This is a genomic window from Erythrobacter sp. KY5, from assembly GCF_003264115.1.
Classification (GTDB): domain Bacteria; phylum Pseudomonadota; class Alphaproteobacteria; order Sphingomonadales; family Sphingomonadaceae; genus Erythrobacter.
Genome location: NZ_CP021912.1, coordinates 2293048 through 2348558 on the forward strand (window position 1 = coordinate 2293048; position 55511 = coordinate 2348558).

A 55511-nucleotide genomic window follows, 5' to 3' on the forward strand; every position below is an offset into this window, starting at 1 on the left:
CAGCCCGGCCATGAATTCGGCGAGCTTTTTGTTGTGATCGCGCTCGACTTCGTCGGCTGCATACGCGTCCTTGTTGAATGCCCTGAACGGGACCTGCCATGCGTTGACCACGTGCACCTTGACTTCGGGGAACATCCGTGCGGCGGTCAGGATCGCGTGCGCCGATCCGGGCGAGAAGTCGGTCCCGGCCACGATCTCTCGATACTCCGTGTGGGCGCGCAGCTTGACCACCAGAACCGGCTTCGTGGTGGATCGGAGGATGTAATCTACGGCCGTGCCAAGGAAATAGTCGCCAAGCGTGTTGTAGCGCGCCGGTCCCAGACAGAGCATATCCACGCCCTGTTTGTCGCAGGATATCGCAATCGCCTTGGTCGGGGTTCCGCTCGGGTAGAGGAACTTCACCTCGCCAGCGACAGGTTGCAACCCGGATGAAAGCCGCATCTTGCGATTGAGATCGTCCATGTCGGGCGGATCGTCCGCCGCAAGATTGGTCGCATGGATTACAAGCAATTTGCCACCCATCTGCTTTTGAAGAAGCTTTGCGCGATCGACCGCCCGGTCCGCTCTCGGGCTGAAATCCGTGGCGACGGCAATGGTTGGCATGGTGTTTCTCCGCTGGTTTCAATGTGACGCGAACCTAGCCAAGAGCACGATGGCGGGCAATTTCGAAGACCCTCTGCCGGGTGGCTTAGGCCGCGAGTTCGGCTGAAACCAACATTGTTCGACACTTTACCGGCGGCAAAGTTGCACTCCATAAGTCGCAGTAGAGAAATGAATGTAGTTTGGTTAATATAACTGTAAACTAACTACTATTCTGTGTCTGAACACGAAATGTCGATTCTATACCATCATTCTATAATACAAATCCATACAATCCGATTCGGTCATTATAAGACAAGTAGCCTTAACTTCCCATACATCTTGGGATCGATGACCTATGCGTGATTGCAACGAGAGGGAACAATAAAGGTCGCTCAATCACTTGTTCTACAATAATCCAAAACAGGAACAGGATCATGAGCTTAGTAAAACTTTTAATCGAGATGGAAGAGGACCGCGGCCTTGCCGCTGCCTCCACCGGCAAATTCGATGCCGGCGCCGAAACCGAAAAGGCGATGCGAAAATCGAAGACCGTCACCGCTGCCGACGATGTCTCCGGCATCACGCTGGACACAGATTTCGGCGTCACCGAGATGACCGATCTGGCGGGCGGCGCAAGCGAAGCGAGCTTTGCGGCGTTCGACGACGATTTCGGCTTCGATACGGCTTCCGAAGAGGACGGCGAGGATGCCGCTTTCGAAGATGCGGGATTTGACGCTCAACCCTCAGTCGAAACAACCTATCTCATGCGGTGCAACGTCGATGCCGACGATGCCGAGAAAGCGGCGAAGGAGCTGATGAAAAAGCCCGGCGTGCGCGGTGTCTATGCCGACGTCACGATCGAGCCTTGCCTCATCTGCCCCGGATCGCCTCCGCAAGGAAACGACCGGACTGTCGAGCGGCTTTTGTGCACCAGCACCCTTCACCGCGCAGGCGCTGACGGCGAAGGTGTTCTCGTCGCCATCGTCGATAGCGGCATCAACATGGCGCATATCCGTTCGAAGGGGAAAAATCCCGGTTTCGATGCCGGCCGCAGCTGGGTACCGCGTGCGGGCCTGACCCCCGGCAGCCTGCCGGTTGGACACGGTACGATGTGCGCCTTCGATGCCTGTATCGCAGCGCCCAAGTGCACGCTGCTCGACATCGCGCTGCTTCAGACGCAGGCGACCGGCGGCACCATTATGGAAGGGTTCCTGTCGGACGCCGTTCGCGCATACCAGCACCTCATCAATGTGATGCGCGCGCCGCGTCGCCCCGGTGAGACGCGTTCGCTGGTGGTCAACAACAGTTGGGGCATGTTCCATCCATCATGGGATTACCCGGTCGGCCATCCGGGCAATTATAGCGACAATCCCGCGCACCCGTTCAACCGGATCGTTACCACGCTTGCTCGGCACGGCGCGGACATCCTGTTTGCGGCAGGCAATTGCGGGAGCGATTGTCCCGACGGCCGTTGCCGGGGAGTGACCTCGCGCGCGATTTATGGCGCGAACAGCCACCCACAGGTGCTCTCGGTCGCGGGGGTCGATACAACCAAGACCCGCGTGGGCTATTCCAGCAAGGGCCCAGGTCGCCTCGTGCGTAACAAGCCCGATATTTCTGGCTACACGCACTTTCAGGGCTCGGGCGTCTATGCCGCTGATGGAGGCACATCAGCAGCCTGTCCGGTCGTCGCGGGCGTTGTCGCAGCGGTTCGTTCGAAGCGGCCTTATGTTGCTGGCAATGCATCGCGGACCCCGGCGGCGATCCGGCGACTGATCACGAGCACAGCTCAGGATCTGGGAACGCGCGGCTATGATTTTTCGCATGGCTACGGCGTGGTCAATGGCTGCGCGATTGCCCGGCAGTTGCGACCGATCGTTATCGACATCTGCCGCACGCATCCGCACATCTGTCGCCCGGTCCCGCTGCCGCCGCATATCTGCCGCCGGTTTCCGAGACTGTGTCGCCCGCGTCTGCCGATCCCGCGTCCGCCGCGTCCGATCCCCATTCCGCCCATCCCGCCCATCCCGCCCATTCCTCCGCGTCCGGGCCAGGAAGCGGACTTTGCAAGCTTCGATTTCTTCGATGAATATGATGGCGATGCACAGGGTAGCCAGGTCGGCATGCTCGACCTGAGCGATGGAGCCGCGCTTGAGGAACTGAGCGTGGAAGAGCTGGCCGAACTGTTCTACTATATCGGCCAGTATCAGGCGGTCGCCGGTGACGACGGTTCGCCTGCTCCAGCGCCCTCTGGTGGCAAATCGGGCGGCGGTGGCTGCGGCTGCAGCTGACGCCAACCCCTAGCAAGAGAGACGATCGGTCATGGCTCAGGATCAACCCAAGGTGATGGTGCAGTTCCATTTCGATGGAGACCCGCCCGATCCTGACGCCGTGGCCGAACGTTTCGGCATCCCGCGCGATGCCATCGACGAAGAGTTCGGCGTGATCGTCACCGACGAAGTCGAGAAGCTTTGCACCGTGCTTGTCCCGGCTGACGTGGCCGAGAAAATGAATGAACAACTCGGCCGCGACACACCGGAAGGATCACCGGACGAAGGATCGTTCTCCAACCCGCGTATCGCCCCATTCGGCCCGCCAGATGGCGAGTGTGACAGCGGTTCGGACTAACCAAACCCTCCGCCGACTTCGCCCGGTTTGAAACGCATCAGGCGGCTATCGAGCAGCGCGGCGGTGCGGTTCACCACGGCCTTCTGATAATCGGCGTCCTTGATCATTTCGAAGAAGGCGCCCGCATTGGGGTATTGCGCGACGAAGCCGTCGTGCCAGACTTTCTCGTCAGGCTCCGGCCCCGTCACCATCGTCTGAAACGCGCCGCGCCAGACAATCTTGCCGCCCACGCGGCTGAAAATCGGGCCTGAAGTCTTGCCGTATTCCTCGTAAGCACGCCTGCCGGTCCAGCCATTGCCGTGATATTCGTGGCCTTCCGGATATTCAGCGAGGTCACGGAATCGCAGCAAGTTGAGCATGTGGATCGGCTCATCACGCGGCAGGTCCTTGAATGCCTGAAAATTGGCAGGCGACGGGTCGATGTAGCTTTTCGCCATGGGTTCGTGCTCGCTCGGCTTCAGGATTGCGAAGGGCCGTGGGTCGACCACACGCGGTGGCGCCCATCGGCCATGATCAGCACGACCTGATACCGGTCGACCCGGCTGCCCTGCTCCATTCCCGGCGAACCTACCGGCATTCCCGGAACGCTGAGGCCGACCGCGTCGGGCCGCTCTTCAAGCAGGCGCTTGATGTCCTCTGCGGGAACATGTCCTTCGATCACGTAGCCTTCGACCATGGCGGTGTGGCAACCGCGCAGGTTGCGGGGCACGCCAGCCTCATCGGCAATCGGGTTCAAATCCTCGACATTGCGCACATCGAGCGTGAAGCCGGCGGCTTCCATTCGTTCGACCCACACAGCGCAGCACCCGCACCACGGGGTCTTGGCCACGTCGATGACGGATGCCGCTGCCGATGAAGTGCAGGCGAGCAGCGCGAGCGGCGCGAACAGGGTCGCGATACGGTTTCTCATCATGCCTTTACGCCTCCAGCTTGTAGTCCGAGAACCGGTCGCGCAGATCCTTCTTCGATATCTTGCCGGTCGCGGTGTGCGGTATGTCGTCGACGAATTCGACCGCATCGGGCAGCCACCACTTCGCGACCAGCGGCTTCAGATGCTCGATGATATCGTCGGCGCTGCATTCGGCCCCTTCGTTCCTGATAACGAACAGCACCGGGCGTTCGTCCCATTTGGGGTGGAACATGCCGACACAGGCCGCCTCTGCGACAGCGGGGTGGCCGACGGCTGCGTTCTCAAGCTCGACCGAGCTGATCCATTCGCCGCCCGACTTGATCACGTCCTTGGTCCGGTCGGTGAGTTGGAGCGTGCCATCGGGATGCAGGATGCCCACATCGCCGGTGTCGAACCAGCCTTCGTTGTTCACGGCGTCCTGTTCCGCTTTGAAGTATCGCTTGATGATCCATGGTCCCCGGATCTGGAGCGCGCCGCTCGTCAAACCATCACGCGGCAGTTCTGTCGCCATATCGTCGAGGTCCACCGTGCGCAGTTCGACACCGAACACCGGGCGACCCTGCATCGCGCATTTGTCGACCTTCTCGTCCAGCGTGAGCGTGTCCCAGTCCCACGTCGGACCGCCAACCGTTCCGATGGGGCTGGTTTCGGTCATCCCCCAGGCATGCTGTACGCGCGTTCCGTTTTCGAGCAGGCGCTTGATCATGAATTTGGGCGCAGCAGAGCCGCCGATCGTTGCCGCTTTCAGTGGCGGCAGGTCGAGGCCTTCCTTGTCGCAATACTGGAAGTGAGCGAGCCAGACGGTCGGGACACCGGCGCTGTCGGTGACGCCTTCCTTGATCATCATTTCATGCAGGACTGCCGGGTCGTTCACGGCGGAAAAGACGAACTTGATCCCCGCCATCGCGCCGGCATAGGGCAGCCCCCAGCTAGCCGCGTGGAACATCGGCACGACCGGGAGCATCACCGACGCGCTCGAAAAGTTGAAAGCGGCAGGCTGAAGCCCGCTGATCGCGTGCATGATGGTTGAACGGTGCTCGTACTGGACGCCTTTCGGGTTCCCGGTCGTGCCGCTGGTGTAGCAGATCATGCACGGATCGCGCTCGTCACCGGCGAACCATTGCGTGTCGCCGTCCTGTTCGCCGATCCAGTCTTCGAAACTGGTCGTGTGCTCGCCGGAATCGTAGCAGATGTAATGCTCGATGGTGGGCCAGCGATCCTTCATCGCATCGACAATCGGTTGGAACGCCGCATCGTACAGCAGCACGCGGTCTTCGGCGTGGGTGACGATATATTCGAGCTGGTCTTCAAACAGGCGCGGGTTCACCGTGTGAAGCACCCCGCCCATGCCAGCGACGCCGTACCAGCTAACCAGGTGACGCGAATGGTTCATCGCTAGACTTGCAACGCGCTCGCCCGGTTTGATGCCCAGAGCCTTCAAAGCCTGTGCCATCTTCAACGCATCGCTGCGAATGCCTGCCCAATCGGTGCGCGTTTCGCTGCCATCGGCCCAGCGCGTTACGATCTCGCGCGCTCCGGCTTCGCGTGCGGCATGGTCGATCACTGACGTGATCCGCATGCTCCAGTCCTGCATTGCACCCAGGTTCTGCGTCTGCATCGTTGTTTCTCTCTCCTGAAAATTCCCGCTGCTGATCGCAGCGTCTCTCACCAAGGATCATGGCGCGCAGCCCGGCGCAATGCAATCGGTGATGCTGGATCATACAGAGTTGTGACAATGAGCCGATATGCGTCACGCAACTGCCATAGGGGCGTCCTAACCGCACATATGAGTTCAAGACTCAGTGAGGGTTACAATGACAAGAACAGCACTTTTGCTCGCCACCACCGCGGCGATTATCGCCGCACCTGCGCAAGCGCGCGAAGGACAGGCCTATGTCGGTCTGGAAGCGGGTATTAATGACGGCAACCAGATCGACATCGATCTTGCAGACACCGATCCCCAGACCAACGCCGCGTTTGCCGATCCGAACCTCGGCTTCGATGCCGATGTGATCTTCGGCTACGATTTCGGCGCCTTCCGGCTTGAGGCCGAGGGTTCTTACAAGAACAACGGCATCGACGATGTCACCTTGCTCAATCCGACCTTCACTGCGGGCGGCCAGACGGCCCCGGTCAGCTTTGTCAGCTCGTCGGCGGACATCAACATCCTGAGCGGCATGGTGAATGCGCTCATCGAGTTTGGCGATGACGACGGTATTCAGGTCTATGCGGGCGGTGGTGCCGGGATCGCGCGGGTCGACCTGTCGATCGAGCCTGCAGATCTCGGCAGCCTGATCGACGATTCTGCGAGCGACTTCGCGTATCAGGCAATCGCGGGCTTCCGCGTTGCCGTGAACGACCGGATGGACGTCGGCCTCAAGTATCGCTTTTTCGTTGTCGATGAATTCGAACTCGACGCCTCCAACGGAAACCCGATCGAAGTCGACTATCAATCGCACTCTGTCTTGGCGAGCCTGATCTGGAACCTTGGCGGGCAGGCCGCACCTCCGCCTCCACCACCGCCGCCTCCGCCCCCGCCGCCGGCACCACCTCCTCCTCCGCCGCCACCGCCTCCTCCGCCACCGCCGCCTGCTCCGGCGTGCAATACGGGGCCCTACATCGTGTTCTTCGACTTTGATGAGAGCGCGATCACGGCGGATGCTGCGACGATCCTCGACAATGCGGTCACCGCTTATGCAAATTGCGGTACGGCGCGCGTCATGCTGGCCGGTCACACCGACCGTTCGGGCAGCGTCACCTACAACATGGCTCTGGCTGAGCGTCGCAACATGAGCGTCATGGAATACATGACCGCACGCGGCGTGCCTTCGGGCCGCATCGCAAGCGAAGCCTTCGGCGAATCGCAGCCGCGCGTTCCCACCGCAGACGGTGTGCGCGAACTGCAGAACCGCCGCGTCGAAGTCACTTACGGCCCGGGTTCGGGCATGTAGGGTTCCTCACCAGTCGATACTCGAAAGGGGCCGGAACGATCCGGCCCCTTTTGCGTTAGAGGCACGAAACGCTTCCAAAATGAGGAAATTGATTAAGGTGAGCAGCGGGCAATCCAGCTGTCACTGGTCGCATAAGCAGGGCCGAAGACCGATAATTTCTCCAAAGTGAAAGAAATTTGGAACTTCTTCAGTTTCAGGGTATTATAGATGTCACCGTCACGATCCCCCTTTTTCGCGTGACAGGTCAGTTACATAGTGAGGACAAGAATGAGAAAAACAGCGATCCTGCTAGCCAGCACGGCAGCAATCATCGCAGTCCCAGCGCAAGCGCGCGACGGACAAGTCTACGCCGGTATCGGCGGAGGCATCGTCTTTGAAGACCAGATCGAGGTCGAGAGCGAGCCGTTCCAGGGCACCCCGCCGCTGAACGATTCGCTCGTCAACACGGGCGAAGGCATCGAACTCGAAGCCGTCGTCGGTTACGATTTCGGCATGTTCCGTCTTGAGGCTGAAGGTACCTTCAAGAACCAGGACCACGACACGTTCATCGTTACCAGCCCTAACAACACTCTCGGCGTTCCGGGCGGGTTCCGCACGGGTCCCGACAGCACTCAGGAAACGCTGACCGCCATGGTCAACGCGATTGTTGATTTCGGTGACGACGATGGTCTGCAGTTCTTCGTCGGTGCTGGCGCTGGCTTTGCCAATGTCAGCTTCGAGCTGAGCGATCCGGTCAACGGCACGTTCGCCGACGATAGCGACACTACCTTTGCCTATCAGGGCATCGCCGGTGCGCGTTATCCGATCGCCGACAATGTCGATCTGGGTGTGAAGTATCGCTACTTCCGCGCGGACAATGTCGAGCTTCAGGGCTTCGGCGGCAACGGTCTTGAGCTGTTCCAGGAATCGCACTCGGTGCTTGGTACGCTGACCTTCAACTTCGGCGGTCAGGCTGCGCCTCCCCCGCCGCCTCCTCCGCCGCCGCCTCCTCCGCCGCCTCCCCCGCCACCGCCGCCACCGCCGCCGCCACCTGCTCCGCAGGCAGCGCCGTGCAACACCGGCCCGTACATCGTGTTCTTCGACTTTGATGAAAGCACGATTACGGCGGATGCTGCGACGATCCTCGACAATGCGGTCACCGCATATTCGAACTGCGGCACGGCGCGCGTCATGCTTGCCGGTCACACCGACCGTTCGGGCAGCGTGAGCTACAACATGGCTCTGGCTGAGCGTCGCAACATGAGCGTGATGGAATACATGACCGCACGCGGCGTGCCTTCGGGCCGCATTGCAAGCGAAGCCTTCGGCGAATCGCAGCCGCGCGTTCCCACCGCAGACGGTGTGCGCGAACTGCAGAACCGCCGCGTCGAAATCACTTACGGTCCGGGGTCGGGCATGTAAGTATCGCTTCGGCGAGCAAATCAGAAAGGGCCGGGAGAGCGATCTCCCGGCCCTTTTTATTGCGCTATGGCTGCTTCGTCAGACGATGAAATAGCCTGATACTTCCCATCCGTTCTTGCCCATCACCATGACAACGGTTTCGATCGACATTCCTTCTTTGCCTGCAAAGTCGGTCTGGAACTGAAGAACCTCGTATTCGCCCTCGGGGGCACCGGGCAGAGTGCTCGCACGCTGGACGTTGACGAGCCGCCGCGCATTTACCGCTCCGAGCGGCAACCTCACAGGTTTGACCTGGCTTTCCCACTCGGCGGAGGTCACTTCATTGCGGAACATGGCGCCGGCGGTGTTCCAGCTGCCCGCCCAGTCCGAGGAATCGACCTTGTCGAGAAAAGCGTTTGCGAGATTGAGCGATTCCGGATCTTCCGGTGTTACCCGTGCGCCCTCTTCCACGGGATATTCCGGCGCGCTGGCGACGTTGGATGATGTCTCGGAAGGTGAAACCGAAGTGAAGACGGCGAGAGCGATAATTATGGACATAGTGAGCATTCCTCCTGACAACCACACGGCCCGCGATGGGCCGATGCGGCGTGTTTGACTGAGGACTGCATTCTCGTCGGCTACGGTTTCCCGCTCCATCCCTAAAGATGTGTGCACAGGGTTTTGGGGTGTCTGCCCCTCCGCATCTCGCAAGATTCTTGCGGCCTCCCGGCTTGAGGACACACCCAGTTTGCGGCGTGCATTGCGGAGGCGATCATTGACGGTGTGGACCGACAGGCCGAGCGCAGTAGCGCTTGATTTGGTGTCATGGCCATCAAGCAGAAGATGCAGGGCTTCTCTCTCCTTCTCGGTGAGATCAGCGACCGAGCGGTCCATCAGGCCACCAACTTGAGGTTCGGCCGTCCCCGTAAGGGTTCAAGCGCGATATTCTCGATACCCTCTGCCTGAGCGAGCCGCTCTGCCAGTTCGCCATCGAGGACGAAGTTCGAGCCAAGCCGTACATGCGCCTCCTCGTCAGGGCCGAGGATCAGCCGAACGAGCACTTCGCCAAGAGCCTTGTCCTCCTGCGTCAGCTCAAGCTTCAGTTCGGCCAGCCCGTCCAGGCTGGTGACATCCATCTTGAGGATCATCGGCGTGCTGCCAGTCACCGAGGAGAGCGGCCTTGCACCGCGCACGGTAAGACGCGGTGGTTCGCCCGGATTGGGCGAATCGAGCTCAACCGTCAGCAGCACGCATTCGCCGCTATCGGCCCAGTTCTGGAAGCTGGAGACGAGCGATTCTTCAAAACACGCCGCTGAGAATTGGCCTGATGCGTCGGAGAACTGGCCGCGCACGAATTCCGCGCCGCGTTTGGTCCGACCCTTGCCTGCGCTCTCGACCATGGCGGCGATCACGGCGGTCTGACGGCCAGCAGGCGCGCCGCCATCCATCAGGCTCTGGTAAGTGCGCGCGCCCTGTGCGGAGGCGACTTCGCGATATTGCTGGACCGGGTGAGCGGAGAAGTAGAAGCCGAAATTCTCGCGCTCCTTCGCCATCTGGTCGGGCCGTGACCAGCTTTCGGCAGGCTGCAGGCGCAAGTCTTCCTGCGGTGCGTTGTCTCCTCCAAACAGACCGCCCTGCCCGCTTGACCGCTCACGCGCTGCCGCATCGGCTGTGGCGAGCAGAAGGTCGGCATTGGCGAACAACTCGCCCCGGTTGGGGTAGAGCCCGTCTAGCGCACCTGCGCAGATCAACCCTTCGAGCTGGCGCCGGTTCATCGCGCCTTGGGGCATCCGCTCGAACAGATCCTTGAGGCTCTCAAATGGTCCATTAGAGCGGCGTTCGGCAACAATCGCCTCCATCGCCTTCTCACCGACATTGCGAATGCCCGCGAGCGCATAGCGGACCGCGTAGCCATCGTCGGTCTGCTCGACCGTGAAGCGCGCTTCGGAATGGTTGACGTCTGGCGGAAGTACCTCAACGCCCGACCCGTTCGCGCGCTCCGCCGGATAACGCCGCGCATCATCAACGAAGATGTTCAGCTTTTCCGACTGGTGCAGGTCGAAACACATCGAAGCGGCGTAGAATTCTTCCGGATAATGCGCCTTCATCCATGCAGTCTGATAGGCGAGCAGCGCGTAGGCGGCAGCGTGCGATTTGTTGAAACCGTAGCCTGCGAACTTGTCAATCAAGTCGAACAGCTCGTTCGCCTGCTTGGCCTCGATGCCGGAAACGTCCTTGCAGCCTTCGACAAAGCGGCCGCGCTGGATGTCCATTTCGGCCTGGACCTTCTTACCCATTGCGCGTCGCAAGAGGTCAGCATCGCCGAGCGAGTATCCCGCAAGGATCTGCGCGGCCTGCATGACCTGTTCCTGGTAGACGAAGATGCCGTAGGTTTCGGCGAGAATCCCCTCAAGCTTGGGATGCGGATATTCAATCGGCACCTCGCCCGCCTTGCGCTGTCCGAACAGCGGGATGTTGTCCATCGGGCCCGGACGATAAAGCGAGACGAGCGCGATGATGTCGCCGAAATTGGATGGCTTCACCGCCTTGAGTGTGCGGCGCATGCCTTCGGATTCCAGTTGGAACACACCGACCGTATTACCCATCTGCATGAGGTCGTAGACCGCCGTGTCATCCAGAGGCAGCGCCCCCAGATCAATCTCAATCCCGCGCGTCGCGAGCAAGTCCACGGCCTTGCGCAGCACCGACAGCGTTTTGAGCCCGAGAAAGTCGAACTTCACGAGGCCCGAGCTTTCGACATTCTTCATGTCGTATTGCGTCACCGGCATATCCGAACGCGGATCGCGGTAGAGCGGGACCAGCTTCGCCAGCGGTCTGTCCCCGATGACCACGCCCGCAGCGTGGGTCGACGAGTTACGCGGCAGACCTTCAAGCTGAAGCGCCAGGTCAACAAGGCGCTTCACCTCGTTGTCGTTGTCATATTCCTTCTTGAAATCGGCCGCGCCGTTCAAGGCGCGCGGCAGTGTCCAAGGATCGGTCGGATGGTTGGGCACCATCTTGCACAGGCGATCCACCTGCCCGTAGCTCATCTGCAGGATACGTCCGCAATCGCGCAAAACCGCGCGCGCCTTCATCTTGCCGAAGGTGATGATCTGCGCGACGTGATCGTGGCCGTATTTCTTCTGCACATAGCGGATGACTTCGCCGCGCCGCGTTTCGCAGAAGTCGATGTCGAAGTCGGGCATCGACACGCGTTCGGGGTTGAGGAAACGCTCGAACAGCAGGCCCAGCTGGATCGGATCGAGGTCGGTGATGGTGAGCGCCCATGCGACGATCGAGCCAGCGCCCGAACCGCGTCCCGGCCCCACCGGAATGCCCTGATCCTTCGCCCACTGGATGAAGTCGGCAACGATCAGGAAGTATCCGGGAAAACCCATCCCGACGATGATGTCGATTTCATAGTCGAGGCGGTCGAAGTAAACCTTCCGGTCTTCTTCGGACAGGTCCTCATACGTTGAGAGCCGATCCTCCAGACCTGCCTTCGATTGCTCAGCCAGCATCTTCGCCTCGCCCTCAAGGTCGCCCGCAAGGCTTGGCAGGATGGGGTCGCGATAGGGAGGCGCGTAGGCGCACCTTTGCGCAATCACGAGCGTGTTAGCGGTCGCCTCGGGCAGGTCCGCGAACAGCTCTTCCATCATGTTCGACGATTTGACGAAAGCCGCCTGATTGGTGCGCGGGCGGTCTTCGTTCTCGATATAAGTCGAGTTTGCGATGCACAGCATGGCGTCATGCGCCTTGTGCATATGGGGTTCGGCAAAGTTTGCAGGATTGGTCGCGACAAGCGGCAGCGCGCGATTATACGCCATCTCGATCAGCGCGTCTTCCGCGCGTTCGCACACCGGATTGCCGTGGCGCGCCAGCTCGATGTAAAGGCGGTTCACGAAAAGCTTGTCGAGCCGCTCGACAAAAGCGGTCGCGGTGTCGACCTGCCCCTCTGCTAGCAGCCGGGTCAGCGCGCCCTCGCCCGCGCCGGTCAGCGCAATCAGGCCATCTGTGTGACCTTCCAGATCGTCCATGACGACATGCGGCTCAAGCTCAAGCGGGCGATCAAGGTGCGCCTTGGAGACGAGATGGCACAGATTGTCATAGCCCGCCTCATCCTGCGCGAGCAGCGGCAGGTAATCGACAAGCTTGCCTTCCGACCCTTCGCGCGCAACGCCCAGCAGCGTGCCGATGATCGGCTGCACACCTTCGCTTTTGCAGGCATTGGCGAACATGACCGCGCCATACAGGCCATTGCGGTCACAGATCGAAATCGCGGGAAAGCCGCGCTCCTTGGCAAGCTTGGCAATCGCCTTGGGATCGATGGCTCCTTCGAGCATCGAATAGGAAGACAAAACACGCAAAGGGACGAAGGGAGCGAAAGGCATGAATTGAAGGTACGCCTCGACCAGCGGCATTCAAGCTTCGATCACCGGGACTTGGGGAAAAGCTGGGGGCAAGCTAAATTCGCTCGCCGCGAGGATCTTATGAGCGAGATGATCGAAGTCGAGAACGTCAACACGCCGGGCAAAACGAACCGGGTGAACGCGGCTAAATATGCCGACATGTTCGCCGCTTTCGAAAAGGCGCTGCCAAAGTCGTCACCCGGCCTGACGCAGTCCGAAATGATCGATCAGGTGAAACCGCACCTCTCGGACGATCTGTTCCCCGGCGGCAAGACAAGCGGCTGGTGGGCGAAGACGGTTCAGCTTGACCTCGAAGCCAAGGGTAAGCTGGTCCGCGAGGCTACCAAGCCGCTCAGATGGCACTGGAAGTAGGCGCCTACGCGGCGCTCAAAGCAGCTTTTCGATGTCCCTTGCGATCATGCGAGGGGTGTCCTGCGGGCCGTAACGCTTCACGACATTGCCATCGCGGTCGATCAGGAACTTGGTGAAGTTCCACTTGATCGATTTCGAACCCATCACGCCCTTCTTCTCATTCTTCATCCAGTCGAATAACGGCGAGGCGTCCGGCCCATTCACGTCGATCTTTGCCATCAGGGGAAAGGTGACGCCGAAATTGACCTTGCAGAATTCGGCAATCTCGTCGGCATTGCCCGGTTCCTGCGCGCCGAACTGGTTGCAGGGAAAACCGAGGACTTCGAAATCCTTATCCTTGAAGTCCTGATAGAGCTTTTCCAGCCCGTCATATTGCGGGGTGAAACCGCATTTGGACGCGGTGTTCACTACCAGCAGAACTTTGCCCTTCTTGGTCGCGAGATCGAGCGCTTCGCCGCGGTTTGTGGTGACTTCAAAATCGGCAATCGTAGTCATAGGTCGGTCGTGTCCTTCGCCCGGTAGATAAGATCGAAGCTCGTTTGCCACGAAAGCCCATGGTCCGTCGAGGCCTCTCCGTGCTGTCTCACAGAACCGTCATCAAGTTTTGAATAGGTCATCCGGATCAGCGCATCCTGCCCCGGCCCGTTCACGTCATCCCAATAGCCTGTGAGCACCATCGCGCCATCGACGACACCGCCTTCGAAATCGACACGCTTGCCATCCGCGCCGACCCAGGTCTGCTGCCAGCGGCCCGTCGTATGGTTGAGCATCGAAATGCTCTGCCCGCCATAGCCGCGAAAGGGCATCCACGTCTCGCGGATCGAGCATCCGCCAGACATCCGCTCGATCCGGCTGTTCGCTACCTGCGTGTCGCTGCCGTTGGGAAAGACCTTCCATTCGCCGACCCACAGGTCGAAGCCGGCGTGGGCTTCGCTCTCGCAAGCGGGCGGCGGGGCTGCGGGTGGTTGCGGCGGCGTTTCCGCGCTCGCCTGAAGCAGCACAAACGGAGCGATGAATGTGAGCATGAAGAACCCTCCCTGTCGCAGCGAGGGTTACGGCGGCCCAGCCAGACCGCCAGCGTTTATCTGCAAATGGCCCACACGCGCGGATGGCGGCGCGCTGGCTTTTGAACCTTACGCTTTGGGGAAATCGTCGCGTGAGGCCAGCGCCATGGCTTCCTCTGCCGAATATTCGCGATCGCCCTTTTTCTCGATCACGTAATCGCGGCGCTCATCTTCTGGCAGCATTGCGATATGGCGGATCATCTCTGCAAAGGTGCCACGGCGAAGCGCGTTGCCGCCCGAGATGATGCCATCGCTGCTCGCTTTGTTGTGAAGCGCTGCGCGGTCTTCCCACGCGTCTTCATCGGTGTCGAGCGGGGTGCCTCCGAACGTGCTGGGATGGTCTGCCATGAAAAATCTCCTTTGACTGGATAACCAGCCAGAGGCGCATTGGTTCACGGCTTTTTGCGAACCGCCTATCGGGCTAGCTCAGCACGCCATCATGCAGCCGGACGATGCGGTCCATCCGCGCTGCGAGGCGTTCGTTGTGGGTCGCGACCAGCGTTGCACTCCCCTCGCCGCGCACGAGGTCGAGAAACTGCCCAAGAACCACGTCCGAAGTGGCCTCATCCAGATTTCCGGTCGGCTCGTCGGCGAGCACCAGTGTCGGTTGGTTCGCAAGCGCCCGCGCAACGGCAACGCGCTGTTGCTCCCCGCCCGAAAGCTGGCTGGGCCGGTGGGTCAGGCGATGACCGAGGCCAAGGCTCGTCAGGAGGCTTTCGGCCCGGATTATCGCGGTGTCCTTGTCGATCCCCGCAACCATCTGCGGCATAACGACATTCTCGGTCGCGTTGAAGTCGGGCAGGAGGTGGTGGAACTGGTAGACGAAGCCCAGATGCTCGCGCCGCACGCGGGTGCGCTGGTCCGATGCAAGCTTTTCGGCGCGCTCACCTGCAATCGTGATCGAACCTTCAAAGCCGCCTTCGAGCAGACCGACTGCCTGAAGCATCGTCGATTTGCCTGATCCTGACGGACCCAGCAGCGCAACGATTTCGCCCGGCATAATATCCAGATCGACGCCGCGCAGCACATCTATGCGCTGACCGCCCTGTTCGAAGCTGCGTTTCACATCGCGCAATGAGACAATCGGATCACTCATAACGCAGCACCTGGACAGGATCGGTGTTTGACGCCTTGAGCGCGGGATAAAGCGTTGCGAGGAAGCTGAGGCCGATGGCCAGAGCCACGACGCCGATCACTTCCCAAGCATCGATGCGCACGGGCAGGCTGGTGAGGAAACGCACCTCCGGATCCCAGATTTGCGCTCCGGTCACATAAGCGATCCCGTCGACGATCTCGTTGCGGAACAGCAGAAGGACGAAACCCAGCACCAGCCCGGAAATTGTCCCGATTGCCCCGATCGTCGTGCCGGTGGTGACGAAAATCTTGAGCAGCGATCGCCGCGTCGCGCCCATCGTACGCATGATGGCGATGTCGCGTGTCTTGGCTCGTACCAACATGACGAGGCTCGACAGAATGTTAAAGCTGGCAACCAGAACCATGAAACTTAACACAAAAGCCATGGCGACCCGCTCGATTTCAAGCGCCTCGAACAAGGTGGAATTGATCGTTTTCCAGTCGGCAATGACAGCGCGGCCTGTGAGGTCCTGTTCAACCTGCCCCAGAATACCGCTGACATTGTCTGGATCTGTCACGTTGATCCGGATCAGCCCGATCGTGTCGCCCATCAGCAGCAGGGTCTGTGCTTCGCTCATCGGCATAACGACGAACTTTTCATCAAAGTCGTAAAGACCAAACTCGACAATCGCGCCCACTTCGTATGGCACCTGGCGGAAAGTCGTTCCGAAAGGTGTCGTGCGCCCCGATGGATTGATCAAGGTGACGGTATCGCCGACACGCGCGCCCATATTCGCCGCCAGTCGCGACCCGATTGCAACCCGTCCTGCATCGGGTTGAAGCGAGGCGATATCCCCGAACACCACCTTGTCGCTGATTAGCGCGAGATCTTCAGGCGTGTTGCCGCGCACGAACACCGGATTGAGACGCCCGTTCACACTTGCGACAAGCGGCTGTTCGATCAGCGGCGAGGCGTCGGTGACGCCTTCGGTCGCGCGCACATCGTCAAGCACGCTCTCCCACCCGTCGAGTTCACCGCCATAGGCCTGGATGATTGCGTGGCCGTTCAGACCCGAGAACTTCTCGAGCATTTCGGTGCGAAAGCCGCCCATCACGCTCATCACGAGCACAAGCATGGCGACCGACAGCATCACCACCCCTACCGATATCCCGGCGACGAGCGCGATGAAGCCCTCGCCTTTGCCCGGCCAAAGGTAACGCTTGGCGATCATTCTTTCGAAGGGAGTGAGCATTCAGGTCCGATGAACTGGAGCAAACGATATGAACGGTGCCTTTAGGATGCGATCCTTGCGCAGACAAGCAAACCTCATGCGAAAATCGGTACGCTTTCGCCTGATAGGCAAAAAGACGGGGAGCCATGCTGTTTCTTGCCTTGTAATTGAGCCGTAACATCGCCATTGAGCGGCCCAAGTCGGGGCGGCGCAGCGGACAAAACGAGCGATGGCAAACACCGATACCGAGGGCTTCGCAGGCAACCTCACACATCCATTTCTGGACCAAGACGGCAATTGCGATGGCGACAAGCTTCGCGAAGAGTGCGGCGTGTTCGGCGCGATCAATGCCGACAAGGCCGCTGCGGCGACCGCGTTGGGTCTCCACGCGCTTCAGCATCGCGGACAGGAAGCGGTCGGGATTACCAGCTTTGACGGCAGGGATTTCATTTCGCGCCGCGCGCTCGGTCATGTCGCGGAGAGCTTCTCCTCACAGGAAGCAATTGACGAGCTGCCGGGCTCAATGGCGGCCGGTCATGTGCGTTACTCGACCACGGGCGGCGCGGGCCTTCGCAATGTGCAGCCGCTTTACGCAGAGCTCGCCAGTGGCGGCTTTGCGGTGGCACATAACGGCAACATCTCAAACGCGCTTGCGCTCAGGAAAGACCTCGTTGGCAAGGGGTCGATTTTCCAGTCGACCTCCGACACCGAAGTCATCATCCACCTTGTCGCCACATCGCGCTATCCAACCGTAGCTGACCGCCTGATCGACGCGCTTCGCCTTGTCGAAGGGGCTTACGCGCTGATCGTGATGACACCTGAAGGGATGATCGCCTGCCGCGACCCGCTGGGCATTCGCCCGCTGGTCATGGGGAAGATGGGCGATTCGATCCTGTTCGCGAGCGAGAGCGTCGCTTTCGACGTGGTCGGCGCGCAGTTTGTGCGCGAAGTCGAACCGGGCGAGATGATCCAGGTCGATTTCGAAGGCGAGATCAAGAGCCTTCACCCCTTCGGCAATCAGAAGGCACGGCCCTGCATCTTCGAGCACGTCTATTTCAGCCGTCCCGACAGCACCTTTGCCGGACACAGCGTCTATGAAGCACGCAAGGCCATTGGTCGCGAACTGGCGATTGAGGCACCTTGCGATGTCGATCTTGTCGTGCCGGTCCCCGATAGCGGTGTTCCAGCAGCAATCGGATATGCGCAGGAATCGGGTGTGCCGTTCGAACTCGGCATTATCCGTTCGCACTATGTGGGGCGCACCTTCATCCAGCCATCGGACAGCGCCCGCCATTCGAGCGTGAAGCGCAAACACAACGCCAATCGCGGGCTTGTGGCGGGTAAACGCATCGTGCTGATCGACGATTCGATCGTGCGCGGCACCACCAGCCTCAAGATCGTTGAAATGATGCGCGAGGCCGGCGCCAGTGAAGTGCACTTCCGCGTCGCCAGCCCGCCGACCGCTCATTCGTGCTTCTACGGCGTCGACACACCGGAGCGTTCCAAATTGCTCGCAGCGCGCATGGAAATCGAACCGATGCGTGAATTCATCAAGGCAGACAGCCTCGCTTTTGTTTCAATCGACGGGCTCTATCGCGCCGTAGGTTCCAAGGGGCGCAACAAGGCCTGTCCGCAATTCTGCGATGCCTGCTTCACCGGCGACTACCCCACCAGCCTGACCGACCTCGCCATGAGCGAGGAGGGGACAGGCGAACTCCCTTTTGTTGATCCCAAAGCGGCGTAACCCCCCATGACCGACACAAAACCTCTTGCAGGGCGCACCGCCCTTGTCACCGGCGCGAGCAAGGGCATTGGCGCTGCGACCGCTATCGCACTGGCCGAGGCCGGCGCGCATGTCATCCTCACCGCACGCAAGGTGAAGGCGCTCGAAGCCATCGAGGACCGCATTCATGATGCGGGCGGGACGTCGACCATTGCACCGGTCGACCTGACCGAAACCGACGCGGTGTCGCGTCTTGCCTCCGCCATCTCGGGGCGCTGGGACACGCTGGATATTCTCGTGATTTCAGCGGCCTACCTGCCAGAGCTGACACCGCTTCCGCAGATTGACCCGAAGCAGTTCAACACCGCGATCTTGACCAATGTGGTCGCAACGCAAGCGCTTCTCGCGGCCTTTGACCCGCTCCTTCGACGAGCTGAAGCGGGGCGGATTGTCGGCCTGACCAGCAGCGTTGGCGCCAATCCGCGCTCTTTCTGGTCTGCATATGGATCGACCAAGGCGGCCTTCGACAATTTGCTCGAAAGCTATGCTGCCGAGGTCGAGAAATTGAGCCCGCTGCGCGTCGCCATCGTCGATCCCGGCGCAACGCGCACCGATATGCGTGCTCGCGCCTATCCCGGAGAAAAGCCCGAGAGCGTCAAGCCGCCGGAAGCGGTGGCAGAGCGTATTGTCGCCCTGCTTGCCGAAGACTTCACGACAGGTCACCGCGAACGCGTCGACTAGGTGACCGGGGCGGGATCTCGCACTGGTAGTCCTGTCTGACGTCAAAATATCATTTCAGCTTGGAAATCGGGCGCGACGGCAAAGAAATTCGCCTCTTACCCAACTGTTAACCTTCCTATGCAACAGTCTCGCAAGTGTACCCGGTGAAAGACGGTCGAACCCGTTCCACCGGCAAAGAGACCACAAGCTGTTTGGAGAAGGTAGCAGGCTTATGCCTACCGACCAGAAACGATACGAAATGGCAGCGCAGGAAGATCGCTGCTCACCGCGCACACGCCTCACGATTCCGGCGACCCTTCGGGCGTCGGGCGGCCGCGCATTTCAAAGTGTGGTTCACGACCTGTCGATTTCAGGATTTTCGGCGGCATCGATCAATCGCATGCACGAGGGCCAGATGTGCTGGCTCACCCTGCCCGGCCTCGAATCGCTTCAGGCCGAAGTGGTGTGGTGGGACAATTGCATCGTCGGCTGCGCATTCACCGAGCTTTTGAGCCCGATCGTGCACGACAACATCCTGCAGCGTTACAGCAACACCGGCGTCTATCGCCCGATGTAGCGCCGGATCACGGCAGCCGATCAGTCGGCCGCCGCGATCTTCCCGATCATCTGAAACCATTTGCCCCTGTTGGCACCCGTCGCCGTGGGCCAGTTGCTGACAATTGACACCACGAGGTCGTCGCCCGGCACGATCGTGATCGACTGACCGAAAATGCCCTGCGCGCCATAGCTTCCGGGATAGGTCCACCACTGGTAGCCATAGCCGAAGCCCGGACGGCTTTCGAAATCAACGAGCGAATCGCCAGCTTCGGCGAACCAGCCCTGAGGCACGGTGCCACCCCCGCCCTCAAGCGCGAAAATGCCCATGCGGGTATAATCCCCGAGAGTAAGCGACAGGCAGCACCCGCCGATATTACCTCCGCGCATGTCGGTCATCCAGAACAGTCCGCCTTCAAAGCCAGCAGGCTCGACGATCTTTTCCTGGGCATATTCGGCAAGCGACAGCCCGACAGCGTTTTCGATCACGAGCCCGATGAGATTGGTCTCGCCTGTCTTGTAAACCCATTTCTCTCCCGGCTCGGCTTCGCGTTCGAGCCCCTTCAGCTGCTCGACAGTCGCTTCAGGACCGTATTCGAGGACGAAGCGGGCCATCTGCGCGACGTCGCTGCTTGGGTCGGTGTAATCCTCGTTCCAGGCGACGCCGCTGGTCATGGTGGCGATCTGGCGCACGCTGACGCCGTCATAGGCTGAGCCGGCGAGGCCGGGCACGTATTTGGTCACGGGGTCATCGAGGCTCGCAATAAAGCCATCCTTCACCGCCGCGCCAAGCAAGGTCGAGGTGAAGCTCTTCGCGACCGAGAAGCTGGTCCAGCGTTGATCGGGCCCAAAGCCCAGCGCATAGTCTTCGAAACGCACCCCCCCGTCGTCCCAGACCATGACGCCGGCAGCGCCCGTTTCGAGCATCAGCGAACGGATTTCCTGCGCAAGCTCGGCAGGAAGCGGCGTTCCTTCGGCAAGCGGGCGCGGATTAGACGCAGCGGGCACTTCGTGGCCTGCGAACCAGCTTTCCATGTCGCGGAAACGCTCTGAGCGCTGCTCGTCGTTCCAGAACAGGATCTGCAATTCCGATGGATCGCGCTCTGGCGGCATCACCAGTTCCACCGCAGCGAGCGGCGCGGGCGCACTTTCGACGCCCTGAGCTGTGCCATAGCTGCACCCCGCCAGCGCAAGCGCGCTGACTGCAGCCAAGATCCCGAATTGCTTCTTCATCGAAGTCCCTCTCTTCTCGCTTATGCCTTGACCAGCGTCACCTGGTGAACGTCGATATTGCCCGAGCGAAAGCCGCCTTCGCAATAGCTGAGGTAAAACCTCCAAAGCCTGACAAAACGGTCATCGAAGCCCACGGGTAGCCGCCCTTCGCAATGCGCTTTGTCAAACTGTTCGCGCCAGATCTTCAGCGTGTCTGCGTAATCGAGCCCGAAATCGGTTTGGTCCCGCCATTCGAGCCCGCGCTCCTGTGCAAGCTGGCGAAATTCGCTCGACTTGATGAGTAATCCGCCGGGAAACACATAAGCCTGAATGAAATCGACCGTCCCGGCATAAGCCTCGAACAGGTCATCGGCCATCGAGATATACTGCACCCCTGCCCTGCCACCCGGCTTGAGGCTGCGTGCAATGCAATCCATGAAGGTAGGCCAGTATTCGCGCCCCAGTGCCTCGACCATTTCAACGCTTGCGATCGCGTCGAATGTGCCGCTTACGTCACGATAGTCCTGCTTGAGATAGCAAATATTGGGCGACGTGTTGGCTCTGGCAAAAGCAAGCTGCTCGTCGGAAAGACTGATCGCGGTGACATCGGCGCCTTTATTCGCGAGATGCTGTGCGAGCGAACCCCAGCCGCACCCGATCTCAAGCACGGTCTCAGGATTGCCGAGCCTCGCGCAAAGCGCCTCGTGCTTGCGCCTTTGCGCATCCTCAAGCGCATCGTCGCCAAGAGCGAGCGCACTCGAATAGGTCATCGTGGGATCGAGCCACTCGCGATAGAAGTCATTGCCCAGATCGTAATGCGCAGCGATGTTGCGCTGAGAGCCAGCGCGATTGTTTCGGTTGAGCCAGTGCGCCATCCGACCTGCCCACTTGAATGCGCCGGAGCTTCGAGCGGTATCGCCCAAGGTTCTCACATTGGCTGAAAACAGGGCGAACAAGGTCGTGAGATCGGGCGTTTCCCATTCGTCCGCTTCATAAGCCTGGTAGAAACCGATCACCCCTCCGGTTGCAAGTCGTACAAGCGCCCGCCAGTCCTTGAGGGTGATTTGCGCTTCGAAACCGGGCGAATGCCCGCCAAGCAAGCGGGTGTTTCCATCCGGCAAATGCGCGCGCAGCGAACCCGCCGCGAGGCCCGCGTCAATCCGGTCGAGGATCTTGCCGAAACCCGGCGCGATCAGACGTGAGAAGAACCCGGGTTGAGCGGCAAAACGCTCTCCCGAACTAAGCAATTGCTCTCCTCTGACCCCTTGCGCCGTCATGGCGCTTTCTTAGTCGCCCGCGATGCAAGCCCGCAAGTGCGCCCTCACCCGTTCTTCATGTCTTTATACGCCGAAAGCGCTCGCTCCCGGCCTTCCTTGTGCGCGATCATCTTGGGTAGATAGGCCTTGGGCAGGCAGTCATGCTCTTCGGGATCATGGATGTAGGGTTCATCGAGATCGGCAAGCTCGGGCACGTATTCGCGAATATAGCCGGCGCTGTCGAACTTTTCGCTCTGGGTGAGCGGCGCCATGATGCGGCTGAACATGTTGGAATCGACGCCTGTGCCAGCGTTCCACTGCCAGTTGACCGCGTTCGAAGAATAATCCGCATCGACCAGGCAATCCCAGAACCACTGCTCTCCCTTGCGCCAGTCGATCAGCAGGTGCTTGATGAGAAAACTCGCCGTGATCATGCGCACACGGTTGTGCATCCAGCCGGTCTGCCAAAGCTGTCGCATTCCGGCATCGACGATCGGATAGCCGGTCTTGCCCTGTTGCCATTTCTCGAGGTCTTTGGCGGCCTTCTCGTCGTTGTCCGGGTCGCGCCATGTGAGCTTGTCGTAATCCTCGCGATAATTGTCGCTCGCATAGGAGGGGTATTCGCAGATTACATTCGCCGCATAGTCGCGCCAGATGAGCTCGCTTTCGAAGCTGTTCCAGCCATCGGAACGTTTGTGCTTGAGCGCGTGCCAGACCTGCACCGGTGAAATCTCGCCGTGATGCAGGTGCGGCGAAAGGCGCGATGTTTTGTCGACGCTGGGGAAATTGCGCTTGTCTTCGTAATCGGACACGTGGTCTTCCCACTCCGACAGACGTTCGTGTGCGGCATCTTCTCCCACATCCCAGAAGTCAGCGATGCCGCCCGACCAGTCTGGCTTGGTCGGAAGCAGGTTCCAATCGGAAAGGTCGTCGCTCGCAGGCCAATCGTCGGGAGAGGAAAGCGTCTCCGGCTCCGGCAGCACATCGCGCGGGGGCAGTTCCTGACGGAGCGCTTTGTAGAAGGGCGTGTAGATCTTGTACGGATCGCCTGACCCGGTGGTCACGTGACCTGCGGGAAAAAGGTAGACGCCGTCGTAGAGCTGAAGGTCGATCTCGTCCTTGAGCTTCTTTTGCGCCTTTCGCCACCACGGCTCGTAATGCGTGTTCGCGTGGATCGTCTCCGCCCCCACGGCATTCGCAACCGCTGTCAGCTCTTCGACGGCATCCCCGCGTCGCAGGATCAGCCTTGCGTTGCGGGCTCCCAGGCTCTTTGCCAGACTTTCAAGCGAATGGTGAAGCCACCAGCGCGATGCGCCGCCCATCTTGTGATGTTCGGGCGCGTTATCGTCGAGGACATAGACACACACGACAGGGCCAGCTTTCGCGGCGTGATAAAGGGCAGGATTGTCGGCCATGCGCAAATCGCGCCTCAGCCACAGGATCTGTGGTTTGCTCATGGTACCAAAGCGTTTCAGTCGGGCACGAGTTCCATGCATTTCATATCCGGCAGGGTCAGCGCGAACCTGTCCCGCGCACGCGGATCGTAAAAGCGTGCGTCACGCAGAATAAGCGAGCCGTCGCGATTGCTCTCGCCAAAGGGCGCGCGTGACCAGAACAGGAAAGCATCAAGCTGCGAATTGGTCTTTCGCTCTTCGGTAAGGTCGGGAAACACGCATTGCTGGCTCACAGAGTGGCTGTACCCGTGACCGAACGCGACCCCGTCCCAGCTGCTCGAAATCCAGCGTCCGCTTTCCAGCCGAGCGATATGCTCCCGCTCCCAGAAGTAGAATGGCACGGGGGACGAGATATATTGCACCGGATAGGGCGCGCGATACTTCCCTCCGGCGTTGTAGTCGAACCAGGTGATCGCACCGTTCAGCGCGATATAGAGCAATGCGAGAACGCTTCCGATCCTTGCAGGGCGGGTCCAGTTGCCGCCGCCCCTTTCACGGCGGATCGACCACCAGATTGTCACCGACAAAAGCGCCCATAGCCAAAGATCGATGATGAACAGCGTGTCGCCATAGAACCACTGCGACGAGAACGGCTCAAGCAGGCGGACGCCGTACACGTTGAGCCAGTCTAGCGCAGGATGCGACAGGCAGCCCAGAAAGCTCAAGGCATAAAGCCAGCCAAAATGAACCGGCACGCGCCCCTCAGGCCGCTTGCCGCGCCCGGCTTGCCAGCGATCAAACGCCCAGAGCAATCCTGCAAGGATCAGAGGCAAAAGCACGAGCGCAGGCGGCCCGTGTGTGATCCCGCGCCGAAAGCCGAGATGCTCGGTCCCCTCCAGCCAAAAGAAGCACGCGGCATCAACATCGGGAAGGTTTGCTCCGATCACCAAGGCGGGCATCGCGAGACCGGTTTTTCTCTTGAGCCCGGTCTGCGCCATCACCGCGCCGACGAGACTGTGCGTGAGATTATCCATGAAGTGCTGCGTACCGCCCGCTCCCAATCTTTGCGAGTAGAAATGATCGATCCAAGCCTCTATCGCTTCACACCAAGAGAGATGGGAGAGAGCCGAGAATGTCCGATACCGCACCCTTTATCCGCCCCGACATGAAGATGTTTCTCGATGCGTTGGCAGCGATGGAAGGGCCGGCATTGGCGGATATGACGCTGGAAGAGGCGCGCGCATCCTATGTGGCGCTGCATGGCATGGCCGACCGACCGGCGCGCGATCTTCCGGTGATCCGCGACCTAAGCTGCCCCGGTCCCGCAGGCGACATTCCCCTGCGTCTCTACGATGCGAGAGAAACACGCGAGCCGGGTCCGGTCACCACCTTCTACCATGGCGGTGGCTTTGTGATTGGCGACCTTGAAACTCATCACGCGCTGTGCACCGAGATTGCCGCGCTGATGGATTTGCCGTTGGTCGCGGTCGATTACCGCCGTGCACCGGAGGCCCCCTTCCCTGCCGCTATCGAGGATTGCGAGGCGGCGACCCGGTGGATCGCTTCCTCCCCACAGGACCTGGGACGCGAAGTAAGCGGACTTGTCACGATCGGAGACAGCGCCGGGGGTAACGCGACAATCGTGGTCGGGCAATTGCTTGCCGACGAACCGGCGGCAGTGCCGGTCATTTTGCAGGTTCCGATCTTCCCACTCGCCAGTGCGGTAGAGGGGTCGGCGAGCTTCGAAGCGTTCGACGACGGCTTTGTCCTCACCCGCGCCGCAATCGAGTTTTTCGATGCGGCCTATGGCGCGGACCGAGCCGACGCGCGCGGTTTCCCGATCCTGGGTGACCATTCGAAGGCACCCCCTACGATTGTCGTAACCGCAAGCCTCGATCCTATCCGCGATTCGGGCCGGGACTACGCCTCGGCGCTCGCGCTGGCGGGTGCGGATGTGACCTTTATCGAGATCAAGGGCGTCACCCACTCCTTCACCAATCTGCGTCAGGCAGTGCCGAGCACGCAGGGCGATCTTGAGAGGATCGCTGCACACATGAAATTCCTGCTGGAGAATCCCTCTTGAACGATCTTCCCTACCGTCCCTGCGCTGGGTTCATGCTCGCGAACGAATACGGTGACGTGTTCGTTGGCGAACGCATCGATCCAAGCGCGCACGGTTTCTGGCAAATGCCGCAAGGCGGGATCGACAAGGGCGAAGACCCTGAAACTGCGGCCCTGCGCGAACTTGAAGAGGAAACCGGGGTCGGAGGCGCACTGGTCTCGATCATCGCGCCTGCATCAAGGCAGTTCCGCTACGACCTGCCGCCCGAGCTTCTGGGCAAGGTCTGGAAGGGGAAGTATCGCGGTCAGATCCAGCACTGGTATCTTGGCCGTTTCCTGGGCAGCGATGCGGATATCAACCTCGAAGCGCACAATCCACCCGAATTCCATGCATTCCGCTGGGTGAGCCCACGCGAATTGCCCGACCTGATCGTCCCGTTCAAGCGCGCAGTCTATGAAGAGCTGGTCGCGGAGTTTGCGCCGCTGATCTGATCGCTTCAGAAACTGAAGGTGATCTTGTCGCGATTGTCCTTGGCGCGCGCGGACCGGAACGAGGGCAATTCCTCGATCCGCTCAAACCATTGCGTTACCTGCGGGTAGCCATCGAGCTGCCCGCGCTCACGCGCGGCGAACATCGAATAGACCAGCGTGATATCGGCGGCTGTCAGATTGTCGCCTCCGAAGAACGGCTGTTTGGCGAGGTCGTTTTCCATCAGGTCAAACAGCGCATCGAAGCGCGGGCCAAGAAACAGCTTGTGCACCTGCGCAAAGACCGACTTGAGAAGTGCGCTGACCGGCCACGGAGCGCGGCTTTCAAGCAGTCCAAGGATCATCGCAACGCTCTGCAGGTTCATGAAGGACGCACCCGCTGCGTGATACCAGAAAAGATGGCGCGCCCGGTCCTTATGTCCTGCGCCGGGGCGAAGATCGCTGTCGGGGTAGGAGTCGAGGATGTAATCGATGATTGCATTGCTCTCCGCCAGCACAAGGTCACCATCAGTTACTACCGGAGCCGTGCCGAGCGGCGACAACGCCTTGTACTCCGCAGGCGCAAGGTTGGTTTCCGGATCGCGGTTGTAGCTTTTCAGCTCATACTCCGCGCCCAAAGCCTCAAGCAGCCACAGGATGCGAAAGCTCTGCGAATATTCAAGATGATGAAGTGTGAGCATTCTTGTATCTGCCAAATCAGTTGGCAGCGGATCCGTCCTCTGCGGTCTCCACCGCGAAGCGCGCGGGCGGGCCGGCAGCGATGCGCGCCTGAAGTGCCTGTGTTTCAGGACAGCTCTGGCCGCACATGCTTTCAAGACGAGCAAGATTGCGCTGCGCCTTGTCGACCGCGCCTTTCTCTACAAGCGCTTCCCCCTCGCCCGAAAGGGCTGCGAAATAATCGGGATTGCGGGCGAGCGCTTCGCGATAATAGCGGATTGCCTTGCCTTGCAGTCCGTCCTGACGCGCCGCTTCGGCAAGGCTGAGAAGGATAGGCGTGTAATCCGGATCGACAGCGAGCGCGGCTTCGAATGCATCGATCGCGCCCTGCGTGTCGCCCGACTCCAGCGCCGCTTCACCCTGTGCGATCAGAACCTGAGCGCGCGGATCGGCTTCCAGCTCGCCAGCGCTCGACACGCTCGCAACGGTCGCAAAGACCAGAGAGAGGGCAGCGGCAGCGGGCGCGAAACGCATGAAGAGCTCCTTGAAGTCAGCAAGCCGGGAAGATGGAGGCTTCGCCATAGTCGTTAACGGCTAGCATGCGAAACGTAAGTTTGCGACAAAAAAGCCGTCCGTACCGTCGTGGTACGGAGTGAGCCGATGCCCGTTCCCGCGTTTGCGTCCGACGGGCAGATCGACGCCTTCAGCCTCCCATTCCGGATGGCGGCTCATAAATGCTTCGACTTGCCCGGCGCCCTCTTCATCGAGCAGCGAACAGGTAACAAAAACTACGCTTCCACCGGGGCGAGCCAGCTTCGCGGCGATATCAAGAACATGCGCCTGCAACTTCGTAAGGCGGACAAGCTCCGCCTCGTCCAGCCGCCAGCGGCTTTCAGGATTGCGCCGCCATGTGCCGCTGCCTGAACAGGGCGCATCGATGAGCACGTGATCGGCTTTGCCTTCCCATGCCTCCAGCGCTTCCATTTCGCGGCCCGGATTGAGCAGGACCGTATGATCGATCTGCGCGCCCGCTCTTGCTGCTCTTGGAGCAAGATTGCCGAGGCGGCGTTTGTCGGTGTCAGCGGCAATAAGGCTGATGGCATTTGCGTGGCGAGCAGCCAGTGCGAGGGTCTTGCCACCCGCACCTGCACACAGATCAATTATCTTGTCGCCGGGCTTGGCATTCACCGCCTCGCAAACCCACTGGCTTCCGTGATCCTGTATCTCGACCAGCCCGTCGCGCCATTCGGGCCATTGTTCGACCTGCGTGCCTGAGGGAAAGCGAAGGCCGCCGGGCGCCAAAAGCGGTTCGCCCTGTTCCGGCAACTCAAGAGTTTCCCGATCGGCCTTGAGCGTGTTCACCCGAACATCAAGCGGCGCTCGGTCGAGCAGAGCCTGCGCTTCTTCACCTTCAATACCCGACTTCGAAAGCTCATCGACCAGCCAGGCAGGAGCGACGCCCGTAGTAGCCGTCGTTTCGCCAGCAGCGATCGGTCGCGGGCCATGGGTTGAGCCGTCAAACAGAGGCGCAAGGCTTTCGTCTTCATGAGCTAAAACCAGCATGGCCGAGCGCCCGTCTGACGGCACCGGGCCGCACAGCCTGACGGCGCGATACACAAGCTCGCGCACGGCGCGCCGATCCTTGGCCCCCGCATAGCGCCGGGCTTTAAAATATTCGGAGATCAACCGGTCAGCGGGCGCGCCCTTCCCTTGCGCGCCTTCGATGATAGCATCGAGCAGTTCGATGGCCGCCTGAACGCGGGCTGCGGGGGTCACTGGTCCTGCGCTTCGCTGGAACGCTTCCGCTTCTCGTCAAGCTTTTCGAAAAGGTTCTCGTATTCCTCGCCTTGCGGCACGGGTTCGCAGAATACTTGGAAGAACGTTGCGTTTTCATGCTCCATCGTCACACGGGCATGAACGACGCGCTCGCCATATTCACGGCACTCCGCCTCGGTCTCGAACAGAGCGGGATAGCGCGACAGTTCTATCTCGCCCGGCCCTTCATCGGGAATGGCGAGAAGGAACAGCATGAAGGGAATGATCTCAATCACGGCAGCACCTTATCGCGTCGGATAGTTCGGTGCTTCGCGAGTGATCGCGACATCGTGGACATGGCTCTCCGAAAGACCTGCGTTGGTGATGCGCACGAACTGGGCGCGGGACTTGAGGTCCTCGATCGTGGCAGAGCCGGTGTAGCCCATTGCCGCCTTGATACCGCCGACAAGCTGGTGGATCACGTCGGCCGCCGGGCCTTTGAAAGGCACCTGTCCCTCGATACCTTCAGGCACCAGCTTCATGGCGGATACGTCCTGCTGGAAATAACGGTCCGCACTTCCGCGCGCCATTGCGCCAACGCTGCCCATGCCGCGATAAGCCTTGTAGGAACGGCCCTGATACAGAAAAACCTCGCCTGGGCTCTCAGCCGTGCCAGCCAGCATAGAACCGACCATAACGGTCGACGCGCCAGCAGCCAGCGCCTTGGCGGCGTCACCCGAAGTGCGCAGACCGCCATCGGCGATGACGGGCACGCCCGACTTGGCTGCTTCTTCAGCGCTGCCCATGATGGCGGTGAGCTGCGGAACGCCGACGCCTGCGACAACGCGGGTGGTGCAGATCGAGCCGGGGCCGATGCCCACTTTAACGGCGTCGGCGCCTGCATCAATCAGCGCACGGGTTGCCTCGGCAGTCGCGACGTTGCCCGCAATGACCTGTACCGAGTTGGAAAGGTTCTTCACGCGCTCAACCGCTTTCGACACGTCCTTGTTGTGGCCGTGCGCAGTGTCGATCACGACGACATCGACTTCAGCATCGACCAGCGCCTCGGTACGCGCGAATCCTGCATCGCCCACTGTCGTCGCCGCCGCAACGCGCAGGCGACCGGCGGTGTCCTTGGTCGCGCTTGGGTAGTTCACCGCCTTCTCGATATCCTTGACCGTGATTAGGCCGATGCAACGAAATTCATCGTCCACCACCAGCAGTTTTTCGATCCGGCGTTGATGCAGCAGGCGGCGCGCATCTTCCTGGCTCGTGCCCAGTGGGACCGTTGCCAGGTTCTCGGTAGTCATCAGTTCGCGCACGGGCTGCTGCGGGTTCTCCGCAAAACGCACGTCGCGATTGGTCAGGATGCCGCAGAGCCTTCCTTCGGCGTCGGTCACGGGAATGCCGCTGATCCGGTTGGCTTCCATCATGGCCTGAGCATCGCCCAGAACCGCATCGGGCGAAATGGTGATCGGATTGACGACCATGCCGCTTTCAAAGCGCTTGACCGCGCGCACGGCAGCGCACTGCTCTTCAACGTCGAGGTTGCGATGCAGAACACCGATCCCGCCCAGTTGAGCCATGACAATCGCCATGTCGGCTTCGGTCACGGTATCCATCGCGCTCGAAAGTACGGGGATGTTGAGGCCAATCTCGCGCGTCAGCTTGGTCTGCGTGTTAGCCATGCTCGGCAACACACTGCTCTCCGCAGGTCGCAGAAGAACGTCGTCGAAGGTAAGACCAAGGGGAATATCCATGTGCACGCGGCTGCTTTCTTTTGATGGAGCGATTCGTGCACGCCCATGTAGGACGGGTTTGGGTCAGGCGCTAGTGGGCTGTGAAGACAGTTCGCCGGGCCGGTGTCAGCCGGTCATTCCGGTTACACGTACCTCGCCTCCCAAATCGATGACCTTGCCGCGCACCATGCCGGAGATGTGGGCTTTTGCCCCCGCCTCGACGATCACGTCCCCGCCGATCATTCCCGAGATTTCGATATCCGCACCGGCGGGGACGAGAACGTCACCGCGAGCCATGCCCGAAAATTCACCGTTAGTCGGAAGGCGTTCTGGGTTGCTCATTGCAGTCTCCTCTTTAGAAGCATCTGCTGCCTTACTACACCAATACACCCTTATCGCAAAATGCGCGAGCCGGAATCACGGTGCGGGCTGATAGCCAGCCAGACTTGCTACCCTGCGCACAAGCTCTTCGTGCAACAAAAGGTCGTCTATAGCGCCGCCCAGTTCGATACCTTCGACCTTGTCGCCAGGCCGGTGGTAGCGATCGGCCAGATAAGGCCCCAGCACGATTTCCGAAGCGAAGGCGCTGGAGAGGAAGACCGCCGGCACTCCTGCTTCGAGAAAGGCCCAACCATCCTGCCGGCGCACGAATTGCTCGGCAAATTCCTTGTTTCCCAGCTCCCGGCGGGCTTCGGCTGCTGTCTGCTTGATCGTCTCATCCAGCGCGGTTCGCCCTTCGCCGACGAAACCCAGCGCGGTTCCAGCAGGAGCGATCGCAACCGTGTCGAAATTGAACGCGGCAACGATGTCCTCAAGCGCAACCGAAGGCTGGGCGATGAAGGCTTTCGCGCCCAGCAAGCCCGACTCTTCGGCGCTGGTGGCGAGAACATAGATATCCCGATCGTGCGGTCCGCTCGCAGCCAGCCTGCGGGTCAGTTCGAGCATCACGGCGATCCCGCTCGCATTGTCGACCGCGCCGGTGCAGATCGGCTCCGGCGTATCGGGAGCGCAATCGCCCAGATGATCCCAGTGGCCCAGCAACATGACCGCACCCGACCCACGCACCGCCCCGGGCAACAGGCCGATCACGTTGTAGCTGGTGAATTCGCGCCGCTGGCTCCTCGCATCGAGTGAGGCGGTCGCCGAAATGGGAATGGGCACGAAGTTTTCATCCTGCGCCGCGCCGAGGAGGGATTGCCAACGATCTTCGCCGAGCAAACCGAGCATCACTTGATTGGTCACAAACGCGCTCACCTGATTTTGCTCTTCGCTCGCAAGGCCGATCCGCTCGCGACCATAGGCGCGGCTGACAGCTTCGATGGAGGAGGTGTCGTCGACCACGGTGATGATCGCAGCGGGCGAGCTTTCGAAAAGAGTGGCGCGCCGGCGCGGGCTTACTCCGGGTTCGCCCAGCATCACCACGACCTTGCCGGTAACATCCTCTGCAACAATGCTATCGGCCTCGCTCCCGACGAAGACCATTTCACCGTCCTCGATCAATCCGCGCCTGCCAGAAGTGAGAACGGCGGCCTGCCCCTGTTCCGGGACGATGTCGCGGCCATTGCGCTCGAATTCGATTGTTCCTGCATCGGGAATGCTTGCCACCAATTCTACCGGCGCGCGCCACGCGCTGCCCGGATCGTTCGTGCCCGAGACAAGCCCGGCAGCCTGCATTTCGTCGATAAGGAACTCGACCGTGCGCACTTCGCCATCGGTTCCCGGCTTACGCCCGCCGAATTCGGGACTCGCAAGCACCTCGATATCGCGCATCAAATTGGCTGCAATCAGTTCGCGCTCGGCAGTGGGTACGCTGGCGATCGGCGCGCGAGCGCAGCCTGCTATGCACAGGCTGACACAACAAATCAGGAATAGCCGCCCCCGGCCCGATAAGCGCCCCATCATTCGGCCGTCCATCCCCCATCGATGCTCCAGTTGGCGCCTGTGACATTAGCCGCAGCATCGCTGCACAGGAAGATCGCCATCGCGCCGACTTCCTCGGGCTGCACGAACTTCTTCGTCGGCTGCTTGGCCAACAGCACATCATTCATCACCTGCTCGCGCGTCATTCCGCGCGCAGCCATCGTGTCGGGGATCTGGTTTTCGACCAAAGGCGTCCAGACATAGCCGGGACTGATGCAGTTCGCGGTCACGCCATCCTGCGCCAGTTCGAGCGCAATCGTCTTCGTAAAGCCTGCAATCGCGTGCTTGCTGGCAACATAAGCGCTCTTGAAAGGAGATGCCGCGAGCGAGTGAGCGCTTGCGGTGTTGATGATGCGGCCCCAGCCCTTTGCCTTCATGCCCGGCACGGCGAGGCGCGTGGTATGAAAAACCGCCGACAGGTTGAGCGCAATGACGGCGTCCCATTTTTCCGGCGGAAAGTCCTCAACGGGCGCGACATGCTGCATCCCGGCATTGTTGACGAGAATGTCGACCGGCCCGACCTCTTCCATCATTCCCTCAATAGCCGAGGGATCCATGAGGTTCGCGCCATTGTAGGTCGCGCCCAGTTCCTCGCACAATCGCGCTATCTCGCCCTCATCGCCCAGTCCGTTGAGGATGATCTCAGCCCCTTCACGATGGAGCGCGCGCGCAACCGCAAGACCTATTCCCGAGGTCGATCCTGTTACCAGCGCGCGTTTTTCCGAGAGCATCGGGCACAATCCGTCGTTTCAGCCATTCAATTGACAAGCGTCTTTGCCTCACAGATTGCTGGTGTCCAGCAAAAGCTGAGCGACGAAGACACAGCGAGAATATATTTGATTGGAAGGACACGAGGATGCGCCTGAACCCCTTCAACACGAGCAAGATCAATGTCGGCACCACGGGAGGTGCCGGGCGAGCCGGTGGTATTGGGTGCGTCGGGATCGTCATTGCACTGATCGGTGCGGTCGTTTTCGGTGTCGATCCGCGCCAGACCCTCGGTATGATCGAAGGCGTGCAACAAAACTCGGTGTCTACGCAGGCGCCGCAAAACGAAGACGAAGCCGCGATCTGTTCGTCGAACGCATATGCGAACGAAACATGCGCTGCGCTCACATCGCTGAACGAAACCTGGGCGAGCACATTTGCCGCACAAAATGTCGAGTTCCGCCAACCCGCCTTGCGGTTCGCGACCAGTCAGCGTTTCGACACCGCCTGCGGCACCGCTTCTACCGGTATGGGTCCATTCTACTGCCCTGCAAACGAGACGATCTACATCGACACAGGATTTTACGACCAGCTGGCCAGAATGTCCGGTGAGAGCGGCGATTTCGCTCGGCTCTATGTAGTTGCGCATGAGTTTGGCCACCATATCCAGACGATCACCGGGATCAGCGGCCAGATCCGCAGCCTTCAGGCCTCAAACCCGCGCTCTGCAAATCAGCTCAGCGTTCTGATGGAATTGCAGGCTGATTGTTACGCCGGGGTATGGGCGGGCAAGAACCGCAACCTGCTAGATCCCGGCGACATGCAAGAGGGCTTGCGCGCGGCCAGTGCTATCGGCGATGATACCCTGCAACAGCGTTCAGGACGCCGGGCTAACCCTGAGACTTTCACCCACGGAACCAGCCGCCAGCGTCAGGAAGCTTTGCAACTCGGACTTAGGGGGGATGACCGTGCATGTGATGAGATTACGCAGCTTCGTTAGGCCAATCGGATCGGCGGGAATAGCAATGGGCCTCGCTCTTGCAGCCGCTTCGCCCGGCGCAGCACAGCAACGCGACGAGCCGGACGCAATGGACGTGGCTCGCACGCCGCTGGAAGATTTTAACATCGACAGCGACGACTTGCCCCCTGTCCTGATTGATGCCGCGACCGATCCGTACGATGTAGAAGGGCTGCTCAACTGCAATCACCTGATGGCCGAGATCGCTGCGCTCGATAACGCGCTGGGCGACGATTTCGATATCATGGTGGACGAGGAAGGGCGCAGGATCAGCGGCGGGCGATTGGCGAAAAGCGTTGTCGGCTCATTCATCCCCTTCCGCGGCCTTGTCCGCGAGGTCTCCGGAGCCAACAAACGCAGGCGCGAGTTCAATCAAGCTGTGACCGCCGGTATGGTGCGTCGCGGATTCCTGAAGGGAGTGGGCCGCGAACGCGGGTGCAATTACCCCGCCCGGCCTCGCACCGAACCGCCTGTTCTTCCGACAGAGCAGAACGACGGACAGTAGACGAGGATCAAAGCTGCAATAAGACAGGCCGACGCGCAACCGAGTTGCTCGCCGGCCTTCCTTTGCGCGAGAGAAAGGGTTCTCGCGCATGCGCCTGGTCAATGGGCGTTGATCAGCGTGACTTTTCTTCCCACCGCTCGATCTGCTGATCGAGCTCGCGCACCACGCGTGTGCGCATCTCGGCTGTCATGTCCCGGCTGCGAGCGATCTCGGCACGCGCCTGCTTCAATCCTTGAAGAGCTGACGCCATCACGCGCGCCTGACACAGGTGTACAAGGCGTGTGCCATCGGCATTGCGAACCGTGGTCGCCACCGCCTTGCTCGAAGAGTCGCAGCTTAGCCGGATGACGGTGCGCATTTCCTCTTCGGCAGCTTCTACCTCGGCCATGGCTTCTTCGAGGATTTCGGGCAGCTCATCGAGTTCCTTCTTGGCCTCGGCGAGTTCCTCACGCATCTCGATGATGACGCGCTCGCGTTCCGCGTCGCTCATGCCTTCGGTGCTCCACTCGCTCTTTTCGACCCAGCGCTGCACGTGGACACGGCTGTCGCCGTCGCTTTGGGTCCGGATAACGAAGACCTGCTCTCCATTTTCCGGATTTTCCGAGACGTCGACATCTACATCCACGTCTACGTCAATGTCAGGGTCAATCTCTTCGATCTCCTGAACCAGAGGCGCGACAGGCGCGACAGGCGCAACCGGGGGAAGTGGCGGCGCAGCAACGGCATTGGGTGCCGCAGGTGCAACGGGTGGAAGCGACGCATCGCTCGCAGCGTATGAAATTGACGCCGTCAAAGGCAGGGCCACGACCGCCGCACCGAGCATCAGGCGTCCGGCCAGGCGCCGGCTTTTTGGAGTGTCGTTCATCTTCAGGCTCCTCAAACGGTGAATTATCGATTTTTCGCCCAGCACCGGACACGCCATCGGCGCGGTCAAAGCATGATTGGGTGCGACACTCGGACTTGCGGCGAAGCTGACGATAAGGTTTGCGTAGGCTTCTCGCGTTTCGGAGCGCGTCTCAGCCGGACGCTGCGCCATCACGCGCGCATCGCATGCCGCTTCCTGGTCGCGCCGCAGAGCCAGCCAGCCATAATGTCCAAGCGGGGTGAACCAATGCATCGCGAAAAGCGGTTGTACGAGAACGTTGACCAGCAGGTCGCGGCCCTTGTGGTGCGCCAGTTCGTGCGCCAGTGCGAGGTCGCGCGCCTGTCGGTCAGGCTGTGCGAGAAAACCGGGCGGCAGTGCAACTACCTTGTCGATCACACCAAAGGCCAGCGGCGAGTTGGTCCCATGCGTTTCGACAAGACGGACCTTGCCTTCGCGGCCTACTTCGCTTGATCCATCGAGAAGTTCGTCCCGAAGCGCGAAATAGGCATGAAAGCGCGTGTAAAGAAAAATGGCGGCGCCGATCAGCCAAACTGCGATGCCAGCTTCAACTAAGAGTCCAAAGTCAAAGCTATGCGTCGGGGTAAGCTGAGTGGCGAGACCGGACGCCGCCGCCTCTGACTGCCCTGCTCCATTTTGTGTCGCAACTGGAGTGACGGGGTCGAGGATTACGAATTGTGTTTCGCTAATGGCCATTGGCTCGCCCACAGCTGGCGCATCAGCAGGACGCATCCATGCAGGAAGCTCAATCGGAGGCATAACGAGCCTGAGCGCGGGCAATGCCCACAAGGCATAAGCGACCTGTGGGCCGAACCAGCGTGTAACCGGGCGGCGAAGGACGAGAACCAGCGCGATGAGGGCGCCCGTCCATGCAAGCGTTTCTAGGAGCCAGCTGGTCATTGCTTCAGCTCCTTCAACAGAGCCTCGATTTCGCTGAGATCATCCTCACTGAGAGCTTCTGTCTCGGCAAGGTGAGCAACAAGCGAAGCCGCCTTCCCACCGAAAAGGCGATCGACCAGACGGCGCGATTCCCCGCCGACATAGTCTGCGCGAGCGATCAGCGGGCTGTAGAGGAACCGGCGACCATCGGGGCGCGTTTCGATTGCGCCCTTTTGAACGAGGCGCGAAAGAAGCGTCTTGACCGTAGCAAGGCTCCAGTCGCGCTTCTCACACACAACTTCGCATACCTGCGCTGCGCTGGCGATGCCGCGATCCCACAGGGCTTCCATAACGGCATGCTCAGCTTCGCTGATGCGTTCTGGCTTGTCAGCATTGTTCTCAGGGGACTTGGTCAAGCGTGCCTCCCTCTTCCACCGGTGGCTTGATTACGTCTGTAGTCACAGCGATTACGCTTGTAAACATTGCTGCTTCATGAATGACGCGCCTCCCGGCTTGCTCTTCTGCAAAGGGTCGATCAGAACGGACGAATGACTTGGAAGACAGCCATTTGTGCCATGTTGGCGACAGTGACGAGCGCGCCCGGCCTCGCGCAGGACGAGATTTTCGCGATCACGCAGCCGGTGGAACTTCGACAGAATGATCCGGAGAACATCGAAGTCGGCGAACTGATCTATCGCGGCGGGGTTGTGATCGAACCGGGTGAGGAGAAGATCGGCGGTATCTCGGGGCTCGAATGGCATGATGGCTTGCTTTACGCAGTCAGCGATGACGGCAAGTGGCTCACTATCGAACCTGACGAGATTAATGGTCGGCTGATCGATGTGCTCACAATCACTCGCGGCGACTTGAATGACGAGCGTGGCCGACGCTTGCGTGACAAGGAAGACGCCGATGCTGAAGCGATTACCCGTGATGCGGATGGAAACTGGCTCGTAAGCTTCGAACGCCGTCACCGTGTCTGGCGTTACTCCAACCTTGCCGAGGGCGCTGGAGCGGATCTTGAATACCCGCCGTCAATCCTCTTCGGAGCGCAAGGCAATTCCGGTATCGAAACGCTGGCCCAACTTGGCGACAGGCTGCTTGTATGCGGAGAATGGGCTGGAACTGATCGGGATAACTGCTCGATAGTCGTCGACGGCGGTGAGATCGCTTTCGAGGTCACGCCCCCTCCTGAACTTGCCGAACATGGCGGAGTACCGACCGACGCGGCCTGTGGATCGGATGGGACGTGCTACATCCTTTTCCGCAGCTATCGTGAAGGGCAGGGCAACCGGGCCGCAATCGTGGCCATGTCAATCGAGGGCGATACAGAAACGATCGCGAGTCTGCTGCCTTCGCTGACCCTCGACAATTTCGAGGGCCTCGCCCTGCGCGAACAGTTTGGCAAGACGTTCCTTTATCTCGTGTCGGACAACAACTTTTCCGAAAATCAGCGCACCCTGCTGATGAAGTTCGAAATCAGGCAAACCGAACCACTGATTGCGGCAACGCCCGAACCTGAGGTCAATTACGAAACCACCGATGTCGTGCTTGAAACCGAGATGGGCGACATAAAAATCCGGTTGGAGACCGAACGCGCTCCAATCACCGCCGCCAATTTCCTGCGCTATATCGACGAAGGCCGCTTCGACGGGACGGTGTTCTACCGCGCGATGAAGCTGGAGCGCGAACCTATGCCCAACGGCCTGATCCAGGGCGGTACCCAGTTCGACCCAGAACGCATCCTGCCCGGCATCCTGCACGAGCCTACGACGCAAACCGGCCTCAGCCACACCAACGGGGCGCTTTCGATGGCCATGGGCGAGCCGGGTACCGCCAATGGAGACTTCTCGATCATGCTGGCCGACCAGGTTGGCCTCGATGCGCAACCCGGTTCAAACGACCCGATATGGAAGAATGGTTATGCGGTGTTCGGCTATGTCATCGAAGGGATGGATGTCGTCTCGGCAATTCACGCCCTTCCCGCTGATCCCGACAAGGGCGAAGGCATGATGGTCGGACAGATCCTTGCCGATCCGGTGACTATCCTTGATGCGCGGCGGGTCGAGGAACCTGCCGAATAATCATTCGCCCACCGCTGGCCTGCCAACCTGAGCGCTAGCCACTCGGGGCATTCGCGCCTCGAGCGCGGGCAACCATGCGGCGACCCCGGCTCCGAAAGCGCTTTGCGGGAGCGACGCCAGCAAACGGCGCTCGCTTTCCCATCCTGCGATGGTCCTCCCGGCGGCGCGAACGGCCTCTGCAAGCGGTTGCGGTTCACGAAGCGCGCGATTGACCAGAGCATCGCCGTAGAACGTCCAGTCGTTTTCGGGTTCACAACCGAACGAATTGCGCGTCGCCGCTGCGGCGGTCAGGATCGCAGTGTCGCGGCCTGAAAGCGCAGGCACGAACACACCTGAATAACACGCAGAGATGATTAGGATGCGCCGCTCGATCCCAAGCTCCTCGAACACTTGCGCGAGCCTAGCAGGCGACAAGACGCCGTATCCTGTATCGCCGTAGTGGTAGGCGAGGCCAAGCTCATTACCGTGACTGGTGGTGTAGAGCACAAGCACGTCCTCGTCGGTGTCCATGAGCTCCGCGATATGAGCGAGGCTTACCAGCAAGCTCTCTATCGATCCGCGAGGCAGATCGTCGCGCGTGCCGTCCGGGCCTGCGAGCGTCAGGACGCGGTCATCCGCATCATAGCGGCGCCCTAACACCCGTCCCGCCTCACGCGCTTCGCGGGCGAAAACCGGATCACTGTCGAGTGCGACGCTGATGACATATGCATCGATCGAGCCCGACCGCTGGGGCGCAAGCGCGTCGAGCGAGCGGGCGAGGCGACGCCGCTGTTCCAGGAGAACGCGCGCAGGCTCTCCGCGCCTCAGTTGCGGAGCTTCCGCAAAGCTTTCCAGCATCTCCTCGCGCGTCTGACCGATCCCGATATTGGGAAACGGTTCGGTGTGCTCGGGAGGCTGATTGGGATCGTCCTGCGTCTCAGCCGACAGCGCGAGCGGAGCGGCGCACAGCGCGGCGACCAGGGTGATACGTGAGAGGGTGCGCAAAACCATCTCCACCTGTGTCACGGAGCCCGCCGCCATCGTCAAGCGCCATTGTATCCATCCGACAATTGTTGCCAGCTGACGGATCGCTACAATTCAGTGTCACCAAATCGAAGGTATCTAGGGCTCATCAAGCGACCCGCACTTCCTTCGGATCGCCATTATGCACGAAGGACAAGACAGATGAGTATTTCAGGCAAGCCTGCAACAACCGATGATCGCGTCGTCAAAATGCCCGCCAACCCTACGGCAGGGTTGTTCGGTCGGCGAATGACTACGCCTGCGAAGTTCCCGCGCTCTGTCGATGCCGGAACGACACCGCGCGCGGCCTGACCTGCGCCAGCACACACATATTGGTCAGCTGAACCGAAAAGCGGCGGCCTGATTGGGCCGCCGCTTTGCGTTTGGTCGCTGTGAAGCTGCTTAGTACACGCGCGCCTTTGGCTTGATGTACTCGGCATCCTCGGTGAGCGTGTATTCGTGCACCGGGCGGTAATCGATCTTGATATTGCCGCCATTGCCGCCCCAGCCTTCGAACCAAGCGATGGTGTGCTTCATCCATTCGGCATCGTTGCGATCTGGGAAGTCCTCGTGCGCGTGCGCTCCGCGGCTTTCCTTGCGGTTCGCTGCCGATGCGATGGTGACGTTGGCCTGGCTCATCAGATTGTCGAGCTCGAGCGTCTCGATCAGGTCCGAGTTCCAGATCAGCGACTTGTCGGTGACGTGGATGTCTTCCATCCGCTTGTTCTGCTCGGCAAGGATCTTGACGCCTTCGTCCATCAAAGCGGTATCGCGGAACACGGCTGCGTGCTTCTGCATCGCCTTCTGCATGTCCGCACGGATAGCCGCGGTGGGCGAGCCGCCTTCGGAATAGCGGAAGTGATCGACGCGAGAGAGTGCGAAGTCCGCGCTGTCAGCCGCCAGTTCGGGCTGACTGACGCCGGGCTTCAGCGTGTCCTTGAGATGCAGGCCGGTTGCACGGCCGAACACGACGAGGTCGATCAGTGAGTTTGAACCCAGACGGTTGGCCCCGTGGACCGACACACAAGCCGCTTCGCCCACGGCATAAAGGCCGGGGACCACGGTATCCGGGCCATCCTTGCCCAGGGTCACGACCTGTCCGTGATAATTGCACGGAATGCCTCCCATATTGTAGTGCACCGTCGGCGTCACCGGCAACGCCTCACGCGTCAGGTCGACGCCCGCGAAGATCTTTCCGCTTTCAGTGATGCCCGGCAGCCGTTCTGCTAGCACCTTGGGATCGATGTGGTCGAGGTGCAGGTGGATATGGTCGCCGTCTGCGCCATGCCCGCGCCCCTCACGCATTTCGAGAGCCATCGAACGCGACACGACATCGCGCGAGGCGAGGTCCTTCGCGCTCGGCGCATAGCGCTCCATGAAGCGCTCGCCTTCGGAGTTGGTAAGGTATCCGCCCTCGCCGCGCGCGCCTTCGGTGATGAGCACGCCTGCGCCGTAAATGCCGGTCGGGTGGAACTGGACGAACTCCATGTCCTGCAGCGGGAGCCCGGCGCGCAGCACCATGCCGCCACCATCGCCGGTGCAGGTGTGAGCGGAGGTGGCGGTGTAATAACAGCGACCATAGCCGCCCGTTGCCAGAACCACGCTCTGTGCGCGGAAGCGGTGGATCGTGCCATCGTCGAGGCACATCGCCATCACGCCGACGCACTTTTTCACACCGTCAACATCCGCCATGATCAGGTCGAGCGCGAAGTACTCGATGAAGAAATCGGCATCGTATTTGAGGCTCTGCTGATAGAGAGCGTGAAGCATTGCGTGGCCGGTGCGGTCAGCGGCAGCGCAGGTGCGCTGGACCGGCGGGCCTTCGCCCATATTCTGCATATGCCCGCCGAACGGTCGCTGGTAGATTGTGCCGTCTTCATTGCGGCTGAAAGGCACGCCTGCATGCTCCAGCTCGTAAACGGCCTGCGGAGCTTCGCGAACGAGGTATTCGATAGCGTCCTGATCGCCCAGCCAGTCCGATCCCTTCACGGTATCGTACATGTGCCATTGCCAGTGATCGGGCGAGTTGTTGCCGAGGCTCGCCGCGATGCCGCCTTGCGCGGCGACGGTGTGCGAACGGGTCGGAAACACCTTCGAGATATTCGCGGTGCGCAGGCCTGCTTCGGCAGCGCCGGTCGTCGCACGAAGGCCCGAGCCGCCAGCACCCACGACAACCACGTCGTACATGTGATCGATAATCTTGTAATCGCCCTTGAAAGAGGCGCCAGATGCGGGAGTGCTGGCCATCAGGCTGCTCCTGTAAGTGCGAGGCTGGCAACGCTGAAGATTGCGAAAGCGCCGCCGCCGAAAGCTGCGAGGTTGAGCGCTGAGAGCAGCGCGAATTTCGATCCGGGCTCGTGGATATAATCCTCGATCACGACCTGGAGGCCGAGCCGGGCGTGGTAGAACACGCTGATGATCAGGAGGATCATCGGGACAGCGGCAATCGGCTGCGAAAGCCAGCCCGAGACGCTCTGATAGCTGAAGTCTGGGAGCAGAACGAAGCTGAGAATCAGCCAGGTCATCAGGACAAGGTTGCCGATCGCAGTGGTGCGAGCCGCAAGCCAGTGATGCGCTCCATGATGCGAGGAGCCAAGACCGCGGACTTTACCGATGGAAGTGCCGTTACCCATGGCTCACGCTCCCTTTACGAACAGCAGGTAACCCCACAGGGCTACCGTCAGCACAATCGCGATGATCGGCGATGCGATGGACCAGAACCGGTTGGTGTCGAGTTCGTAGCCCGCTCCGATATCAAGGACGAAGTGGCGCAGCCCGCTCATCATGTGCGTGAAGAACGCCCAGGTCAGACCCACGAGCACCACATAGCCAAGCGGTGATGCGGCTGCCCAAAGGAATGTCTCGTAAGCGTCGGGCCCGCTCGCAAGCGCGCCCAGCCACCAGACGAGGACGGCAAGGCCGACCAATGCCATTCCATCGCCGCATACACGGTGAAGGATTGATACCAGCATATGCGGTCCCCACCGCCATATCTGGAGGTGCGGAGAAAGCGGTCTTTGGCTCATGATGATCCCATATGTCTTGATTGCCCCCAACCCCACTTAACGAACCACACGAATGAGGCAAGGGCGGAAGCGCTCGACACTGCTTGCAAAAATTCGGATAGAGGATTGCATGAATTGGCATAAAAGCTTGCACACAAGGGGTCGTACATGACCGCTATTCTCGTCACGGGATCGAGCCGGGGGATCGGCGCTGCCGCCGCGACCGCGTTGGAGGAGCGCGGTATCAAGGTGATCGGTCACCAGACACGCTCTGGCGAGCCAAGCCGCATCGCAGCGGATTTTTCCGACCCGCGCGCTGCACAGATGCTTTGGGAAGAGGCAATGGACCGCAGTGGCGCAAACATCGCCGCAGTCGTCAACAACGCCGGACTTTTCGAACAGAACCGGCTCGAACGCTCCGACATCGAATGGCTTGACGCTTGGGAAGATACCGTCCGCATCAACCTAACCGCTGCGGCACAGATCAGCAGGTTCGCTGTAAGGCACTGGCAGTCGTGTGGAGCAGGAGGACGGCTCGTCCATGTCGCCAGCCGCGCGGCTTACCGAGGAGATTCTCCGGCGCATTGGCATTATGCGGCAGCGAAGGGCGGTATGATCGCGATGCACAAGACGATCGCGCGCGCCTATGCCGCCGAGGGCATCTTGAGCTACGCTATCACTCCCGGCTTTACCGACACCAGCATGGCTGGCGATTATCTTGAAAGCCGAGGCGGCGCCGGATTGTTATCCGATATACCGCTTGGCCGCGTTGCGACCCCTGAGGAGATTGCCCGCATCATCACCTTCTGCGCGCTCGACGCCCCACCCAGCATGACAGGCGCTGTGATCGACGCCAATGGAGCGAGCTTTGTACGTTAGTCTCACCACCGCCTTCGCGCTTCTCGCCAGCAGTGCAGTCTCGCAGCCAGATGCCGAAGCGCGCTCGCCAAGTGCCGACATCCAGCGCTTTGCCGATGATTGCGAGCCGTGGGACAATTGGGACAAGCCTGCCCAGCCCTTTCGCATCCATGGCACCACCTATTATGTCGGGACCTGCGGCATCTCGGCGATCCTGATAACCGACCCTGAAGGACACATCCTCCTCGACACCGGGACCGAGACCGGGGCGGAGGTCGTCGCCGCCAACATTGCCGCGCTGGGCTTCGACATTCGCGACGTCACGCTCATCGGGTTCAGCCATGAGCATTTCGACCATATCGGCGGCATCGAAAAGCTGCGCGAAATGTCTGGCGCGATGGTGGTTTCCTCGCCGGCCGCCGCACCGGTCCTGCAAAGCGGCGTTGTGGCCGAAACCGATCCACAGGCCGGAATGCACGAGCCTTTTGCACCCACCACAGTCGATTTCATACAGCAGAGCGGTGAAGGCATGGGTGCAGGCGACAACTTCCTCGTCTCCCTCGCTACGCCCGGCCACAGTCCGGGTGCGATGAGCTGGTACTGGAAGAGCTGCGATGGGGAGGAATGCCTCATGATCGTCTACGCCGACAGCCTTAGCCCGGTCAGCGCGGACGATTACCGGTTTTCGGACCATCCGGAATATCTACGCGCCTATCGCGAAGGCATCGCCCGCATCGCTGAGCTTGATTGCGACATATTGCTGACGCCGCACCCCTCACACAGCAAGATGATAGAACGCGCCGCATTGGGCAGGTTCGATAATGGCATCTCTTGCGAAGACTTTGCTGCTGGCAAAACCAGAGACCTCGATGCGCGTCTCGAAAGCGAAGCGGGGCCTAATCAGTGACCAGCTGGAAGATCTCTGCCTTTGCGCCCAAGCCGGTGGTGCAAGCCGCCCTGCTTGCCCATGACGAGCTGGAAGACTGGGACTTTGATCTCGTCATCTCCGGACGCGAGATCGCAGAGGATCGGCCTCAGGAATGGGTGCTGGAGGCGTGGTATCCCGAAAAGCCGGGCCCGACGCAAAAGCGCGCAATTGCTTCGCTTTTCGAAGGTAAGGCTCCGGCAATGTCGGTCGAGAAGCTTGGCGATGAGGACTGGCTCACGCTCAGCCAAAAAGGGGCCCAGCCGATCCGCGCCGGTCGCTTTCATGTGCACACGCCCGAATTTCCCGACGACCTGGAAGCAGTCAATTTCATCATCCCGGCAGCGCAAGCGTTTGGCACCGGGCAGCACGAAACCACCGCTGGCTGTCTGGAAGTGCTTTCGGCCATGAAATCGCACGGCCTTGTCGCGCGCAATATTGCGGATATCGGCACGGGAACCGGCTTGCTTGGGTTCGCAGCGATGAAACTTTGGCCCGCCGCTAAGGCGACCGCATCCGACATTGATGTCATTTGCGCCGATGTGGTGGATGTGAATGCCGGACTTAACGGCGTGGAACTCGGCACAGGTCGCGGCGAGATGACGATGGTCATCGCAGACGGCATGGACAACGAACTTTTGCAGATGCGGGGCCCGTATGACCTCCTGATCGCGAACATTCTTGCAGGACCATTGGTAGAGCTCGCGCCCGACTTTGCAGCGGCTACAGCGCAAGGAGGATCGGTTTTGCTCGCAGGCCTGCTCGCCGGCGAACAGGAAGCCGCCGTTTGTAGAGCCTACCGCCGGGCAGGGTTCCGCCGTGTCCTCAGAGCACAGCGCGGCGACTGGGCGATCCTGTGGTTCAGAAAACGTAAGACCTGGCGTGCCAGCCTCCAGTAAAAGCAAAGGCGGGAAGCGTGTTCTGAGAGTTTTGCGCGTAGCAGGGCTCTTGCTGATTGCGGCCATGGTCCTGTTTGCGCTGTCGGGCTGGATCGGCTCCTCAATTCCGCGCAACACAAGCTGGACCGAGCCCGACCCGACGACCGAACGTACCATCGCAATCCTCGTCGGCACCAATGGCATCCATACGGAAATCGCCATGCCGATCATCACGCCCGAACAGGACTGGCGCGGCATCTTTCCGGCAAGCGACATCATCGCATCATCGCGGGACTATACGCATGTTGCCGTAAGCTGGGGCGAGCGCAGGTTTTTCCTGGAAACCCCGACCTGGTTTGACGTCAATCCGGTCACGGTTGTCAGGGCGATGTTCGGGGGAGAAGGCGTGCTGCATGTGGCGCACTATGTCCGTCCTGCCCCTTCGAGCGATTACCGTGTGATGCACCTGCGGCCAGCCGAGTACCGGGCGCTCGCCGCGGCGATAAGCGCGCAAATCGCCCCGGCTGAAACGCGCGAGGTGTTACCCGGCTATGATACGCACGACGTGTTCTACACCGCGCGCGGGACGTATCATCTCGGCAACACCTGCAATCAATGGACAAGCGATCAACTGGCCACCGCCGGTGCCAAGATTGGCGTCTGGTCTCCATTCCCGGGCGGTGTCATGAAATGGATCGCGGATTTTGAGCCAGCTCGCTGAGTTTGCGTTCCAGAAACAGTCGCTCGGCACGCGGAACGTTCTGTGCCAGCGCACGGCTCAACTCTTTGCGCGCGGCATCTGATTGGCCCAGCTGCGAATACATTTGCGCTCTTGCCACAAGGTAAGGTCGCGACGTGCGAACTCGCGGCTGTTCGATGGCGTCCAGAGCCTCAAGCGCCGCGCTTGCACCCTTGGTTTTCTCCAGAGCCACCGCCCGGTTCACGGCAATCATCGGTCCCGGACGCATCGCCATAAGCGCATCGTACATCGCCGCGACCGCCGCCCAATCGGTGGCCCCATCAAAGGCTTTGCGAGCATGGGTAAGCTGGATCGCGGCCATCACCTGATAGGGACCCGATGAGCCCGCTTTTGCCGCGCGGTCGAGCCAATTGCGCGCGGTCTCTATCGCTGCGAAGTCCCAGTTACGCGTGTCCTGCTGTGACAGGGGGACCATCGCGCCGCTTGCATCAAGTCTGGCGGCCTCCCGCGACCGGGCAAGCCAGACAAGCGCCGCCAGTCCGAGAGCTTCGGGTTCTTCTGGCAGAAGCTCGGCAATCAATGCGGCAAGCCTCGCAACTTCGGCGGACAATTCGGGGTCGATCTCTCCCGCTGCGTCCTGATAGGCAGCGGTGTATGCGAGCTCCAGGGTAAGCAGCACTGCCTCAAGCCGCTCTCCCCACGCCTTTCGCGGCGGGAGCTCAAAGGCAATACCGGCGTCGCGCACCTTGGCTTTGGCACGGGTAATGCGCTGATACATGGTCGCTTCGCTGGTAACGAAAAGGCGCGCGATCACATCGACCCGCAGCCCGCAAATGACCTTGAGCGCAAGCGCCGTTCGCGCTTCGATGGCAAGTGCGGGATGGCAGCAGATGAAGATCAGTCGCAACCGTTCATCCGCGATCGGTTCTGGCATGGTGAAAATATCTGCCATATCTTCGACCGGAGCGCTTCGCTCGAGAGCCCTACCCTGCCTCGCCTGCCTTCGCACGGCGTCCAGCACCTTGCGTCTGGCGACGACGAACAACCAGCTGGCCACCCTTTCAGGCCGCTCAGCATGTTCGATCAGCTTTATCGCTGCATCGGCAAAGGCGTCTTCGGCAAGGTCGAGGTCGCGGAATTGCACGGCCAGGGCGGAAATCACCCGTGGCCGTGCGTCCGCGATCTCTCGCGCCAGGTTCACCCTTCCATCGGCCAGATCGGGCGTACTTCGACCGCGCCCTTGCCGGGAACCGGGATCTGTCTTGCCCAATCGAGCGCGTCATCGAGTGACGCGACGTCGATAATGTAAAAACCGCCCAGCTCCTCGTGCGTTTCAGCAAACGGTCCATCGTGAAGCGTGTGGGTGCCGGCATCCCACCTGATTGTCGTTGCCGTCGATCCCAGCTTCAACCGCTCGCCCGAAAATGCGACGCCTTTCTCGGCCCACGCTTTTGCGAGCGCCATGTGGCCAGCGAGCGTCTCTTCCATCCGCTTTGCACCTTCGTCGCCGTCGTAGATGCTCTCGTCCTCGTTAATCAGCAGCATGAATTGCATGTCACATCCTCTTCGCAGTCAGCCGCGCCACCATGGCGAGGCTCTGACACGGAGACGCTGGGGGCAAGCCGGATTCGACAAGGTGCGCAAAAATTTTCTGGGAACGTGAGGATGTGCCCCCTCATTGTTCCTGCAAGAGAGACACAATCCAAAGGAAATACCCATGAGCAAGACCCTCCTCATCACTGGCGCATCATCAGGCATTGGCGCCGCGACGGCAAAAGCCGCGGCCGAAGCTGGCTGGAACGTCGCGCTTTGCGCCCGCTCGCACGACAACATCGAACAGCTGGCGCATGAGATTGGCGATGCCGCGCTTGCCATCCCCTGCGATGTGACCCAGCGCGACGAGATAAGCGATGCGCTCGAAAAGACGAAAGCGAAGTTTGGACAGATCGACGCGGTCTTTGCCAATGCCGGGACCGGTGTCGAGAAGCCGGGTATTGAAAACGGCGATCCGGATGAATGGCATGACATGATCCACGTCAATGTCCTCGCGCCGCTCCTTCTCGCGCATTACGCAACGCCGTATCTCAAAGAGACCAAGGGCCACTACGTCGTCACCGGCTCAAAGGCCGGACGCGATAGCTTCAAGGGTTCGGTTTATTCAGCGACCAAACATTTCGTGCATGGATTTGGGGAAAACCTTGCCGAGGAAATGCGCGAATGGGGTGGCCGCGCAACCGTAATCGCGCCGGGGATGGTCGACACCGCATTCTTCGATGAGCCTAAGCCCACCAAAATCCAGCCCGAAGATGTTGCAAGCGCCGTGGTCTACGCACTCTCTCAGCCCAAAACGGCGGCGGTGCGCGAGATCTACATCATGCCCAACGATTAGGCCTCGCCAAAAGCGCGGATTGCCAGGTCGAGAGCATTGCGGTTGAAGGCGTGCATGTTGGCAATGCGGTCTTCACTCTGCGTTTCAAGCACTGAAGTGAATTCTCCCCCAGGCCCCACCAACGCCGCGACACTGCGACCGGCGGCTGCGCCTGTGGGATGCTTTGAATTGCCGCCGACCGAGCCGCTTTCAGCCAGGCCCCAATCCGCGCCAAAATTGTCACGGATCGCGCGTGCCTGAAGCAGGGCGTACTCTTCGCTTGCCCCGCGCATACCCTTGTATGCTTCGCACGGGAGATCGAACAGGACATCGCGGGCTCTGAATGAATAGACGACGCCTCCCCCGACGAAGAAGTCGAGAGCGCCGGAAACGGTAAGGAAGCTTGCAGCGATCAGACCCCCTGTGGCGCCATCGGCGACTGCAAGTTTCTCTCCGCGCTCACGAAGGTGTTTGGCCACAATCAGCGCTTGCTCGTGAAACCGCTCAAGCTCGCTCAACTCTCTGCTCCCACCAGGATCGGTTCACCCACAGCATCCTTGCGAGCGGCATGAAACTCGGCAATCGCAATCGTCACTTGCTGCATCATGTCCATGCGTACGGGCGTCGGTTCGCTGGTTCGGCCGATCAGGACTGCGACGGCATATTCTCTGCCATCGGGCGATGTGAGGATGCCCACGTCGTTATAGCCGCTTTGCTCATCGCCATAGACCTGTCCGGTCCCGGTCTTGTGTTCGACCCGCCAACCATCAGGAGCACCGCCTTTCAAACGCCGGGGTCCGCTGCGCGTCTGCTCAAGCGTGTTTCGCAGCAACATGGTCGTGTTCTCTCCCAGCAGATCGCCCCTCGCCAGTTTCGCGAGGGCAGACGCGATGGCGTTTGCGCTTGCACCGTCGATAGGGTCGGCAAGGTAGCCTTCGAAAGCCGCGCGGCGGATGGCGTCGGGCACACGGTCGCGCGCTTCGTAGAATTGTCGGTCGATCGAATAGAACGGCGACCAGTTCAGTCCCGCAATCGCGCTTTGTTTGGAGCGCTCATCGGTGCCGAAGCGAATGCCGTCCAATTGATTGTCGCTCAGCCATTTCTGCACCACTTCCGGGCCACCGACACGGCGCAGAAGCCGATCGTTTGCGGTGTTGTCGCTGCGGGTGATCGATCTTTCGAATAGGTCGCGATAGTTCGTATCGTAGCTTCCGCGCGCTTTGACGATCTCTCGGATCGGCTGATGAAACAGCGTCAGATCGTCACGTCCGATCCGAACCCTTTCAGTGAGCTTCAGATCACCCTGGTCGACTTGCGAAAGCGCAGCCATAGCGACCCATAACTTGGTCACGCTTTGCTGCGGGAGCATTTCGTCGCCGTTGAATTCGTACAGCTCGCCCGTATCAACGTCCTCCACCGCGATGCCGACCGTGCCGCTTAACGAGGCTCCGATTTCCTCAAGCTTCTGCTCGAATGCTCGCTCCTCGGGGGTAGCCACGGCGACAGCGATAGACGGCGCATCAAGGGCAACCGTGGTGCGAGGCTGCCCTTCTTTCTGGGAGCTGGCCACCAGCCACACGACGAGCGCCAGGATCGGGAGACAAAGCGCGAAATAGCTGAAAACGGTCGTTTTGCTCATGCTGGTACTACAAATTCAGGCGCCGAGGTTTCCAAAGAACTTGTTGAAAACTCGTAATCATTACCCCGCCTGGGCGACAATTTGCGCCCAGGCTGCTTCGTCGATGACCTCGATACCCAATTGCTCCGCCTTCTTCAGCTTGGACCCCGCCCCGGGCCCCGCGACGAGCAGATCGGTTTTCGCGCTGACAGAGCCCGCCGCCTTCGCACCGAGGCGTTCTGCCTGTGCCTTGGCCTCGTCGCGGCTCATCGTTTCGAGCTTGCCGGTGAAGACCACGGTTTTGCCAGCAACAGGACTGTCGAGTGTCTCGACTTCGTAGCGCGGCGGGGTGACTTCAGACAGGATGTCTTCCCAAACCGCGACATTGTGCGGTTCATGGAAGAAATCGCCCAACGCTTCCACGACGCTTGGACCGATGCCATCGATTGCGGTGAGCTCGCTCGCGGCGTCCTCATCCCCGGCGCGTGCCTTCTCTGCGATTGCGCGCAGGGCGGGCAGTTCGTGCACGTGCTTCATCAGGTCGCGCGCGGTGACCTCGCCCACATGGCGGACGCCTAGCCCGAACAGCAGGCGGGCTGCGTCTGGCTCACGGCGGTTCTCCACAGAGGCCAACAGGTTATCCACAGACTTGCCCTGCCATCCTTCAAGCGCGAGGATGTCATCACGGCGATGCTTGAGCCGGAAGATGTCAGCGGGACTTTCGAGCCATCCCAGCGCGAAGAATTGCGCGATCGTTTTCGATCCGAACCCGTCGATGTCGAGCGCTTTTCGACTGACGAAATGCTCAAGCCTTTGAGTGCGTTGCGCCGGACATATGAGACCACCTGTGCAGCGAACATCGACCTCGCCTTCCTCGGCGACGGCCTCGCTGTCGCATTCAGGACAATGATCCGGGAAATCGAATGTCGCGCGCTCCTCATCGCGCGTCCGGTTTTCGACAACCTGCGGGATCACGTCGCCTGCGCGCTGGATCACGATCCGGTCACCCGGCCTCACGCCGAGCCGCTCGATCTCGTCGCGGTTGTGGAGCGTCACATTGGTAACGGTGACCCCGCCGACCAGAACCGGGGCAAGCCTTCCAACGGGCGTTAGCTTGCCAGTGCGCCCCACCTGAATGTCGATCGCTTCAAGCGTCGTCTGCGCCTTCTCCGCCGGGAATTTATGCGCAAGCGCCCAGCGCGGAGCCTTGGCCACGAAGCCAAGCCGCTGCTGCCAGTCGAGCCGGTCGACCTTGTAGACGACCCCGTCAATTTCATAGCCAAGGTCAGGGCGTTGCCGACCGATCTCCTCATAATGCGCGATCATTCCGTCCACGCTCAGCGTTCGCGTGAGGAACGGAGAGAGCGGAAAGCCCCAGCTTTCTATCATCCGCATCATGTCGTGCTGGCTCTCACAGGGGACGTCGGACGCCGCGCCCCAGCCATAGGCCCAGAACTTCAGCGGCCGCCTGGCGGTTACGCTCGCATCCTTCTGGCGCAGCGATCCAGCCGCGGCGTTACGCGGATTGGCAAACAGTTTGCCGCCGGCTTCTTCCTGTGCAGCATTGAGAGCGGCGAAGTCGGCACGGGACATGTAGACTTCGCCGCGCACCTCGAAGACCTCGGGCACGCCATCCGGCAACTCTTCAGGGATGTCGGAGATGTGTCGCACATTGGGAGTCACATCCTCACCCACCTGCCCATCACCGCGTGTGGCTGCACGAACCAGCTTGCCATTTTCGTAGCGAAGCGAGCAGGACAGCCCGTCGATCTTGTCTTCAGCCGTGATCGCGACCTCTTCGCCCGCATCCAGATTGAGATAACGCCGGATGCGCGCAGTCCATTCCTCCACCTCTTCGCGGTTGAACGCATTGTCGAGGCTCATCATACGAACCTCGTGAGTGACCTTCGACAAAGGCGAGGAAGCGACGCCATGCCCTACCCTCCTGGACGGCGAGTCCTCGCGCACCAGATGCGGAAACGCTTCCTCAACTTCGCGATTGCGCCTGACCAACGCATCGTATTCCTGATCGGATATCTCTGGATCGTCGTCAGCATGATACAGCCGGTCGTGACGCGCGATCTGTCTGGCGAGCCGCATCAGTTCGTTCGCAGCATCGGCTTCGGTCATCTGCGATACGGGATTGGCTGACACCTCAGCGCTCTCCTTGATCATCAATCAAATGGTTGTGGGCACGGTGAAGAACAGCACGCCTGCGGCGAAGCTCACGGCGGAGAACATGAGCCAGCGTTTCCATCCGCCCTCGACAAAATCGCGCCCGCGCGTCGCGATCATCATATTGAGCACGCCGCATGCCGTAATCACGAGTGTCAGCACGAAATGGAGCGCGGTGAGGTAGGGCGCGAAGTCTTCCAGCAGGCGCGGTCCATCGCCAGAGGGCGGGAACATCATCTCGAAGGTGCGGATGCCCCACATCAAAAGCCCGGCGAGGCCTATCAACGTACCGACGAGCGAGAGGATTGCGGCCCCTGCGACCATCGCCATTTCACCCGATGAAAGACTCTCGAAGTCGTCGCCGTCTTCCATCACACGCCTTCCAGCAAGCGATCCGCCTGCGCGCGCGCCTCCGGTGTCACTTCCGCGCCAGAAAGCATGCGGGCGATCTCTTCCTGACGGCCGCTCTCGTTCAGAAGGACGACGCTGGTCTTGGTCACCGTGCCGCTTGACGCCTTGGCGATCAGGTAATGCATCCGTCCGCGCGCGGCGACCTGAGGCGAGTGTGTAACGGCGAGCAGCTGACCTTCATCCGACGCAAGCCGGGCCAGCCTTTCGCCAATCGCGCTTGCCACTGCCCCGCCAACTCCGCGGTCGATTTCGTCGAAGATGATCGTCGCTGCCCCGCCCTTTTCCGCCAGGGCGACCTTGAGCGCGAGGATGAAGCGCGACAATTCGCCGCCCGATGCGATCTTCGTGAGCGGTGCGAAGTCTGCGCCGGGATTGGTCGCGATAAGGAACTCGGCGGAGTCCATGCCGAGCCTGCCCCACTTTTCCGGCGGCAGTTTGCCGATGGCCGTCAGGAAGCGCGCGGCATCAAGCTTCAGCGGCGCGAGTTCCGCGGCGACCGCCTTGTCGAGCCGCTTGGCCGCCGCAATGCGAACCTCGTGCGCCATGCCCGCTGCCTCGCCATAAGCCTCGCGAGCTTCCTTTGCCGCCGCTTCGAGCGCGTCGAGCTGCGCTTCGCCACTCTCGATCGAGTCGAGCCGGACCCGCATCTCGCGCATCAGTTCCGGCAGTTCGTCCACTTCGCAGCGATGCTTGCGGGCGAGCGCTCGCAATTCGAACAGCCGCGTTTCTGCCGCGTCGAGTGCCTGCGGATCATGAACCAGCGCTTCGGCTGCGGATTCGAGCCTCTCCTCCGCCTCGCCCGCCTCGATCACCGCCCGGTCGAGAGCAGCCAGCGCTTCAGCCAGAAGAGGGTGTTGTTCGGCAATCCGGTCAAGCTTGCGGGCAGCCACCCTGAGCGACGCAAGCGGCGAATCCGAACCTTCCCAGATATGTCGCAGCTCTTCCAGCTCGCCCGACAGCTTCTCGCCCTTCTGCATGTCGGCACGGGTTGCAGCGAGCCTTGCTTCTTCACCCGCCTGCGGTTCGAGCGCGGTCAGTTCAGCGAGGTGCGCGATCAGCAGATCCTGATCGGCCTTGGCCTGCTCAACCCCATCGCGTGCTTCGGCCAGCTGCGCTTCCGCCTTGGCCCAGCTGGCGAAGCGCCTTTCCAGCAAGCCAAGATCGGTGCCTGCGAACCTGTCCAGCAGAGCCAGATGACCACGCGGATTCACCAGGCCGCGATCATCGTGCTGCCCGTGCAGTTCGACAAGCGAGGGAGCAAGCGCGCGCAGCAGTGCGACGCTGGTTGGCTGATCGTTGACATAGGCCTTTGAACCGCCATCGGCCTTCACCTGCCGCCGGATGATCAGCGGTTCGCCGGGTTCGAGCTCAAGATCGGCATCGTCGAGCGCTTCGGCGATGGGGGCGGGAAGGGTTGCAAAGTCGAAGCTTGCCGTCACGCTCGCCTTCGCTTCACCGGCGCGCACCAACCCGGTTTCGGCGCGGTCGCCCAGCACCAGCCCCAGAGCGTCGAGCAGGATCGACTTGCCCGCCCCGGTCTCCCCGGTAAGCACGCCAAGCCCGCGCCCGAAATCGAGGTCGAGCGCTTCGATAAGAACGATGTTTCGGATCGACAGACGGGTCAGCATCGTGGCCCCGCTCTAACCCAATCGCACCCGCCCGTCATCAGGCGACAAGCTCTTAGCTGGGGGTGACGCCGCTTGCGTGGTCTTCGACCAGTTCGAACGCCTTGTCGTACCACTCGGTGCCGGGATAGTTCGCGCCGAGCACGGCTGCATACTTTACCGCTTCTTCGCGGATGCCGAGCGCAAGGCTGCTTTCGGTCAGGCGGTAAAGTGCCTCTGGCGTGTGGCTGGTCGTCTCGTAGGTTTCAACGACGTTGCGGAAACGCAGCTGCGCGGCGAGCCAGCGGCCCGAACGCTGGTAGAAACGCCCGATCTCCATTTCCTTGCCCGCAAGGTGATCGGCCACAAGGTCAAGCTTGAGGCGAGCATCGGCAGCGTATTCTGTCTGCGGGAAACGGCGGTTCACTTCGCGAAGCGCGATCTGCGCCTGCTCCGTGATCGATTGGTCGCGGTTCACGTCGCTGATCTGCTCGTAATAGGAGAGCGCAATCAGGTAGTAGGCGTAAGGCGCGTCCTTGTTACCCGGGTGGATCGACAAGAAGCGCTGCGAGTTCTGGATCGCCTTGTTGTAATCGCGCGCGATGTAATAGCAGAACGCGCTCATCAACTGCGCGCGGCGGGCCCACGGCGAATAGGGGTGTTGGCGCTCAACCTCGTCGAACAGAGCCGCGGCAAGCGTGGTGTTGCCGCGATCGAGCCGCCGCTGCGCCTCTGCATAAAGCGATTCGACGTCGCGCGCGACATAGGCCACGTCTTCATTGGCAGAACCGCCGCCACAGGCAGCAAGAGTGGCAAATCCAGCGCCGAGAAGAACGGCGCGAGCGATGCGGTTACGCATGGTGAGCTTGGTGGTCATGACAGGAGCGTATAGCCAGCGCGCAAGTGAACGCCAAGTGAAGCCTGCGGCTTTTCCCGTGAGGCGTGCAAGTTGAGAAGTGGACCGCATGTTACACGGTCCAGAGCGAAACTGCGCGCACTTGAAAAAGCGGTCAGTTCGCAGGGGCGAAACGCCCGGTTGGTTTGAATTGCGATCATGGTTTTCACTTCGCACAAGACCCGCCTGTAGGAAAGCGGTCCAACGTCCACCCGATACGGGGAATGGCGCGACGGCATCAGGCCTCGATTTATCACTTCCAGCCAGTTAACCAGCCTGGGTGAACCTGCATTAATTCCGTTATATCAATAGCATAGGGCGGAAGGAAGATGCTGCCATGCTACATAGACTCGCCCGTGACGAGGATGGCGCAACCGCGATCGAATATGGGCTGATCGCAGCGCTCATCTCGCTTGCCGCAGTGATTGCATTTCAGTCGCTCGGACTGAGGCTCGAAGAAGTGTTCAGCTTCATCAGCGAAACGATGGGTGCCAATTTGAGCTGAAGCCGGTCTATCAGGCGCGGGCCATATTCCTACGGCAAACGCCTGCGCTGAAAACGCCTCGAATTGGCGGCGTCCGAATCTTTCTCGATGAAGGTGACGAGATTGCCCGGTTCGATGTCCGATGTATCGTTATCGCCATCGACTTCGGCAACGGCATCGTTGTCACTCGCCGAAACGACGCGGTAACGGATCGATCCGATCCCGCGCGTTTTCTTGACGTCGAGCCTGTCGCCAAGCTCCACCAGCGGGCGGCCATAATTGATTTCGATCCAGTCACCTTCAGCCGCAATCACCCGTGCCGGTTCGATCGCGAAGGTCACTTCGCGCGCGATTGCGAGGGCGACTTCGTTCTGCATCAGGTTGTACACGGCAGCGCCGGGCTCGCTTACGGAAACGCTCATCCGGTT

58 protein-coding genes (2 of these 58 only partly in view) are annotated in these 55511 nt (G+C 60.7%); 20 read left to right on the forward strand and 38 right to left on the reverse strand.

Annotation, left to right across the window (positions count from 1 at the left end):
• On the reverse strand, positions 1–603 hold the 5' portion of the coding sequence (locus CD351_RS10840) for a universal stress protein (RefSeq protein ID WP_111992661.1). Its footprint begins 228 nt before the window's first position; only the first 603 of its 831 coding nucleotides appear in the window; the start codon lies at positions 601–603; its stop codon lies off the left edge, out of view.
• A 413-nt stretch (positions 604–1016) separates the two neighbouring features.
• Here CD351_RS10840 and CD351_RS10845 point away from each other — a divergent pair, with 413 nt between their 5' ends.
• Positions 1017–2873, forward strand: coding sequence for a S8 family serine peptidase (locus CD351_RS10845; protein ID WP_199797869.1), 1857 nt, complete (start codon positions 1017–1019; stop codon positions 2871–2873).
• Positions 2874–2904: 31 nt separating this feature from the next.
• The gene (locus CD351_RS10850; protein WP_111992662.1) at positions 2905–3210 is read left to right on the forward strand and encodes a hypothetical protein; all 306 of its coding nucleotides are present in this window, start codon (positions 2905–2907) and stop codon (positions 3208–3210) included.
• Here CD351_RS10850 and CD351_RS10855 read toward each other — a convergent pair.
• From CD351_RS10855 to CD351_RS10865, 3 genes are read right to left on the reverse strand one after another with little or no spacing between them, the layout of a single operon-like run.
• A complete protein-coding gene (locus tag CD351_RS10855; RefSeq protein ID WP_111992663.1) occupies positions 3207–3647 on the reverse strand; it encodes a DUF1330 domain-containing protein in 441 nt (146 codons plus the stop codon). The two genes, CD351_RS10850 and CD351_RS10855, sit on opposite strands and share 4 nt — an antisense overlap.
• A 20-nt stretch (positions 3648–3667) precedes the next feature.
• Entirely contained in the window at positions 3668–4123 is a 456-nt protein-coding gene (locus CD351_RS10860) for a DUF411 domain-containing protein (protein ID WP_111992664.1), read from the reverse strand.
• A 4-nt stretch (positions 4124–4127) separates the two neighbouring features.
• Positions 4128–5738: a long-chain fatty acid--CoA ligase gene (locus CD351_RS10865; protein WP_234027112.1), complete on the reverse strand. Its 1611-nt coding sequence runs from the start codon at positions 5736–5738 to the stop codon at positions 4128–4130.
• Positions 5739–5934: 196 nt separating this feature from the next.
• Between CD351_RS10865 and CD351_RS10870 the strand changes: the two genes are divergently transcribed.
• Positions 5935–7071, forward strand: a complete 1137-nt coding sequence (locus CD351_RS10870) for an OmpA family protein (protein WP_111992665.1) — start codon at positions 5935–5937, stop codon at positions 7069–7071.
• 267 nt (positions 7072–7338) lie between these two features.
• Positions 7339–8472: an OmpA family protein gene (locus CD351_RS10875; protein WP_111992666.1), complete on the forward strand. Its 1134-nt coding sequence runs from the start codon at positions 7339–7341 to the stop codon at positions 8470–8472.
• A gap of 78 nt (positions 8473–8550) precedes the next feature.
• On the opposite strand, the gene CD351_RS10880 is transcribed toward CD351_RS10875, so the two are convergent.
• Both CD351_RS10880 and dnaE read right to left on the reverse strand, forming a co-directional pair.
• A complete protein-coding gene (locus tag CD351_RS10880; protein WP_111992667.1) occupies positions 8551–9345 on the reverse strand; it encodes a DUF4019 domain-containing protein in 795 nt (264 codons plus the stop codon).
• On the reverse strand, positions 9345–12842 hold the full coding sequence (gene dnaE, locus CD351_RS10885; protein ID WP_111993716.1) for a DNA polymerase III subunit alpha: 3498 nt from the start codon (positions 12840–12842) through the stop codon (positions 9345–9347). Before dnaE ends, CD351_RS10880 begins: the two co-directional genes overlap by 1 nt.
• 99 nt (positions 12843–12941) lie before the next feature.
• Between dnaE and CD351_RS10890 the strand changes: the two genes are divergently transcribed.
• On the forward strand, positions 12942–13232 hold the full coding sequence (locus tag CD351_RS10890) for a hypothetical protein (protein WP_111992668.1): 291 nt from the start codon (positions 12942–12944) through the stop codon (positions 13230–13232).
• Positions 13233–13247: 15 nt separating this feature from the next.
• Here the strand turns inward: CD351_RS10890 and CD351_RS10895 are convergent, their stop codons facing one another.
• The 5 genes from CD351_RS10895 to CD351_RS10915 form a co-directional block, all read right to left on the reverse strand.
• Complete coding sequence (locus CD351_RS10895; RefSeq protein WP_111992669.1) at positions 13248–13727, reverse strand: glutathione peroxidase; 480 nt, start codon at positions 13725–13727, stop codon at positions 13248–13250.
• Positions 13724–14257 (reverse strand): hypothetical protein, encoded by a 534-nt coding sequence (locus CD351_RS10900; protein ID WP_111992670.1) that lies wholly within the window; start codon positions 14255–14257, stop codon positions 13724–13726. The genes CD351_RS10895 and CD351_RS10900 overlap by 4 nt, the downstream gene beginning before the upstream one ends.
• A gap of 108 nt (positions 14258–14365) precedes the next feature.
• Positions 14366–14644 carry a hypothetical protein gene (locus CD351_RS10905; RefSeq protein ID WP_111992671.1) on the reverse strand — a complete coding sequence of 93 codons (279 nt, stop codon included), beginning with the start codon at positions 14642–14644 and terminating at the stop codon, positions 14366–14368.
• A gap of 73 nt (positions 14645–14717) precedes the next feature.
• Positions 14718–15392: an ABC transporter ATP-binding protein gene (locus CD351_RS10910; RefSeq protein ID WP_111992672.1), complete on the reverse strand. Its 675-nt coding sequence runs from the start codon at positions 15390–15392 to the stop codon at positions 14718–14720.
• On the reverse strand, positions 15385–16623 hold the full coding sequence (locus tag CD351_RS10915; protein ID WP_111992673.1) for a lipoprotein-releasing ABC transporter permease subunit: 1239 nt from the start codon (positions 16621–16623) through the stop codon (positions 15385–15387). Before CD351_RS10915 ends, CD351_RS10910 begins: the two co-directional genes overlap by 8 nt.
• A 208-nt stretch (positions 16624–16831) precedes the next feature.
• Between CD351_RS10915 and purF the strand changes: the two genes are divergently transcribed.
• The 3 genes from purF (at position 16832) to CD351_RS10930 (ending at position 19622) form a co-directional block, all read left to right on the forward strand.
• On the forward strand, positions 16832–18346 hold the full coding sequence (gene purF, locus CD351_RS10920; RefSeq protein ID WP_111992674.1) for an amidophosphoribosyltransferase: 1515 nt from the start codon (positions 16832–16834) through the stop codon (positions 18344–18346).
• Positions 18347–18352: 6 nt separating this feature from the next.
• Complete coding sequence (locus CD351_RS10925) at positions 18353–19066, forward strand: SDR family oxidoreductase (RefSeq protein WP_111992675.1); 714 nt, start codon at positions 18353–18355, stop codon at positions 19064–19066.
• Between the two features lie 211 nt (positions 19067–19277).
• Positions 19278–19622, forward strand: a complete 345-nt coding sequence (locus CD351_RS10930) for a PilZ domain-containing protein (RefSeq protein ID WP_040464309.1) — start codon at positions 19278–19280, stop codon at positions 19620–19622.
• 20 nt (positions 19623–19642) lie between these two features.
• On the opposite strand, the gene CD351_RS10935 is transcribed toward CD351_RS10930, so the two are convergent.
• From CD351_RS10935 to CD351_RS10950, 4 genes are read right to left on the reverse strand one after another with little or no spacing between them, the layout of a single operon-like run.
• A complete protein-coding gene (locus tag CD351_RS10935; RefSeq protein WP_111992676.1) occupies positions 19643–20833 on the reverse strand; it encodes a serine hydrolase in 1191 nt (396 codons plus the stop codon).
• A 20-nt stretch (positions 20834–20853) separates the two neighbouring features.
• On the reverse strand, positions 20854–22089 hold the full coding sequence (locus CD351_RS10940; protein ID WP_111992677.1) for a cyclopropane-fatty-acyl-phospholipid synthase family protein: 1236 nt from the start codon (positions 22087–22089) through the stop codon (positions 20854–20856).
• A gap of 44 nt (positions 22090–22133) precedes the next feature.
• Positions 22134–23525: a deoxyribodipyrimidine photo-lyase gene (locus tag CD351_RS10945; RefSeq protein ID WP_111992678.1), complete on the reverse strand. Its 1392-nt coding sequence runs from the start codon at positions 23523–23525 to the stop codon at positions 22134–22136.
• A gap of 14 nt (positions 23526–23539) precedes the next feature.
• Positions 23540–24496: a metal-dependent hydrolase gene (locus CD351_RS10950; RefSeq protein ID WP_111992679.1), complete on the reverse strand. Its 957-nt coding sequence runs from the start codon at positions 24494–24496 to the stop codon at positions 23540–23542.
• 98 nt (positions 24497–24594) lie between these two features.
• Here CD351_RS10950 and CD351_RS10955 point away from each other — a divergent pair, with 98 nt between their 5' ends.
• Together CD351_RS10955 and CD351_RS10960 are read left to right on the forward strand one after the other, a co-directional pair.
• Positions 24595–25545 (forward strand): alpha/beta hydrolase, encoded by a 951-nt coding sequence (locus CD351_RS10955; protein ID WP_111992680.1) that lies wholly within the window; start codon positions 24595–24597, stop codon positions 25543–25545.
• Entirely contained in the window at positions 25542–26015 is a 474-nt protein-coding gene (locus tag CD351_RS10960) for an RNA pyrophosphohydrolase (protein ID WP_111992681.1), read from the forward strand. Before CD351_RS10955 ends, CD351_RS10960 begins: the two co-directional genes overlap by 4 nt.
• A 5-nt stretch (positions 26016–26020) precedes the next feature.
• Here the strand turns inward: CD351_RS10960 and CD351_RS10965 are convergent, their stop codons facing one another.
• The 8 genes from CD351_RS10965 to CD351_RS11000 form a co-directional block, all read right to left on the reverse strand.
• On the reverse strand, positions 26021–26692 hold the full coding sequence (locus CD351_RS10965; RefSeq protein WP_111992682.1) for a glutathione S-transferase family protein: 672 nt from the start codon (positions 26690–26692) through the stop codon (positions 26021–26023).
• A gap of 16 nt (positions 26693–26708) precedes the next feature.
• Positions 26709–27203, reverse strand: a complete 495-nt coding sequence (locus tag CD351_RS10970) for a tetratricopeptide repeat protein (protein ID WP_234027113.1) — start codon at positions 27201–27203, stop codon at positions 26709–26711.
• A 60-nt stretch (positions 27204–27263) separates the two neighbouring features.
• Complete coding sequence (locus CD351_RS10975; protein ID WP_111992684.1) at positions 27264–28445, reverse strand: RsmB/NOP family class I SAM-dependent RNA methyltransferase; 1182 nt, start codon at positions 28443–28445, stop codon at positions 27264–27266.
• A complete protein-coding gene (locus tag CD351_RS10980) occupies positions 28442–28720 on the reverse strand; it encodes a hypothetical protein (protein ID WP_162627695.1) in 279 nt (92 codons plus the stop codon). Before CD351_RS10980 ends, CD351_RS10975 begins: the two co-directional genes overlap by 4 nt.
• A 9-nt stretch (positions 28721–28729) precedes the next feature.
• Positions 28730–30184, reverse strand: coding sequence for an IMP dehydrogenase (gene guaB / locus CD351_RS10985; RefSeq protein WP_111992686.1), 1455 nt, complete (start codon positions 30182–30184; stop codon positions 28730–28732).
• A gap of 105 nt (positions 30185–30289) precedes the next feature.
• Positions 30290–30505, reverse strand: coding sequence for a hypothetical protein (locus tag CD351_RS10990; protein ID WP_111992687.1), 216 nt, complete (start codon positions 30503–30505; stop codon positions 30290–30292).
• Between the two features lie 75 nt (positions 30506–30580).
• Positions 30581–32065, reverse strand: a complete 1485-nt coding sequence (locus CD351_RS10995) for a M20/M25/M40 family metallo-hydrolase (RefSeq protein WP_162627696.1) — start codon at positions 32063–32065, stop codon at positions 30581–30583.
• A complete protein-coding gene (locus tag CD351_RS11000; RefSeq protein WP_174214268.1) occupies positions 32062–32814 on the reverse strand; it encodes a 3-hydroxybutyrate dehydrogenase in 753 nt (250 codons plus the stop codon). The genes CD351_RS10995 and CD351_RS11000 overlap by 4 nt, the downstream gene beginning before the upstream one ends.
• Before the next feature lie 125 nt (positions 32815–32939).
• Here CD351_RS11000 and CD351_RS11005 point away from each other — a divergent pair, with 125 nt between their 5' ends.
• Both CD351_RS11005 and CD351_RS11010 read left to right on the forward strand, forming a co-directional pair.
• A complete protein-coding gene (locus CD351_RS11005; protein WP_111992690.1) occupies positions 32940–33791 on the forward strand; it encodes a neutral zinc metallopeptidase in 852 nt (283 codons plus the stop codon).
• Between the two features lie 25 nt (positions 33792–33816).
• On the forward strand, positions 33817–34314 hold the full coding sequence (locus CD351_RS11010) for a hypothetical protein (protein WP_234027114.1): 498 nt from the start codon (positions 33817–33819) through the stop codon (positions 34312–34314).
• Between the two features lie 112 nt (positions 34315–34426).
• Here the strand turns inward: CD351_RS11010 and CD351_RS11015 are convergent, their stop codons facing one another.
• Positions 34427–36097, reverse strand: a complete 1671-nt coding sequence (locus CD351_RS11015) for a M56 family metallopeptidase (protein ID WP_111992691.1) — start codon at positions 36095–36097, stop codon at positions 34427–34429.
• Positions 36094–36492 carry a BlaI/MecI/CopY family transcriptional regulator gene (locus CD351_RS11020; RefSeq protein WP_111992692.1) on the reverse strand — a complete coding sequence of 133 codons (399 nt, stop codon included), beginning with the start codon at positions 36490–36492 and terminating at the stop codon, positions 36094–36096. Before CD351_RS11020 ends, CD351_RS11015 begins: the two co-directional genes overlap by 4 nt.
• Positions 36493–36651: 159 nt before the next feature.
• On the opposite strand from CD351_RS11020, the gene CD351_RS11025 reads away from it, so the two are divergent.
• On the forward strand, positions 36652–38160 hold the full coding sequence (locus CD351_RS11025) for an esterase-like activity of phytase family protein (RefSeq protein WP_162627697.1): 1509 nt from the start codon (positions 36652–36654) through the stop codon (positions 38158–38160).
• Here CD351_RS11025 and CD351_RS11030 read toward each other — a convergent pair whose 3' ends face one another.
• Positions 38161–39180 carry a C13 family peptidase gene (locus tag CD351_RS11030; protein WP_234027115.1) on the reverse strand — a complete coding sequence of 340 codons (1020 nt, stop codon included), beginning with the start codon at positions 39178–39180 and terminating at the stop codon, positions 38161–38163.
• A 144-nt stretch (positions 39181–39324) separates the two neighbouring features.
• On the opposite strand from CD351_RS11030, the gene CD351_RS15740 reads away from it, so the two are divergent.
• Positions 39325–39474, forward strand: a complete 150-nt coding sequence (locus tag CD351_RS15740; RefSeq protein ID WP_162627698.1) for a hypothetical protein — start codon at positions 39325–39327, stop codon at positions 39472–39474.
• A 90-nt stretch (positions 39475–39564) separates the two neighbouring features.
• Here the strand turns inward: CD351_RS15740 and sdhA are convergent, their stop codons facing one another.
• The 3 genes from sdhA to sdhC are packed head-to-tail and all read right to left on the reverse strand — an operon-like array spanning position 39565 to position 42188.
• Entirely contained in the window at positions 39565–41409 is a 1845-nt protein-coding gene (gene sdhA, locus CD351_RS11035; protein ID WP_111992694.1) for a succinate dehydrogenase flavoprotein subunit, read from the reverse strand.
• Positions 41409–41795, reverse strand: coding sequence for a succinate dehydrogenase, hydrophobic membrane anchor protein (gene sdhD, locus CD351_RS11040; protein ID WP_007164415.1), 387 nt, complete (start codon positions 41793–41795; stop codon positions 41409–41411). Before sdhD ends, sdhA begins: the two co-directional genes overlap by 1 nt.
• A gap of 3 nt (positions 41796–41798) precedes the next feature.
• Positions 41799–42188, reverse strand: coding sequence for a succinate dehydrogenase, cytochrome b556 subunit (sdhC, locus tag CD351_RS11045; protein WP_111993719.1), 390 nt, complete (start codon positions 42186–42188; stop codon positions 41799–41801).
• Positions 42189–42335: 147 nt separating this feature from the next.
• Between sdhC and CD351_RS11050 the strand changes: the two genes are divergently transcribed.
• Genes CD351_RS11050 through CD351_RS11065 form a run of 4 tightly spaced genes read left to right on the forward strand, consistent with a single transcriptional unit; the run spans position 42336 to position 45549 of the window.
• The gene (locus tag CD351_RS11050) at positions 42336–43046 is read left to right on the forward strand and encodes an SDR family NAD(P)-dependent oxidoreductase (protein ID WP_111992695.1); all 711 of its coding nucleotides are present in this window, start codon (positions 42336–42338) and stop codon (positions 43044–43046) included.
• Entirely contained in the window at positions 43036–43932 is an 897-nt protein-coding gene (gene bla / locus CD351_RS11055) for a subclass B3 metallo-beta-lactamase (RefSeq protein ID WP_162627699.1), read from the forward strand. Before CD351_RS11050 ends, bla begins: the two co-directional genes overlap by 11 nt.
• Positions 43929–44849, forward strand: coding sequence for a 50S ribosomal protein L11 methyltransferase (locus CD351_RS11060; protein WP_111992697.1), 921 nt, complete (start codon positions 43929–43931; stop codon positions 44847–44849). The genes bla and CD351_RS11060 overlap by 4 nt, the downstream gene beginning before the upstream one ends.
• Positions 44850–44898: 49 nt before the next feature.
• Positions 44899–45549: a DUF2459 domain-containing protein gene (locus CD351_RS11065; protein ID WP_234027117.1), complete on the forward strand. Its 651-nt coding sequence runs from the start codon at positions 44899–44901 to the stop codon at positions 45547–45549.
• Here CD351_RS11065 and CD351_RS11070 read toward each other — a convergent pair.
• Together CD351_RS11070 and CD351_RS11075 are read right to left on the reverse strand one after the other, a co-directional pair.
• Positions 45512–46729: an RNA polymerase sigma factor gene (locus CD351_RS11070; RefSeq protein WP_234027118.1), complete on the reverse strand. Its 1218-nt coding sequence runs from the start codon at positions 46727–46729 to the stop codon at positions 45512–45514. The genes CD351_RS11065 and CD351_RS11070 overlap by 38 nt on opposite strands.
• Positions 46726–47082, reverse strand: a complete 357-nt coding sequence (locus tag CD351_RS11075; protein WP_111992699.1) for a YciI family protein — start codon at positions 47080–47082, stop codon at positions 46726–46728. Before CD351_RS11075 ends, CD351_RS11070 begins: the two co-directional genes overlap by 4 nt.
• Before the next feature lie 163 nt (positions 47083–47245).
• Between CD351_RS11075 and CD351_RS11080 the strand changes: the two genes are divergently transcribed.
• A complete protein-coding gene (locus CD351_RS11080) occupies positions 47246–47917 on the forward strand; it encodes an SDR family oxidoreductase (RefSeq protein WP_111992700.1) in 672 nt (223 codons plus the stop codon).
• Here CD351_RS11080 and CD351_RS11085 read toward each other — a convergent pair.
• From CD351_RS11085 to CD351_RS11110, 6 genes are read right to left on the reverse strand one after another with little or no spacing between them, the layout of a single operon-like run.
• Positions 47914–48414 carry a CinA family protein gene (locus tag CD351_RS11085; RefSeq protein ID WP_111992701.1) on the reverse strand — a complete coding sequence of 167 codons (501 nt, stop codon included), beginning with the start codon at positions 48412–48414 and terminating at the stop codon, positions 47914–47916. The genes CD351_RS11080 and CD351_RS11085 overlap by 4 nt on opposite strands.
• The gene (locus tag CD351_RS11090; protein ID WP_111992702.1) at positions 48411–49535 is read right to left on the reverse strand and encodes a serine hydrolase; all 1125 of its coding nucleotides are present in this window, start codon (positions 49533–49535) and stop codon (positions 48411–48413) included. Before CD351_RS11090 ends, CD351_RS11085 begins: the two co-directional genes overlap by 4 nt.
• A gap of 60 nt (positions 49536–49595) precedes the next feature.
• Complete coding sequence (gene ligA, locus CD351_RS11095; protein ID WP_369880292.1) at positions 49596–51689, reverse strand: NAD-dependent DNA ligase LigA; 2094 nt, start codon at positions 51687–51689, stop codon at positions 49596–49598.
• A gap of 3 nt (positions 51690–51692) precedes the next feature.
• Positions 51693–52061, reverse strand: coding sequence for a hypothetical protein (locus tag CD351_RS11100; protein ID WP_111992703.1), 369 nt, complete (start codon positions 52059–52061; stop codon positions 51693–51695).
• The gene (gene recN, locus CD351_RS11105; RefSeq protein ID WP_111992704.1) at positions 52061–53728 is read right to left on the reverse strand and encodes a DNA repair protein RecN; all 1668 of its coding nucleotides are present in this window, start codon (positions 53726–53728) and stop codon (positions 52061–52063) included. The genes CD351_RS11100 and recN overlap by 1 nt, the downstream gene beginning before the upstream one ends.
• Positions 53729–53780: 52 nt before the next feature.
• Positions 53781–54581, reverse strand: a complete 801-nt coding sequence (locus tag CD351_RS11110; protein ID WP_111992705.1) for an outer membrane protein assembly factor BamD — start codon at positions 54579–54581, stop codon at positions 53781–53783.
• A 355-nt stretch (positions 54582–54936) separates the two neighbouring features.
• Between CD351_RS11110 and CD351_RS11115 the strand changes: the two genes are divergently transcribed.
• A complete protein-coding gene (locus tag CD351_RS11115; protein ID WP_111992706.1) occupies positions 54937–55104 on the forward strand; it encodes a Flp family type IVb pilin in 168 nt (55 codons plus the stop codon).
• 29 nt (positions 55105–55133) lie between these two features.
• On the opposite strand, the gene CD351_RS11120 is transcribed toward CD351_RS11115, so the two are convergent.
• On the reverse strand, positions 55134–55511 hold the 3' portion of the coding sequence (locus tag CD351_RS11120) for a hypothetical protein (protein WP_111992707.1). 552 nt of this gene lie beyond the right edge of the window; the window shows 378 of its 930 coding nt (coding positions 553–930); the start codon falls outside the window, past its right edge; its stop codon occupies positions 55134–55136.

Excerpts from the sequence above, each read along its gene's own strand:
- CD351_RS10845 (WP_199797869.1), top strand. The coding sequence starts at position 1,017 with ATGAGCTTAGTAAAACTTTTAATCGAGATGGAAGAGGACCGCGGCCTT.
- CD351_RS10850 (WP_111992662.1), top strand. The coding sequence starts at position 2,905 with ATGGCTCAGGATCAACCCAAGGTGATGGTGCAGTTCCATTTCGATGGA.
- CD351_RS10855 (WP_111992663.1), bottom strand. The coding sequence starts at position 3,647 with ATGGCGAAAAGCTACATCGACCCGTCGCCTGCCAATTTTCAGGCATTC.
- CD351_RS10860 (WP_111992664.1), bottom strand. The coding sequence starts at position 4,123 with ATGATGAGAAACCGTATCGCGACCCTGTTCGCGCCGCTCGCGCTGCTC.
- CD351_RS10865 (WP_234027112.1), bottom strand. The coding sequence starts at position 5,738 with ATGCAGACGCAGAACCTGGGTGCAATGCAGGACTGGAGCATGCGGATC.
- CD351_RS10870 (WP_111992665.1), top strand. The coding sequence starts at position 5,935 with ATGACAAGAACAGCACTTTTGCTCGCCACCACCGCGGCGATTATCGCC.
- CD351_RS10875 (WP_111992666.1), top strand. The coding sequence starts at position 7,339 with ATGAGAAAAACAGCGATCCTGCTAGCCAGCACGGCAGCAATCATCGCA.
- CD351_RS10880 (WP_111992667.1), bottom strand. The coding sequence starts at position 9,345 with ATGGACCGCTCGGTCGCTGATCTCACCGAGAAGGAGAGAGAAGCCCTG.
- dnaE (WP_111993716.1), bottom strand. The coding sequence starts at position 12,842 with ATGCCTTTCGCTCCCTTCGTCCCTTTGCGTGTTTTGTCTTCCTATTCG.
- CD351_RS10890 (WP_111992668.1), top strand. The coding sequence starts at position 12,942 with ATGAGCGAGATGATCGAAGTCGAGAACGTCAACACGCCGGGCAAAACG.
- CD351_RS10895 (WP_111992669.1), bottom strand. The coding sequence starts at position 13,727 with ATGACTACGATTGCCGATTTTGAAGTCACCACAAACCGCGGCGAAGCG.
- CD351_RS10900 (WP_111992670.1), bottom strand. The coding sequence starts at position 14,257 with ATGCTCACATTCATCGCTCCGTTTGTGCTGCTTCAGGCGAGCGCGGAA.
- CD351_RS10905 (WP_111992671.1), bottom strand. The coding sequence starts at position 14,644 with ATGGCAGACCATCCCAGCACGTTCGGAGGCACCCCGCTCGACACCGAT.
- CD351_RS10910 (WP_111992672.1), bottom strand. The coding sequence starts at position 15,392 with ATGAGTGATCCGATTGTCTCATTGCGCGATGTGAAACGCAGCTTCGAA.
- CD351_RS10915 (WP_111992673.1), bottom strand. The coding sequence starts at position 16,623 with ATGCTCACTCCCTTCGAAAGAATGATCGCCAAGCGTTACCTTTGGCCG.
- purF (WP_111992674.1), top strand. The coding sequence starts at position 16,832 with ATGGCAAACACCGATACCGAGGGCTTCGCAGGCAACCTCACACATCCA.
- CD351_RS10925 (WP_111992675.1), top strand. The coding sequence starts at position 18,353 with ATGACCGACACAAAACCTCTTGCAGGGCGCACCGCCCTTGTCACCGGC.
- CD351_RS10930 (WP_040464309.1), top strand. The coding sequence starts at position 19,278 with ATGCCTACCGACCAGAAACGATACGAAATGGCAGCGCAGGAAGATCGC.
- CD351_RS10935 (WP_111992676.1), bottom strand. The coding sequence starts at position 20,833 with ATGAAGAAGCAATTCGGGATCTTGGCTGCAGTCAGCGCGCTTGCGCTG.
- CD351_RS10940 (WP_111992677.1), bottom strand. The coding sequence starts at position 22,089 with ATGACGGCGCAAGGGGTCAGAGGAGAGCAATTGCTTAGTTCGGGAGAG.
- CD351_RS10945 (WP_111992678.1), bottom strand. The coding sequence starts at position 23,525 with ATGAGCAAACCACAGATCCTGTGGCTGAGGCGCGATTTGCGCATGGCC.
- CD351_RS10950 (WP_111992679.1), bottom strand. The coding sequence starts at position 24,496 with ATGGATAATCTCACGCACAGTCTCGTCGGCGCGGTGATGGCGCAGACC.
- CD351_RS10955 (WP_111992680.1), top strand. The coding sequence starts at position 24,595 with ATGTCCGATACCGCACCCTTTATCCGCCCCGACATGAAGATGTTTCTC.
- CD351_RS10965 (WP_111992682.1), bottom strand. The coding sequence starts at position 26,692 with ATGCTCACACTTCATCATCTTGAATATTCGCAGAGCTTTCGCATCCTG.
- CD351_RS10970 (WP_234027113.1), bottom strand. The coding sequence starts at position 27,203 with ATGCGTTTCGCGCCCGCTGCCGCTGCCCTCTCTCTGGTCTTTGCGACC.
- guaB (WP_111992686.1), bottom strand. The coding sequence starts at position 30,184 with ATGGATATTCCCCTTGGTCTTACCTTCGACGACGTTCTTCTGCGACCT.
- CD351_RS10990 (WP_111992687.1), bottom strand. The coding sequence starts at position 30,505 with ATGAGCAACCCAGAACGCCTTCCGACTAACGGTGAATTTTCGGGCATG.
- CD351_RS10995 (WP_162627696.1), bottom strand. The coding sequence starts at position 32,065 with ATGATGGGGCGCTTATCGGGCCGGGGGCGGCTATTCCTGATTTGTTGT.
- CD351_RS11000 (WP_174214268.1), bottom strand. The coding sequence starts at position 32,814 with ATGCTCTCGGAAAAACGCGCGCTGGTAACAGGATCGACCTCGGGAATA.
- CD351_RS11005 (WP_111992690.1), top strand. The coding sequence starts at position 32,940 with ATGCGCCTGAACCCCTTCAACACGAGCAAGATCAATGTCGGCACCACG.
- CD351_RS11010 (WP_234027114.1), top strand. The coding sequence starts at position 33,817 with ATGGGCCTCGCTCTTGCAGCCGCTTCGCCCGGCGCAGCACAGCAACGC.
- CD351_RS11015 (WP_111992691.1), bottom strand. The coding sequence starts at position 36,097 with ATGACCAGCTGGCTCCTAGAAACGCTTGCATGGACGGGCGCCCTCATC.
- CD351_RS11025 (WP_162627697.1), top strand. The coding sequence starts at position 36,652 with ATGTTGGCGACAGTGACGAGCGCGCCCGGCCTCGCGCAGGACGAGATT.
- CD351_RS11030 (WP_234027115.1), bottom strand. The coding sequence starts at position 39,180 with ATGGCGGCGGGCTCCGTGACACAGGTGGAGATGGTTTTGCGCACCCTC.
- CD351_RS15740 (WP_162627698.1), top strand. The coding sequence starts at position 39,325 with ATGAGTATTTCAGGCAAGCCTGCAACAACCGATGATCGCGTCGTCAAA.
- sdhA (WP_111992694.1), bottom strand. The coding sequence starts at position 41,409 with ATGGCCAGCACTCCCGCATCTGGCGCCTCTTTCAAGGGCGATTACAAG.
- sdhD (WP_007164415.1), bottom strand. The coding sequence starts at position 41,795 with ATGGGTAACGGCACTTCCATCGGTAAAGTCCGCGGTCTTGGCTCCTCG.
- sdhC (WP_111993719.1), bottom strand. The coding sequence starts at position 42,188 with ATGAGCCAAAGACCGCTTTCTCCGCACCTCCAGATATGGCGGTGGGGA.
- CD351_RS11050 (WP_111992695.1), top strand. The coding sequence starts at position 42,336 with ATGACCGCTATTCTCGTCACGGGATCGAGCCGGGGGATCGGCGCTGCC.
- CD351_RS11075 (WP_111992699.1), bottom strand. The coding sequence starts at position 47,082 with ATGCAATTCATGCTGCTGATTAACGAGGACGAGAGCATCTACGACGGC.
- CD351_RS11080 (WP_111992700.1), top strand. The coding sequence starts at position 47,246 with ATGAGCAAGACCCTCCTCATCACTGGCGCATCATCAGGCATTGGCGCC.
- CD351_RS11090 (WP_111992702.1), bottom strand. The coding sequence starts at position 49,535 with ATGAGCAAAACGACCGTTTTCAGCTATTTCGCGCTTTGTCTCCCGATC.
- ligA (WP_369880292.1), bottom strand. The coding sequence starts at position 51,689 with ATGATCAAGGAGAGCGCTGAGGTGTCAGCCAATCCCGTATCGCAGATG.
- CD351_RS11100 (WP_111992703.1), bottom strand. The coding sequence starts at position 52,061 with ATGGAAGACGGCGACGACTTCGAGAGTCTTTCATCGGGTGAAATGGCG.
- recN (WP_111992704.1), bottom strand. The coding sequence starts at position 53,728 with ATGCTGACCCGTCTGTCGATCCGAAACATCGTTCTTATCGAAGCGCTC.
- CD351_RS11110 (WP_111992705.1), bottom strand. The coding sequence starts at position 54,581 with ATGACCACCAAGCTCACCATGCGTAACCGCATCGCTCGCGCCGTTCTT.
- CD351_RS11115 (WP_111992706.1), top strand. The coding sequence starts at position 54,937 with ATGCTACATAGACTCGCCCGTGACGAGGATGGCGCAACCGCGATCGAA.